At 40.5% G+C, this 57,671-nt stretch carries 50 protein-coding genes, 2 tRNA genes and 1 pseudogene (2 of these 53 cut by a window edge); 34 read left to right on the plus strand and 19 right to left on the minus strand.

The genetic code is table 11. The annotated features are described in order from the left end of the window. From sdhA to pgaD, 11 genes and pseudogenes are all read left to right on the plus strand, one after another. On the plus strand, positions 1–98 hold the final stretch of the coding sequence (sdhA, locus tag FTU62_RS10300) for a succinate dehydrogenase flavoprotein subunit (RefSeq protein ID WP_078192991.1). The gene continues 1,801 nt to the left of window position 1, outside the view; 98 of the gene's 1,899 nt are visible here — the last part of the coding sequence; its start codon lies beyond the left edge, outside the window; its stop codon occupies positions 96–98. Positions 99–112: 14 nt separating this feature from the next. After that, a complete protein-coding gene (locus FTU62_RS10305) occupies positions 113–820 on the plus strand; it encodes a succinate dehydrogenase iron-sulfur subunit (RefSeq protein WP_078189905.1) in 708 nt (235 codons plus the stop codon). Positions 821–1,615: 795 nt separating this feature from the next. After that, complete coding sequence (locus FTU62_RS10310) at positions 1,616–4,438, plus strand: 2-oxoglutarate dehydrogenase E1 component (protein WP_111884450.1); 2,823 nt, start codon at positions 1,616–1,618, stop codon at positions 4,436–4,438. Between the two features lie 16 nt (positions 4,439–4,454). Beyond that, positions 4,455–5,672, plus strand: a complete 1,218-nt coding sequence (gene odhB / locus FTU62_RS10315) for a 2-oxoglutarate dehydrogenase complex dihydrolipoyllysine-residue succinyltransferase (RefSeq protein ID WP_078192990.1) — start codon at positions 4,455–4,457, stop codon at positions 5,670–5,672. A gap of 60 nt (positions 5,673–5,732) precedes the next feature. Further along, positions 5,733–7,163, plus strand: coding sequence for a dihydrolipoyl dehydrogenase (gene lpdA / locus FTU62_RS10320; protein ID WP_180102603.1), 1,431 nt, complete (start codon positions 5,733–5,735; stop codon positions 7,161–7,163). 180 nt (positions 7,164–7,343) lie between these two features. Next, the gene (sucC, locus tag FTU62_RS10325; RefSeq protein ID WP_180102604.1) at positions 7,344–8,510 is read left to right on the plus strand and encodes an ADP-forming succinate--CoA ligase subunit beta; all 1,167 of its coding nucleotides are present in this window, start codon (positions 7,344–7,346) and stop codon (positions 8,508–8,510) included. 13 nt (positions 8,511–8,523) lie between these two features. Continuing rightward, entirely contained in the window at positions 8,524–9,414 is an 891-nt protein-coding gene (gene sucD / locus FTU62_RS10330; RefSeq protein WP_180102605.1) for a succinate--CoA ligase subunit alpha, read from the plus strand. 231 nt (positions 9,415–9,645) lie between these two features. Beyond that, positions 9,646–12,102, plus strand: coding sequence for a poly-beta-1,6 N-acetyl-D-glucosamine export porin PgaA (gene pgaA / locus FTU62_RS10335; RefSeq protein WP_180102606.1), 2,457 nt, complete (start codon positions 9,646–9,648; stop codon positions 12,100–12,102). 119 nt (positions 12,103–12,221) lie between these two features. Beyond that, positions 12,222–13,968: pseudogene (pgaB, locus tag FTU62_RS10340) on the plus strand (poly-beta-1,6-N-acetyl-D-glucosamine N-deacetylase PgaB). Then, on the plus strand, positions 13,968–15,239 hold the full coding sequence (gene pgaC, locus FTU62_RS10345) for a poly-beta-1,6-N-acetyl-D-glucosamine synthase (RefSeq protein ID WP_180079070.1): 1,272 nt from the start codon (positions 13,968–13,970) through the stop codon (positions 15,237–15,239). The pseudogene pgaB (FTU62_RS10340) and the gene pgaC overlap by 1 nt, the downstream one beginning before the upstream one ends. Continuing rightward, positions 15,226–15,738, plus strand: coding sequence for a poly-beta-1,6-N-acetyl-D-glucosamine biosynthesis protein PgaD (gene pgaD / locus FTU62_RS10350; protein WP_180102607.1), 513 nt, complete (start codon positions 15,226–15,228; stop codon positions 15,736–15,738). Before pgaC ends, pgaD begins: the two co-directional genes overlap by 14 nt. A 54-nt stretch (positions 15,739–15,792) precedes the next feature. Here the strand turns inward: pgaD and pgaB (FTU62_RS10355) are convergent, their stop codons facing one another. From pgaB (FTU62_RS10355) to FTU62_RS10370, 4 genes are all read right to left on the minus strand, one after another. Further along, the gene (pgaB, locus tag FTU62_RS10355) at positions 15,793–17,049 is read right to left on the minus strand and encodes a poly-beta-1,6-N-acetyl-D-glucosamine N-deacetylase PgaB (RefSeq protein ID WP_180102608.1); all 1,257 of its coding nucleotides are present in this window, start codon (positions 17,047–17,049) and stop codon (positions 15,793–15,795) included. A gap of 304 nt (positions 17,050–17,353) precedes the next feature. Then, complete coding sequence (locus tag FTU62_RS10360; RefSeq protein WP_111884397.1) at positions 17,354–19,066, minus strand: flotillin family protein; 1,713 nt, start codon at positions 19,064–19,066, stop codon at positions 17,354–17,356. A 176-nt stretch (positions 19,067–19,242) separates the two neighbouring features. Next, positions 19,243–19,881, minus strand: coding sequence for a YqiJ family protein (locus FTU62_RS10365; protein ID WP_111884396.1), 639 nt, complete (start codon positions 19,879–19,881; stop codon positions 19,243–19,245). Between the two features lie 465 nt (positions 19,882–20,346). Continuing rightward, positions 20,347–20,889: a hypothetical protein gene (locus tag FTU62_RS10370; protein ID WP_111884395.1), complete on the minus strand. Its 543-nt coding sequence runs from the start codon at positions 20,887–20,889 to the stop codon at positions 20,347–20,349. A gap of 321 nt (positions 20,890–21,210) precedes the next feature. Here FTU62_RS10370 and cysD point away from each other — a divergent pair, with 321 nt between their 5' ends. From cysD to FTU62_RS10405, 7 genes are all read left to right on the plus strand, one after another. Then, complete coding sequence (gene cysD, locus FTU62_RS10375; protein WP_078189893.1) at positions 21,211–22,125, plus strand: sulfate adenylyltransferase subunit CysD; 915 nt, start codon at positions 21,211–21,213, stop codon at positions 22,123–22,125. 129 nt (positions 22,126–22,254) lie between these two features. After that, positions 22,255–23,868, plus strand: coding sequence for a sulfate adenylyltransferase subunit CysN (gene cysN, locus FTU62_RS10380; protein ID WP_180079066.1), 1,614 nt, complete (start codon positions 22,255–22,257; stop codon positions 23,866–23,868). Between the two features lie 123 nt (positions 23,869–23,991). After that, entirely contained in the window at positions 23,992–24,639 is a 648-nt protein-coding gene (locus FTU62_RS10385; RefSeq protein WP_218948614.1) for a DUF4433 domain-containing protein, read from the plus strand. 9 nt (positions 24,640–24,648) lie between these two features. Continuing rightward, complete coding sequence (locus FTU62_RS10390; protein WP_180041682.1) at positions 24,649–25,686, plus strand: macro domain-containing protein; 1,038 nt, start codon at positions 24,649–24,651, stop codon at positions 25,684–25,686. Between the two features lie 85 nt (positions 25,687–25,771). Next, positions 25,772–26,293: a PadR family transcriptional regulator gene (locus FTU62_RS10395; protein ID WP_180102609.1), complete on the plus strand. Its 522-nt coding sequence runs from the start codon at positions 25,772–25,774 to the stop codon at positions 26,291–26,293. Then, complete coding sequence (locus FTU62_RS10400; RefSeq protein WP_180011006.1) at positions 26,290–26,607, plus strand: DUF3861 domain-containing protein; 318 nt, start codon at positions 26,290–26,292, stop codon at positions 26,605–26,607. Before FTU62_RS10395 ends, FTU62_RS10400 begins: the two co-directional genes overlap by 4 nt. A 13-nt stretch (positions 26,608–26,620) precedes the next feature. After that, a complete protein-coding gene (locus FTU62_RS10405; RefSeq protein WP_078192975.1) occupies positions 26,621–26,881 on the plus strand; it encodes a DUF2798 domain-containing protein in 261 nt (86 codons plus the stop codon). A 13-nt stretch (positions 26,882–26,894) separates the two neighbouring features. Here the strand turns inward: FTU62_RS10405 and FTU62_RS10410 are convergent, their stop codons facing one another. Beyond that, a complete protein-coding gene (locus tag FTU62_RS10410) occupies positions 26,895–27,245 on the minus strand; it encodes a co-chaperone YbbN (protein WP_180102610.1) in 351 nt (116 codons plus the stop codon). Positions 27,246–27,376: 131 nt separating this feature from the next. Between FTU62_RS10410 and FTU62_RS10415 the strand changes: the two genes are divergently transcribed. Beyond that, positions 27,377–28,369 (plus strand): NAD(P)H-quinone oxidoreductase, encoded by a 993-nt coding sequence (locus FTU62_RS10415; protein WP_180102611.1) that lies wholly within the window; start codon positions 27,377–27,379, stop codon positions 28,367–28,369. A 155-nt stretch (positions 28,370–28,524) separates the two neighbouring features. Here FTU62_RS10415 and FTU62_RS10420 read toward each other — a convergent pair. Further along, positions 28,525–28,610 (minus strand) — tRNA-Leu (locus tag FTU62_RS10420). A gap of 10 nt (positions 28,611–28,620) precedes the next feature. Beyond that, positions 28,621–28,694 (minus strand) — tRNA-Cys (locus FTU62_RS10425). A 152-nt stretch (positions 28,695–28,846) separates the two neighbouring features. Between FTU62_RS10425 and folD the strand changes: the two genes are divergently transcribed. Together folD and FTU62_RS10435 are read left to right on the plus strand one after the other, a co-directional pair. Beyond that, a complete protein-coding gene (gene folD, locus FTU62_RS10430) occupies positions 28,847–29,695 on the plus strand; it encodes a bifunctional methylenetetrahydrofolate dehydrogenase/methenyltetrahydrofolate cyclohydrolase FolD (protein WP_078189885.1) in 849 nt (282 codons plus the stop codon). A gap of 237 nt (positions 29,696–29,932) precedes the next feature. Then, positions 29,933–30,601 carry a methyltransferase gene (locus FTU62_RS10435; RefSeq protein ID WP_078189884.1) on the plus strand — a complete coding sequence of 223 codons (669 nt, stop codon included), beginning with the start codon at positions 29,933–29,935 and terminating at the stop codon, positions 30,599–30,601. 68 nt (positions 30,602–30,669) lie between these two features. Here the strand turns inward: FTU62_RS10435 and FTU62_RS10440 are convergent, their stop codons facing one another. From FTU62_RS10440 to FTU62_RS10450, 3 genes are all read right to left on the minus strand, one after another. Then, positions 30,670–31,098, minus strand: coding sequence for a hypothetical protein (locus FTU62_RS10440; protein ID WP_180102631.1), 429 nt, complete (start codon positions 31,096–31,098; stop codon positions 30,670–30,672). A 198-nt stretch (positions 31,099–31,296) separates the two neighbouring features. Beyond that, a complete protein-coding gene (locus tag FTU62_RS10445; protein ID WP_078190125.1) occupies positions 31,297–32,616 on the minus strand; it encodes an MFS transporter in 1,320 nt (439 codons plus the stop codon). Between the two features lie 287 nt (positions 32,617–32,903). After that, positions 32,904–34,223 carry an MFS transporter gene (locus FTU62_RS10450; protein ID WP_078192971.1) on the minus strand — a complete coding sequence of 440 codons (1,320 nt, stop codon included), beginning with the start codon at positions 34,221–34,223 and terminating at the stop codon, positions 32,904–32,906. A gap of 342 nt (positions 34,224–34,565) precedes the next feature. On the opposite strand from FTU62_RS10450, the gene glpD reads away from it, so the two are divergent. Next, the gene (glpD, locus tag FTU62_RS10455; protein WP_180102612.1) at positions 34,566–36,083 is read left to right on the plus strand and encodes a glycerol-3-phosphate dehydrogenase; all 1,518 of its coding nucleotides are present in this window, start codon (positions 34,566–34,568) and stop codon (positions 36,081–36,083) included. Between the two features lie 80 nt (positions 36,084–36,163). On the opposite strand, the gene FTU62_RS10460 is transcribed toward glpD, so the two are convergent. Continuing rightward, the gene (locus tag FTU62_RS10460; RefSeq protein WP_180102613.1) at positions 36,164–37,996 is read right to left on the minus strand and encodes a phosphoenolpyruvate carboxykinase (GTP); all 1,833 of its coding nucleotides are present in this window, start codon (positions 37,994–37,996) and stop codon (positions 36,164–36,166) included. A 412-nt stretch (positions 37,997–38,408) separates the two neighbouring features. Between FTU62_RS10460 and FTU62_RS10465 the strand changes: the two genes are divergently transcribed. From FTU62_RS10465 to groL, 4 genes are all read left to right on the plus strand, one after another. Then, positions 38,409–39,347, plus strand: a complete 939-nt coding sequence (locus tag FTU62_RS10465; RefSeq protein ID WP_180102614.1) for a diacylglycerol kinase family protein — start codon at positions 38,409–38,411, stop codon at positions 39,345–39,347. Next, complete coding sequence (locus FTU62_RS10470; protein WP_180102615.1) at positions 39,328–40,113, plus strand: metallophosphoesterase; 786 nt, start codon at positions 39,328–39,330, stop codon at positions 40,111–40,113. The genes FTU62_RS10465 and FTU62_RS10470 overlap by 20 nt, the downstream gene beginning before the upstream one ends. Positions 40,114–40,301: 188 nt before the next feature. Further along, positions 40,302–40,592 (plus strand): co-chaperone GroES, encoded by a 291-nt coding sequence (groES, locus tag FTU62_RS10475; RefSeq protein WP_078192966.1) that lies wholly within the window; start codon positions 40,302–40,304, stop codon positions 40,590–40,592. A gap of 73 nt (positions 40,593–40,665) precedes the next feature. After that, complete coding sequence (gene groL / locus FTU62_RS10480) at positions 40,666–42,300, plus strand: chaperonin GroEL (RefSeq protein ID WP_180102616.1); 1,635 nt, start codon at positions 40,666–40,668, stop codon at positions 42,298–42,300. 427 nt (positions 42,301–42,727) lie between these two features. Here the strand turns inward: groL and FTU62_RS10485 are convergent, their stop codons facing one another. Continuing rightward, a complete protein-coding gene (locus tag FTU62_RS10485; protein ID WP_111885656.1) occupies positions 42,728–43,102 on the minus strand; it encodes a hypothetical protein in 375 nt (124 codons plus the stop codon). Between the two features lie 512 nt (positions 43,103–43,614). Between FTU62_RS10485 and FTU62_RS17425 the strand changes: the two genes are divergently transcribed. After that, complete coding sequence (locus FTU62_RS17425) at positions 43,615–45,471, plus strand: YadA C-terminal domain-containing protein (protein ID WP_257223171.1); 1,857 nt, start codon at positions 43,615–43,617, stop codon at positions 45,469–45,471. Between the two features lie 93 nt (positions 45,472–45,564). On the opposite strand, the gene FTU62_RS10495 is transcribed toward FTU62_RS17425, so the two are convergent. Beyond that, positions 45,565–46,047, minus strand: coding sequence for a copper resistance protein NlpE (locus FTU62_RS10495; protein ID WP_180102617.1), 483 nt, complete (start codon positions 46,045–46,047; stop codon positions 45,565–45,567). Between the two features lie 281 nt (positions 46,048–46,328). Between FTU62_RS10495 and FTU62_RS10500 the strand changes: the two genes are divergently transcribed. Beyond that, entirely contained in the window at positions 46,329–46,907 is a 579-nt protein-coding gene (locus FTU62_RS10500) for a 1-acyl-sn-glycerol-3-phosphate acyltransferase (protein WP_171263760.1), read from the plus strand. 81 nt (positions 46,908–46,988) lie between these two features. Here the strand turns inward: FTU62_RS10500 and FTU62_RS10505 are convergent, their stop codons facing one another. Together FTU62_RS10505 and FTU62_RS10510 are read right to left on the minus strand one after the other, a co-directional pair. After that, on the minus strand, positions 46,989–47,318 hold the full coding sequence (locus tag FTU62_RS10505) for a hypothetical protein (protein WP_180102618.1): 330 nt from the start codon (positions 47,316–47,318) through the stop codon (positions 46,989–46,991). Between the two features lie 190 nt (positions 47,319–47,508). Then, a complete protein-coding gene (locus tag FTU62_RS10510; protein ID WP_180055799.1) occupies positions 47,509–48,246 on the minus strand; it encodes a sulfite exporter TauE/SafE family protein in 738 nt (245 codons plus the stop codon). Positions 48,247–48,434: 188 nt separating this feature from the next. Between FTU62_RS10510 and FTU62_RS10515 the strand changes: the two genes are divergently transcribed. Next, positions 48,435–48,917, plus strand: a complete 483-nt coding sequence (locus FTU62_RS10515) for a hypothetical protein (protein WP_180102619.1) — start codon at positions 48,435–48,437, stop codon at positions 48,915–48,917. A 56-nt stretch (positions 48,918–48,973) separates the two neighbouring features. On the opposite strand, the gene rsmD is transcribed toward FTU62_RS10515, so the two are convergent. Together rsmD and mrdA are read right to left on the minus strand one after the other, a co-directional pair. Further along, positions 48,974–49,525 carry a 16S rRNA (guanine(966)-N(2))-methyltransferase RsmD gene (rsmD, locus tag FTU62_RS10520; protein WP_078189870.1) on the minus strand — a complete coding sequence of 184 codons (552 nt, stop codon included), beginning with the start codon at positions 49,523–49,525 and terminating at the stop codon, positions 48,974–48,976. Positions 49,526–49,528: 3 nt separating this feature from the next. Then, positions 49,529–51,571, minus strand: coding sequence for a penicillin-binding protein 2 (gene mrdA, locus FTU62_RS10525; protein WP_180011847.1), 2,043 nt, complete (start codon positions 51,569–51,571; stop codon positions 49,529–49,531). Between the two features lie 234 nt (positions 51,572–51,805). Between mrdA and FTU62_RS10530 the strand changes: the two genes are divergently transcribed. From FTU62_RS10530 to FTU62_RS10545, 4 genes are all read left to right on the plus strand, one after another. Continuing rightward, positions 51,806–52,324 (plus strand): hypothetical protein, encoded by a 519-nt coding sequence (locus FTU62_RS10530; RefSeq protein WP_180085108.1) that lies wholly within the window; start codon positions 51,806–51,808, stop codon positions 52,322–52,324. Between the two features lie 64 nt (positions 52,325–52,388). After that, positions 52,389–53,705 carry a hypothetical protein gene (locus FTU62_RS10535; protein WP_168378316.1) on the plus strand — a complete coding sequence of 439 codons (1,317 nt, stop codon included), beginning with the start codon at positions 52,389–52,391 and terminating at the stop codon, positions 53,703–53,705. Positions 53,706–53,789: 84 nt separating this feature from the next. Then, positions 53,790–54,449 (plus strand): adenylate kinase, encoded by a 660-nt coding sequence (gene adk, locus FTU62_RS10540; RefSeq protein ID WP_078189866.1) that lies wholly within the window; start codon positions 53,790–53,792, stop codon positions 54,447–54,449. Between the two features lie 86 nt (positions 54,450–54,535). Further along, on the plus strand, positions 54,536–54,733 hold the full coding sequence (locus FTU62_RS10545; protein WP_111885664.1) for a hypothetical protein: 198 nt from the start codon (positions 54,536–54,538) through the stop codon (positions 54,731–54,733). A gap of 56 nt (positions 54,734–54,789) precedes the next feature. Here FTU62_RS10545 and nth read toward each other — a convergent pair whose 3' ends face one another. Continuing rightward, positions 54,790–55,479, minus strand: a complete 690-nt coding sequence (gene nth / locus FTU62_RS10550; RefSeq protein WP_111885665.1) for an endonuclease III — start codon at positions 55,477–55,479, stop codon at positions 54,790–54,792. Positions 55,480–55,481: 2 nt separating this feature from the next. Beyond that, positions 55,482–56,276: an RnfABCDGE type electron transport complex subunit B gene (locus FTU62_RS10555; RefSeq protein WP_180102620.1), complete on the minus strand. Its 795-nt coding sequence runs from the start codon at positions 56,274–56,276 to the stop codon at positions 55,482–55,484. Between the two features lie 330 nt (positions 56,277–56,606). On the opposite strand from FTU62_RS10555, the gene gdhA reads away from it, so the two are divergent. Beyond that, positions 56,607–57,671: the 5' portion of an NADP-specific glutamate dehydrogenase gene (gene gdhA, locus FTU62_RS10560; RefSeq protein ID WP_227591817.1), read on the plus strand. Its footprint extends 282 nt past the window's final position; only the first 1,065 of its 1,347 coding nucleotides appear in the window; its start codon is at positions 56,607–56,609; its stop codon lies off the right edge, out of view.

Below are 57,671 nucleotides of genomic sequence, written 5' to 3' on the forward strand. Positions count from 1 at the left end.
CTTTATGGTTCTCTGTAGATAACCGTCTTGAGTACAAACCAGTACGTTACAAGCCTTTATCTGTAGATGCTATTCCGCCTAAACCACGTACATTCTAATTGGGAGAAGTAAGATGAGTAGAGGTACTCGTACATTTAATATCTACCGCTACGATCCTGATAAGGATGCAGCTCCGTACATGCAAACTTTTAAACTAGAGTTGACTGATAAGCATCGTATGTTGCTTGATGCACTTCTAGCATTAAAAGTTCAAGACGAATCATTAACATTCCGTCGTTCATGTCGTGAAGGTATTTGTGGTTCTGATGGTGTAAACATTAATGGTAAAAATGGTTTGGCGTGTCTTTGGAACCTAAACGACTTACCAGAAGTGATCACAATTCGTCCACTTCCAGGTCTTCCAGTAATTAAAGATTTGGTTGTAGATATGAATCAGTTCTACGATCAGTACAATAAAATCCATCCGTTCCTAATCAACAATCAGCCTGCGCCTCCTAAAGAGCGTTTGCAGTCTCCTGAAGAGCGTGAACATTTAGATGGTTTATACGAATGTATTCTTTGTGCATGTTGTTCAACTTCATGTCCATCATTCTGGTGGAACCCAGACAAGTTCTTGGGTCCTTCAGCATTGTTGAACGCATATCGCTTCATCATTGACTCTCGTGATACAGCAACTCAAGAGCGTTTGGCTCGTCTTGACGACCCATTCTCATTGTTCCGTTGTAAAGGTATCATGAACTGTGTATCTGTATGTCCTAAGGGTCTTAACCCAACTAAAGCAATCGGTCACATCCGTAATATGCTTTTAGATCTAGGTTAATAGATTTGGCAGTAAAAAGAAGCGCACCATTGGGTGCGCTTTTTTTGTCATATATAAAAATGATGATAGTGAAAGTTATTCGCTGTCATTGCAGAGTGCTATAAATGGATTTCATAGAAACGTAGTGAATTAAAAGTATAAAGTGATAGATAAATGGTTATTTATTGATGAAACGCTCGTTCAAGTCTGTCAAAAGGATTAGAAGATGTTATTATGTAACGTAGTAAAAAGAGAGAGGATAGGAATGTCAGCTCTCTTTTGTTTTTGTATATGAGATGAGGTAATAATCGAACGTAGACTTTTGTCTTAATTGAAAGATCATTTTATATGTAGCACCATATCATAGATGAAAATACAAACAGTGTATTTCGCTAATTTATGAGAGGTATGTGTCAAAAAAATCAATTGAAAATGCTCGAACGTGTTAGCATTTAGAGTATCACTATATGTAAAAAATGACTTTGAATTGGGTACATTTTTTCTACAATTTAAGCGCTGTAGAAGGTATATAAATGTTAATAAAGTCGCTTTAGAAAAGATAATTGCGAAAAATTTATTTTTTCTAAGATGATTTGCAAAAATTGCCCGATTTATGTCGGGTATTTCTCAATGAGTAATGATGCCGCTGAGGGCGTTATTGTTCATTAATCACATTGGGTAATCCTAATGTAGTGATAACGCCTCAAGGCTTAAGCCTAATGGGGACTAATGTCATATTACCAATTTGACATTACTAATCATGGGTTCGCTTAAAAAGCATCCTGAAATGTTTTGCAATAGGAAATGGGTCCACAAATGCAAGAAGTTGCTGACGCACTGCGTCTTGACACTGAACTTAGCGCTGACAGTGCAGCGTATATTGAAGAACTTTATGAGCAGTATCTAACGGCTCCAGACTCAGTAGAGGCTGATTGGCGTGAATACTTCGATAAATTCCCGAAAGGTGATCAACCACACAGCAATGTACGTGAGCAATTCCTATTATTAGGCCGTAATTCAAGCCGTGTTCAGCCAGTAGTGCAAAGTGCAGTAAGTTCTGAGCATGAACGCCGTCAAATCGGTGTATTACAGTTGATCGCTGCATACCGTAACCGTGGTCATCAAAACGCAAAATTAGATCCACTTGGTCTTGCAAAACGTGAAATCGTGCCTGATCTAGATCTTGCTGCGCACGGTCTAACTCAGTCTGACTTAGATACTGTATTTAATACAGGTAACCTTGCAATCGGTAAGTCTGAAGCAACACTTGGTGAAATGGTTCAAGCAATGGAAGCAACTTATACTGCTTCGATTGGTGTTGAATACATGCACATTGTTGATACAAAAGAAAAACGTTGGATTCAACAACGCCTTGAAGGTACTCGTGGTCAATTTGGCTACACTGCAGACCAGAAAAAACATATCCTTGAACGTCTAACTGCAGCTGAAGGCCTAGAAAAATACCTTGGTAACAAATTCGTTGGTGCGAAACGTTTCGGTGTTGAAGGTGGTGAATCTTTCATTCCTATGGTGAATGAACTTATTCAACGCGCAGGTTCAGTAGGCTGTAAAGAAGTGGTTATCGGTATGCCTCACCGTGGCCGTTTAAACCTTCTTGTAAACATCATGGGTAAAAACCCAGCTGATCTATTTGGTGAGTTCGAAGGTAAATCTCTGCATAAAAAAGGCTCTGGTGACGTTAAATACCACCAAGGTTTCTCTTCAAACGTAATGACTCCGGGTGGCGAAGTTCACTTGGCATTAGCGTTTAACCCATCACACTTAGAAATCGTTGGACCTGTAGTAGAAGGTTCTGTACGCGCACGTCAAGTACGTCGTAAAGATATCGGTGGTGATGATGTATTACCAATCATCGTTCACGGTGATGCTGCATTTGCAGGTCAAGGTGTAAACCAAGAAACTTTCCAAATGTCACAAACTCGCGGTTATACCGTGGGTGGCACAGTTCATATCGTCGTGAACAACCAAGTTGGTTTCACAACGTCTGACCCACGTGATGCGCGTTCTACAGAATACTGTACTGACATCGCGAAAATGATCCAAGCACCGATCTTCCATGTGAACGGTGATGATCCTGAATCTGTATTATTTGTCTCTCAATTGGCACACGATTTCCGTCATACATTCCGTAAAGACGTTGTAATCGATATGTTCTGCTACCGTCGTCGTGGTCATAACGAAGCTGACGAGCCAGCTGCAACTCAGCCAATGATGTATCAAATCATCAATAAAAAAGCGACTACACGTACGCTTTATGCTGACAAGCTTGTACAAGAAGGTGTTCTTGATCGTGCTTCTGCTGATGCAATGGTTGAACAGTATCGTTCTGACCTTGAAGCAGGTAAACACGTTGCAAATGCGTTGGTACTTGAGCCAAATACAAAAATGTTTGTGGACTGGAAACCTTACTTAGGCCACGAATACACAGACAAATGGGATACCACTTTCCCAATCGAACGTCTAAAAGAGCTTGGTGCGAAAATGCGCGAGCTTCCAGAAGGCTTCGTGATGCAACGTCAGGTTGCTAAAGTGATTGATGACCGTCTGAAAATGCAGACTGGTGAAATGCCATTGAACTGGGGTGCTGCTGAAACATTAGCTTACGCGTCTCTTCTAGATGAAGGTTTCCTTGTTCGTTTAACAGGTGAAGACGTAGGTCGTGGTACATTCTCACACCGTCATGCAAAACTTCATAACCAAGTAGATGGTTCAACTTACATTCCATTATGTAACTTGAAAGAAAACCAACCACGTACAGCTATTTATGACTCATTATTGTCAGAAATGGCGGTTCTTGCATTCGAATACGGTTATGCAACGACTCTTCCGAAGAGCCTTGTCATTTGGGAAGCGCAATTTGGTGACTTCGCAAACTGTGCACAGGTTGTAATCGATCAGTTCATCGCGTCTGGCGAAACTAAGTGGGAACGCGTATGCGGTCTGACTATGCTTCTTCCACATGGCTTTGAAGGTCAAGGTCCTGAGCATTCATCAGCTCGTTTAGAGCGTTTCTTACAGCTATGTGCTGAAGAAAACATGCAAGTGATCACACCGACTACACCAGCGCAGATTTACCATGCGATGCGTCGTCAAGCACTTCGTCCAATCCGTAAACCAATGATCGTGACTTCACCGAAGTCTCTTCTTCGTCACAAACTTGCAACGTCTACTTTAGAAGAACTTGCAAATGGTTCATTCCAAACTGTGATCGATGAAATTGACAATATCAACAAGTCAGACGTAACTCGTCTAGTGCTTTGTGGTGGTAAGGTTTACTACGACTTACTTGAAAAACGTCGTGAAAAAGAATTGAACAACACAGCAATCGTTCGTATTGAACAATTGTATCCGTATCCAGAAGCACGTCTTGCTGAAGTTCTGGCACAATATCCAAACGTTAAAGAATTGGTTTGGGCTCAAGAAGAACCGAAGAACCAAGGTGCATGGTTATTCATCGCTCCGCGTCTCTATGACGACGTGATGAAAGCGGGCAAACAAGTTCGTATAAGTTATGCAGGTCGTGAAGCTTCTGCTGCACCGGCTTGTGGTTCACCATATTTGCACGCAAAACAACAAGCTCAGCTCGTAAATGATGCTTTAGCTATCGTAGCTGAATAACAGGAGATTCTTAATAATGGCAACCGAAATTAAAGCACCGGTATTCCCAGAGTCAGTTGCTGACGGTACAGTTGCAACTTGGCACAAACAACCAGGTGAAGCAGTATCACGTGACGAAGTGATTTGTGATATTGAAACAGATAAAGTTGTTTTAGAAGTTGTAGCTCCTGCTGACGGTACGATTTCTGCAATCGTTAAAAACGAAGGCGATACAGTTTTATCGAACGAAGTGATTGCGACTTTTGAAGAAGGTGCTGCTTCTGGCGCTGCTCAAACTCAAGCTGTTCAATCAGAAGAGAAAGTAGAACAAGCTGCTGCGCAAACTCAAGCGGGCGCTGCTCCTGTTGTTGAACGTGCTCAACCTGTTGCTGATCAAGCTCCTGCAGTGCGTAAAGCATTGACTGAGTCTGGCATTGCTGCTGCTGACGTTGCTGGCACTGGCCGTGGCGGTCGCATCACTAAAGAAGATGTTGCAAACCATCAAGCTAAACCAGCTGCTCCTGCTGCTGCGCCATTAAGCGTTGCTGTTGGTGAACGTATCGAAAAACGTGTTCCTATGACTCGTCTTCGTAAGCGTGTTGCTGAACGTTTACTTGCTGCAACTCAAGAAACTGCAATGTTGACTACGTTCAACGAAGTAAACATGAAGCCAATCATGGAAATGCGTGCGCAATACAAAGATGCTTTTGAAAAGCGTCATGGTGCACGTCTTGGCTTCATGTCATTCTTCGTTAAAGCGGCAACTGAAGCACTTAAACGCTACCCAGCTGTAAACGCTTCAATTGATGGCAATGACATCGTTTACCACGGTTTCTACGACATCGGTGTTGCTGTATCAAGCGACCGTGGTCTAGTAGTTCCAGTTCTTCGTGATACTGACCGCATGAACTATGCTGAAGTTGAAAATGGTATCCGTGCATACGCTGGTAAAGCGCGTGATGGTAAATTGGGTATCGAAGATATGACTGGCGGTACATTCACTATTACTAATGGTGGTACTTTCGGTTCTTTGCTTTCTACACCTATCTTAAATACGCCACAAACTGCGATTTTGGGTATGCATAAAATCCAAGAACGTCCTATGGCTGTAAATGGTCAAGTTGAAATCTTGCCAATGATGTACTTAGCGCTTTCTTATGACCACCGTCTAATCGATGGTAAAGAAGCAGTAGGTTTCCTTGTAACAATCAAAGAATTGTTAGAAGAACCAGCTAAGCTAATCCTTGATCTTTAATACTTCAGAATAATGCAATGGGCTTAGAGCGATCCTCTAAGCCCATTTTTGGAGATACACATGTCTCAATTTGATTTAGTTGTTATTGGTGGCGGTCCTGGTGGTTATGAAGCTGCTATCCGCGCTGCTCAATTAGGCTTTAAAGTAGCTTGTATTGAAAAACGTATTCATAAAGGTAAACCATCTTTAGGTGGTACTTGCTTAAACGTGGGTTGTATCCCATCTAAAGCATTACTTGATTCATCTCACCGCTATGAAGATACTGTTCATCACTTAGATGACCACGGTATTACAACTGGTGAAGTGAAATTTGATCTTGCAAAACTGCTTGATCGTAAAGACAAAATTGTTAACCAATTGACGATGGGTATTGATGGCCTACTTAAAGGCAACGGTATCGAATGGTTAAAAGGTACAGGTAAATTACTTGCAGGTAAGAAAGTTGAGTTTGTATCTCACGAAGGTGAAACTCAAATTTTAGAACCTAAATATGTAATCCTTGCATCGGGTTCTGTGCCAGTAAATATTCCAGTTGCTCCTGTAGATCAAGACATTATTGTTGACTCTACTGGTGCGCTTGAGTTCCCAGAAGTGCCTAAACGTCTTGGTGTTATTGGCGCGGGTGTTATTGGTCTAGAGCTGGGTTCTGTTTGGCGTCGTCTTGGTGCGGAAGTTGTTGTATTTGAAGCAATGGATGCATTCTTGCCAATGGCTGATAAAGCTTTGGCGAAAGATTACCTAAAAGTATTGACTAAACAAGGTCTTGATATCCGTGTTGGCGCGAAAGTTGCTGGTACAGAAGTGAATGGCCGTGAAGTTACTGTTAAGTACACTCAAGGCGGCGAAGACAAAACTCAAACTTTCGATAAATTGATCGTTTGTGTGGGCCGTAAAGCATATGCAGAAGGTTTATTGGCTGAAGATTCAGGCATTAAACTCACTGAGCGCGGTCTAGTTGAAGTAAACGATTGGTGTGCAACTTCAGTTGAAGGTGTATATGCAATTGGTGACTTGGTACGTGGTCCAATGCTTGCACATAAAGCAATGGAAGAAGGCGTAATGGCTGTTGAGCGTATCCACGGTCATGCAGCTCAAGTGAACTATGACACTATCATCTCTGTAATTTACACACACCCAGAAGCGGCGTGGGTTGGTTTAACAGAAGAGCAAGCGAAAGAAAAAGGCCACGAAGTTAAAACAGGTCAATTTGGTTTCGCTGCAAATGGTCGTGCAATGGCTGCTGGTGAAAACGCAGGCTTTGTTAAGTTTGTTGCTGATGCGAAGACAGATCGTCTACTCGGTATGCACGTGATTGGACCTGCTGCGTCTGACATCGTACACCAAGGCATGATCGCACTTGAGTTCGTATCAAGTGTTGAAGACCTACAGTTAATGACTTTCGGTCACCCGACATTCTCTGAAGTCGTTCACGAAGCTGCACTTGCAGTCGATGGACGTGCAATTCACGCGATTCAGCGTAAACGTAAATAAGATGTAAAAAGAGCGGCTTAGGCCGCTCTTTTTTGTTTCAGATGGTTGTTTTAATTTGAATAATCATCTAAAAATAAAGATAAGAAATATTTTAAGATTTAAAAAGGTTAAAGCTGCTTTGACGGATGTCTGGGCTTTAATGGGTCATAACAAAGCGAAGAAAGAGTAAAAGGTTGTTCAATGAATCTACACGAATATCAAGCTAAAGCGTTATTAAAAAAATATGGTATGCCAGTCCAAGAAGGCGTATTTGTAACTACCGCAGAAGAAGCAGTCAAAGCTTTTGAGCAACTGGGTGGTAAGTTTGCGGTACTCAAAGCCCAAGTGCATGCAGGTGGTCGTGGTAAAGCAGGCGGCGTTAAAGTCGTAAAATCTGCACAAGAAGCCACTGATTATGTGAACCAAATGGTCGGCTCACGCTTAGTCACTTATCAAACAGATGCATTAGGTCAACCCGTCAGCGGTATTTTGGTATCTGAAGATGTTTATCCAGTAGAGCGTGAATTGTACCTAGGTGCTGTAGTTGACCGTTCTAGCCGTCGTGTGACCTTTATGGCATCGACTGAAGGCGGTGTTGAAATTGAGAAAGTTGCAGAAGAAACGCCTGAAAAAATTATTAAAGTTGAAGTAGATCCTCTAGTGGGATTGTTACCATTCCAAGCACGTGAAGTGGCGTTTGCTTTAAACCTAAAAGATGGTCAAGTGAATCAATTTGTCAAAATCATGTCTGCGGCTTATCAAGCATTCATTGAAAATGATTTTGCTTTATTTGAAATTAACCCGTTATCCGTACGTGAAAATGGCGAGATTTTATGTGTGGATGCAAAAATTGGTATCGACTCAAATGCTTTATATCGCTTACCAGAAATCGCAGCACTACGCGATAAAACGCAAGAAAATGAGCGTGAGCTGAAAGCCTCTGAGTTTGATCTGAACTATGTTGCCTTAGAAGGTAATATTGGCTGTATGGTGAATGGTGCTGGTCTAGCGATGGCAACCATGGACATCATCAAGCTATATGGTGGTCAACCTGCAAACTTCCTAGATGTCGGAGGCGGCGCGACCAAAGAACGCGTAATTGAAGCCTTTAAAATCATTTTGGCAGATACATCTGTACAAGGTGTATTAATTAATATTTTTGGTGGGATTGTACGTTGTGACATGATTGCTGAAGCAATTATTGCAGCGGTTCAAGAAGTAAATGTGACTGTACCTGTGGTTGTTCGTTTAGAAGGGAACAATGCAGAGTTGGGTGCAAAATTACTTGATGAATCAGGTTTGAAATTGATTTCTGCAAATGGCTTGGCTGATGCTGCAGAAAAAATTGTTGCTGCGGTAAAAGGCTAAGGGAGTAGAGATCATGAGCGTATTAGTAAATAAAGACACAAAAGTTTTAGTTCAAGGTTTTACCGGTAAAAACGGCACATTCCATTCAGAACAATCGATTGCTTATGGCACTAAAGTTGTTGGCGGTGTAACACCGGGCAAGGGCGGCACACAACACTTAAACTTACCCGTTTTTAATACCATGAAAGAAGCGGTACGTGAAACAGGTGCAACGGCAACTTCTATTTATGTACCTGCACCTTTCGTACTAGATTCAATTATTGAGTCTATAGATGCAGGTGTTGAGCTGATCGTTGTGATTACGGAAGGTGTACCGACACTTGATATGCTAAAAGCCAAACGTTACCTAGAAACCTATGGTAACAATGCACGTCTAATTGGTCCGAACTGTCCAGGGATTATTACTCCGGGTGAATGTAAGATCGGTATTATGCCGGGGCATATTCATCAACCGGGTAAAATCGGCATTATCTCGCGTTCAGGGACTCTGACCTATGAAGCTGTAGCGCAAACCACGAAGCTGGGTCTAGGTCAGTCGACGTGTATCGGTATTGGGGGAGATCCAATTCCGGGCATGAACCAAATTGATTGCTTAAAGCTGTTCCAAGACGACCCGCAAACTGAAGCGATCATCATGATTGGTGAGATTGGTGGTACAGCAGAAGAAGAAGCGGCTGAATATATCCAGTCGAATGTAACTAAGCCTGTTGTCGGTTATATCGCGGGTGTGACTGCACCAAAAGGTAAACGTATGGGACATGCAGGCGCAATCATTTCGGGTGGTAAAGGCACAGCAGAAGAGAAATTCGCTGCTTTTGAAAAAGCCGGAATGGCCTATACCCGTAGTCCTGCTGAATTAGGCTCGACTATGTACGAAGTTTTAAAGTCTAAAGGTCTTGCTTAGTTACGGTAATTTTCTGTTAATAAAAACCCCTCAAATGAGGGGTTTTTTATTTTTATTTAATAATAGTGGCTGAATAGTAAAGAAAATTTATAAAATCAGCATATTCTCATTCATTATTAACACTTTGGTATGAATAATTAACCAAATTTAATCGGTCAAAATATGACATAATGTGAAACACATCACATTAATTTAATTTGATGAATAATTACTCTTCTAACGTGAATAATCATGATTTATAAATCTTATTTATCTCGTCTATGTTTCTTGTCGATTTTTTCGAGCCTTCCTACGGTTGTATTTGCAGTTGATAATATTGATCAGCAAAGAGAACAAAGTGTTGCGGATATCCGTGTCGGTAAATTGGATCAGGGATTTAACCAATTACAAGTTTTATTAGCGCAACATCCTGATAATCAGAAGCTCATTGCAGATTACACGCTCCTGCGTTATGCAAATGCAACCTTTAGCTCTACAGATATGGCCTACTTGGCGAAGATTAGTCCAACGACGTTTCCAGATTATGGCAAAGTCAGTGTCATCAAAGCTTTACGTGATCTTAAACAATATGATCAAGCCTTACAGTGGGCACAAAAATTTTATCAGCAGGATCAATCGGAACAGTGGTTGATTTGGCAGGGTGTGTTGCTGGCAGAATCAGGTCAAAAAGATCAAGCAAAACAAAAACTGGCAAATCTCAACTTACAGTCGCTTGGTGCAGATTATCTTTCGCAATTGGCCTATGCCTATCGATTATTGGATATGCCTGCTGAATCTCTCAATGCAGCGAAATATGCGCTAGAAAAACAGCCAAATACTGATACCCAAGAACAGTATATATTGGCTCTATTGCAAAATAGCGATTTTGCCACTGCGCAAAGCTATATTCAGGCCAATGGACTCAATAGTTCTAAGCCAGTGTTGCAACATTTGCTCAAGATGAATGAGTTCTCACAGCGTATCCAACAAGGCATTCAAGCCTCAAAAAATGCGTTTGATATGAAGCGTGGGGCAACGGCATTTGAACCACTAGATCGTGTTCTGGCTGAAATGAGTGCTTATGAAGGCTCACTTCCTGCAGATGAAGCCAGTAAACGTAAATTTTACTATGAATATATCTATGCCTTAAATGCACGTAATGCTTCAAAGCATGCATTGGCACAAGTAGAAAAAACAGGTCAAACAGCTAAAGAAATGCCTGCTTATGTACGACATGCTTTAGCAGACAGTTATTTAAAATTACGTCAACCTGAAAAAGCTGAGCCTTTATATCAGAGTTTATTTGCTGAAAAAAATTATGCGGACTATAACGTCTATGCTGGTTTGTACTATAGCTTGATCGAACAAGAAAAATTTAAACAAGCCAATCAGTTAATCGACACCATGGACAAACAGTTGCCGACCTTTGTTTATAGTAATGCGAAAGGAGTGGATAAGGCGCCACACGATGATCGTACTGAATTTATTGCGTTGAAGGGATTGAACTTTGCTTATCGCAATGAACATGAAAAAGCTGAACGTTACTTTAATGACTTAACCGCAAAGGCTCCCGGCAATATCGGGTATCAAAATAATTTGGCATTAATTCAACGTTGGCGTGAAAAACCAGAGCAGTCCCAGCATACTTTGGCGCAGCAGAATAGCTTAGAGCCCATTTCACAGGGAACGCAACTTAACCGCATGCAGAATTTCCAAGCCTTGAGTCAAATTCAAGCTTGGCGTGAACTCAATCAATATATGGTCAGTCATGTCGGTGATGATACGGGCGTAAAACAAAGTAAAAAAGAATTGGATGATCGGAATCGTGCGTCAATTCAACATCAAAGTACCTTTGCGAAAAGTGAGTCTGATGATCCTCGTGTACAAAATCGCCTGAAAGGTTCACGTGAACAGGAAAACTGGACGCGTATCAATAGCCCATGGTTTTACGATAATTATCGACTCTTTGCAGACCATAGCAATCGTTGGTCGAAGTATGAGTCTGGCAAATTAAAAGACCAGCGGATTGGCATGGGTTTGGAGTGGGCTTCGGATCGTAAAGCTGCATCTGCATTATTCTCTCAAAGCACCGATGGCGACCGTTTTGGTGTGCAATTGGATTGGTCACATTGGCTGAATGATCATTGGAACTATGCATTGGGTTATGACAGCCAAGCGGATATTCCATTGCAATCTTTGGCACAGGATCATGAAGGGCAGGCATATCGTTTTGCACTGAACTGGCAACAAAATGAATCACGTAAAGCAGGTGCAAGTTATCAATTGACCGATATTGATGATGGCAATCTACGCCAAGAACTGTCAGGGTATTTTAAACAGCAATTCCAACAATCTCCGCATCATATTTCTGCGGCAACACTGCGTGGTTATTACGGAAAAAATGATTCGGTTGATGTGCCTTATTTTAACCCCGAACATAGCTATAGCGCTGAAGTGACATTGGAACATGATTGGATGACATGGCGTGATTATGAACGTCATTTTAACCAGCACTTTGCAGCAACGATCGGTACATTCGGACAAAAAGGCTACTCAAGTCGTCCGATTTATAATTTGTATTATCAACATGATTGGCAGCTCTCACGCACGTGGAAACTGAACTACGGCATAGGTTGGGGTTCACATCCGTATGACGGAAAAGATGAAGATCGTAGTTATGCAGTTGTTGGTTTTGAGGGGCGCTTCTAATGAAAAATACATTATTACACCGCATGTTGAAGCAAAGCTTAGTTCTAGCTGTAACTTTGCCCATCGGTACGACATATCTGTTTGCTGACAATAATGTGCCAGAAACTGCAAATTTGGCGATGCCTGAACTTGATGAAAGTACAGCACATAACCAATTTGTAACGCTGACCTTTCATGATGTTCGAGATGATGTTGCCAAACGTGGTGACCGAGATGTCTATGCGATTAGTACGCAAAATCTTGGGCAATATTTTGCGTGGATTAAACGAGAAGGTTGGCAGCCCATTCGTTTAGAAGATGTCATGCAGGCGCGTTTACAAAAGAAAAAGTTACCTGAAAAGGCGCTGTTATTAACTTTTGATGATGGTGCGCTAAGTAGTTATAGCAAAGTCTTTCCATTGTTAAAGCAATATCAATTTCCTGCAGTTTTTGCTATTCCAACCAGTTGGATTAATGGCAATACCAAAGATGCTTATGAAGCTTATGGTGTGGGTAATTTGATGAATTGGGATCAAATGCGGGAAATGCAAAAGTCGGGATATGCCGAATTTGTATCGCATTCGGATGATCTGCATCATGGTATTTTGGCAAACCCACAAAAAAATATGGAACCTGCTGCGATTACACGTCAGTATTTTCCAGCTCAAAATCGTTATGAAACCGATGCTGAGTTTGAGCAGCGTATTGTGCAAGATTTGAAGAAATCTAAACAAGAACTTGATCGTCAACTGGGTATTCATAGTATGGCGATCTTCTGGCCATACGGTGCAGTTACACCAGAAATTGAGGGATATGCACGTAAAGCGGGACTGCCCATGTCGTTTAGCTTGGGTAACGTGGTCAGTCAGGCAGATTCGGTGCATACCTATCAGCGTGCCCTGATTATGGATAACCCAACACCAGAGTTTATCCATCAAAATATGGAAGACTTTATCGTTGAAGCTCGCGCGCCCTATAAACAGCGTAAAACATTCCTGAATTTTAATTTGGCTGAATTACAAGCGCCAACGGCTGAGCAATCAGATCAGAAATTGGGGACATTATTAGACCAAGTCAATGCGTTAAAAACCAATACATTGCTTTTAAATGCCGCAGTTGATCATGATGGTGACGGTAAAATTGATGCCTTATTTTTCCCAAATTCAAAACTGCCGATGCAGCAAGATTTACTGAATCGTACCGTATGGCAAGCTCGTACACGAATTGGTAATCGAGTCTATGCACAGCTCCCAATCAGTTTTGGAGTTACAGCAGGGGATTAATTTGGCAGACCTAACGGCAGATCTATTGAAAAACAATAGTTCGCTAGAAGGTTTAATTATTAACACCGGTAATAGCTTGGACTGTGCAATTCATTCAGCTCAGTGGTCAACCGCATGTACTGAGCAAGTACAAAAAATCATTGCGATTAAAGAGCGTAGTAAGGCGCAAGCACATTTTTATTCCAATATTAGTAATGACAACCAAACCGCGCTCAAGGTGAATTTAACTGGACATCAGTTTTCTGGATTAAAACCGTTGGTGACTCGTGTCTTAACAGCGTCGGACTTTCTGTATTTAAGTATTAACCCAGGTCAGCATCCGCAAAGTTTTAAAGCTTTTATGTCCGCATTGAAGACTTTGAATACAGAGCAAAAGCAACGCTTGATTGTCAGTTTAGATATCAATCCAAAAATGAGCGAGAAAGATTGGACACAGTATCAGCAAAACTATCAGGCTTTGCGCGCAGCGTCGGTACAAAAAATCGGACTGAATAATTATCAGCTTCAGGATGGCGAACGCGTTCAACATCACCTATATCAAAGCATCAGCTTGAATGGCAGTCCACTGACTTACCGTGATCCGTATATACAAGGAGGTCAGTAATGCAAGAATGGGAACTGAGTTTTAACGATCTGTTTTTTGCCTTTGCTTTCCTATATCCCTTATTTATGGCGTGGATTTGGATTGCTGGAGGCGTGTGGTTCTACTTAAAGCGTGAATGGAAACAACCTGAACTTCCCGTGCCAACCGTACACGGTTGTAGCATCATTGTGCCTTGCTTTAATGAAGAAGCACAGGTACGTGACACGATTCGATATGCGATGCAGAGCCAATATCCAAATTTTGAAGTGATAGCGGTGAATGATGGAAGTAAAGATCGAACCGCTGAAATTCTAGACCAATTGGTACTCGAATATCCTAAATTGCGTGTGGTGCATTTGGCTGAGAATCAGGGTAAAGCGTATGCATTACGTGCAGGCGCGATGGTCAGCCAATTTGAATACTTGATTTGTATTGATGGTGATGCATTATTGCACCCGCATTCGGCACTTTGGATGATGCATCATCTGACCAGTTTCCCACGCGTGGGCGCTGTAACGGGTAATCCACGTATTGTGAACCGTTCAAGCATCTTGGGTAAAATTCAGGTCGGTGAATTTTCTTCGATTATTGGCTTAATCAAGCGCTCTCAAAGAACCTATGGTCGTATTTTTACAGTGTCGGGTGCAATTGCAGGTTTCAGAAAAACTGCACTAGACCGCATTGGTTATTGGCGTGATGACATGATCACAGAAGATATTGATGTGTCATGGCGTTTGCAGTTCGATCATTGGGATTTGCACTATGTACCGCAAGCCCTTTGCTATATCTATATGCCAGAAACCTTTAATGGACTTTGGAAACAACGTTTACGTTGGGCTCAAGGCGGCATCGAAGTACTATTTGCCTATTTACCTAAAATATTTAAATGGCGTTTACGTCGGATGTGGCCGATTGCATTCGAATCTATCATTAGCGTGATCTGGGCCTATGTCATGTTCAGTATTTTTGTCTTGTATTTTTATGGTCTATTTTTCTCATTACCGGGTGAGTGGGCGATCCAATCACTATTACCTCAATGGTATGGGGTGATTTTAGGTGTAACCTGTTTATTCCAGTTCCTCGTGAGTTTATGGATCGATCGCGCTTACGACAAAAAACGCTTACTGCGAAATTATTTTTGGGTGATTTGGTATCCCTTATTTTTCTGGATTTTAGCCATGCTGACCACGGTCGTTGCTTTGCCAAAGACTATTTTCAAAACCCAAAAGCGTGCGCGTTGGGTCAGTCCAGACCGTGGATTTAGAGGGGAGGAAAACAATGAACCAAGTTAATTTACAAAATCAGAAGCCAGTTGCAAATTCAGATTTTAAAATTATTCAAGATGAATCATTGCTTGAATTACCTGAATATATTGATAAACCTGAATACGTCAAACGCAAGTCAGCAGGCTATGGTCTGATGGCAGTCGGGTGGATGCTTTGGATGTGGTTGTTTTTACCGCTATTAACCCTTGTGTTTTGGTGGTTTGAAGGCACGGTGGTGTATTCACAGGTTATGGATCAGTCCCAACCGATGACCAGTCTATCGATCATGAAATTGATTTTCTCAATCGGAATCTTTATTTGCTGTCTATTTGTTTGGGCAAGTTATAACTGGATGCGTTTTCATGGGGAAGATCGTAGAAAGGCGCCAGAGAATGCTCAAGATGAAGATTTGGCGAAAAGCTTTCACGTAAAAGCCAGTGATATAGCCACGATGCGAGAATCAAAAAATATCACCTTGCACTATACGGATGAAGGTCAATTAGAACACTATAAAATCAACAGCTAATCAGCGTTCTTCATCAGATCTAGAATCCTAGATCTGATGATGTAGGCATTTGTATCAGTCATTAGCTAGGGCAGGTGCAAATGCCTTTTTTATTTGCTGTGCATCTGGATGATTTTGCACGAAATCATCTGGATAATACCCGATATGTTGCACACCATGTTGTTCCAGTAAACGGATGGTGTCAGTCAGTTCCTGATTGGAAATAGGTTTTTGATGATTCCAATCGGTCACTTGAAGTTCAAAAATGGTACGGCTCAAATTGGGATCATATTTTTTGGCACGCTCGATCAAGTTTAAATAAAACTGACGATGGTCATCTGCTTTTTCCATATAGGGCATGGCCATGATGGCGTTGTAATCATAATGTTGATACGTGCTGGCATTGGACTGGCTAAACCATTTTTCACTGTTCGGGTTCAGCACAGCTTCAGCATACATATTGCGAGCAAAATGTAAGTCGGGTTGCTGCTGTTTTAAAATCTGACTGATGCCTTCAGCAAATTGGTCTAAATAGGCGGTTTTGTAGCGTGAAAATTCAAGCTGCTGCGCATGCTTTGGTTGTCCAATCAATTGTTGATCGAAGCCCCATGTTTTGTAGGTCTGAAGCGCTGCGGTACTATTATCCTCAAAATCATTGAGAGTGATATCATCGTGATAAAGAATGCCATCTACTTTATTCTGCTGAATAAAATCTAGAAAAATTTCTGCTGTGTATTGTTGGTTTCTCGGGTCAAAGGGTGATATCCGAATATAACCTTTTTTTTCACTTTGGCTTTTTACATATTGCAGAGGGTACTGTTTCGGGAACTCCCACGCAATTAAAGGCAGCCATGCATATACAGTTTTTACTTGAGTCTGCTGTCGTATTTCGTGCAAAACACGTTGAAATAAATCTGAGCGCATTGGGATATAGCGATTTTTAAAATACACCGCATCAGCCGAACCATTGGCATCAGGGTCTGCAAAAGCTTGTAGAAAAATCGTATTGGCTTCAATGCGACGGATACGTTCAATCAATGCGCGGATATTTTTTTCTTGTTGAGCCTGATTGGCATCATATACATAATCTAAGTCGATATGCATGATGCGCATACGCTCTGTAGTGCTTGGCTTTGGTGTTTTGCTGGTCAAGGTTTGATGTAAAGGATTGGCTGATGCATATTGCTTGACCAAATCTTGTATAGGGTGGTGGGTAATACGTACCGTTTCAGCACTGCTACAGCCTGAAAAGACCAAACCGAAGCAGGTCATTAGACCTAGTAATTTTTTAAAGGGGCGTAGGGAAGTAACGGCATTTAAGGAAGAAGTCATATTTATACTTGCACTGAGCGTATTATCATTCGTAAATGTTTTCATCGCATATTTTGCTGCACGTTTTAGCAAGTACAGCTAAGCAGAATATGATGAATTTGAAGATTGTAGCAAGATTGCAGGGGAAGGGTTATTCTTGAAAGTGTGATTTGGTTTGCACTTTGTTGTGATCCAGTATTTCGTCATTTTACAGTCATGATTTGATACTGAACTTATTTTTTTAGCTTTATGAGTATTCCTTGTCGATGATCTCAATAAAAAAACCGCAGGATTAAGCTGCGGTTTTTTTAGCGTGTAAAACGAATTAACCAGCTTTTTTGTTTAAGCTCTGAGTTAAACCATTAATATCGCCACCTTGGATACCAAGCTCACTCATCAAGCTATCAATCAGTGGGGCCTGGCTGCGGTAGCGTAGGGCACTATTTACCACTTGGTCTGACAAGGCAACATTACCGCTACCTTCGTGGTGAGCATCACCTTGGCAAGAACCTGCATGTCCACCATTTAGGCCATTCACTTGCAAAATCTTAATGTCATCAATGTTTTCCATTGGTTTAACACTTTCGCGAATGATTTCAGGTAAGTATTTCAACATCGCTAAACGAATTTGCATTTCAACCTGTTCAGATGACAATACGTTGTTTGCTTCGTTCACTGCACGTGTACCTTCAGCATCAACTTGGTATTGTTTTTCCATCGCTTGAGCCAAGAGAACTTTTGCGTCAGCTTCACCTTTGGCTTTTAAGCGAACTTTTTCAGCTTCGGCTTCAGCTGCAATACGAATTGCTTCTGCATCATCTGCGGCTGCTTGTTTACCCGCTTCAGCCGCGACAGTAATGGCAATCGCATCTTTCTCCGCTTTTTCTTTCGCAGAGACCAATTCAACAGCTTTTTGACGTTCAGCTTGTTGGATTTGACGAACGGTAATCACTTCTTCTTCGGCTTTTACCGCTTGAGCACGGGCTTGATCGGCATGTGCTTTAGCTTCAGATTCAGCACGAGATTTTTCAGCAATGGCAATTGCACGGTCTTGCTCAGCGAGTTCAATGGTTTTCTTTTGTTCCACTTGGGCTTGCTGAATAATTTGTGACTTTTGAATATTTTGATTTTCAACGTCACGTGCAGCAGTAATACGCTTTAAGTCAACTTCACGTTCAGCAGCAATACGCGCTTCTTCGGCTTCACGTTTTTTAGCAGCTTCTTGTGATGCAATTTCTGCAAGCTGTTCTGCACGACGGATTGAAATTTCACGTTCTTGTTGCAGTTTTGCATATTCTTCTTCACGCAAAATTTGTAGACGTGCTTGTTCTGCTTCTAAGTTCTTGGTCTTAATTGCAAGATCTGCATCTTGTTCAATCGCATTACGTTTACGACGACGGTCTTCAATGGTTTCTGTCAGTTTAGTTAAACCTTCAGCATCGAACGCATTTTGTGGGTTAAAGTATTTAAAGCCTGTTTGGTCTAAGCCAGTTAATGAAACGGTTTCAAGTTCCAAACCGTTTTTATGTAAATCTTCAGACACCACTTGCTGAACTTTTTGTACGAAGTCGACACGTTTTTCATGCAACTCTTCCATCGCCATTTCTGCGGCAACTGCACGTAGAGAGTCAACAAATTTTCCTTCGACCAAATTCTTTAACTCATTTGGCGACATGGTCTTTTGACCTAAAGTCTGTGCTGCGGTAGCAATCGAATCTGCGGTTGGTTTCACACGGACATAGAACTCCGCCATCACATCGACACGCATACGGTCACGTGTAATCAGCGCTTGGTCATCTGCACGGCGTACTTCAAGACGTAGGGTGTTCATATTGACTGGAATAATTTCATGCAGCACAGGAAGCACAATAGCACCGCCACCTAAAATCACTTTTTCACCGCCGAAGCCTGTACGCACAAATGAAATTTCTTTACTTGAGCGACGATAAAGTCGAGCAATAATAAAACCAATAAAAATAAGTGCGGCAAAAATTATCCCGACTGTTACAAGGATACCGCTTGGAATAATGTCTAACATGGACGTTTATCTCTTTTGTTGTAGTTCAAGTTAACCCTCTAAAGTGCTAACAAGTTTGGTTTAAAAATCAGTATTTTGTTGACTCATCATGACTTCGAGATTTACAGAAGGAATGATGCGTTAAATGTATTTATATGGTGTTAGAAGAACTGATCGAGCATCAATTCATTAAAAATTTAGAGCATGGTGGCTTGAAAGCCTACATTTGTTTTTTGGGTTAAAACCACTGATTGACCTTGGCTGAAAATTTCATCTTGTTCAGGTTCAACCAAAATATAATGGGTCAATCCGTGTTGATCTTTGACTTTGGCTTGAGCAGGAGACTGTGGTCGTGCATCACCCAAAATGATCGTGGCCGTTCTACCGATCAATTCATCACTATAAATGGCGGTTGTTTCATCTTGCGGTAAAATACGGGCAATGAGCATTGCGCTAAAACGTACGAAGGGCATGCACAGAAAAATACATGCAGGTGCAATAATCCATGCACTGAACATCATACTGGTCATTTGGTTAACGACGGCTTGAATAGTAAAGCCCAATAAACTATAGACACATAAGAAAATGATGAGCCATACAAACAGCGGAATACGACCTAAATACAACCAATCGAGCACACGTGTCACGATACCTGCATCGGCATCTACACCTAGCTCTGCATTATGACCAACATCCTCAGGTAGGAATTGATCTAAGAAGCCTTGAGAACCACCCCCTAAAATTGTTAACACAATCTCAAAAAGCCCAAACAAGAACATTAAGCAGAGACTGATGCTAAACACGATATTAGACGGGTGAGTAAACAATTCCCACATTATATTTATCTCTATATTTATGCTTATAAAAAATCAAAAAAAATAATTCTGGCTGAATTTTTTTCAGTAAATAAAATAACATTATCTGTCGAAATTGTGTAAAAAAATTACAGATCAGATTAACAAAAAGTCGGCTTTTATGTGAGCTATTACTAAGTTTTTCTTTAAAAATAGTTGATCAATTAAGTCGGGATTATCTAAATCTAAAGTTAATAGTATTTCTGCTTTACCCATTTAAGATTTAAGTCATTGTGATCAATCAAATTTTCAGTCTAATTGCAGATATATAAGTGGTCGTGCTTAACGGAGAGAAATGGCTTGTTAAAAGGCACAGAAAACAATGTTAGGAAATGTAAATTTATAACCGTCACGGCAGTGCTGAGAAGCTTTACCGTGACTTTCGATGTCATATGGAGATTTGAACTGGTGTTCAATAGAGCGCTTTTTAGTAAGCTTTAACCCTTTTTATAACAATGAAGTTTGAATGCGTACTTTCATATCTAATGCGGCTTGAACAATAAAGGTTTTCATCCACTTCACTTGTTCGCCCATCGGATTGGTTTTAATCGCAGTGTCTAAAAAGCCCATGCTTTCAAGTTGAAACAATTGCTTTTCGATCTCTTCTTCTAACTGGGTGCTATTGGCTGCGAGCGGGAAATGGATTAAGTGAAATGCTTTGGGAAAATTATAAAAAGCATAGAGCAGATTAAATGCGCGTTGATCGGCCTTTAAATTGCCAGCGCCAATTTCGTAGCCGCGATCTTGGTTACTGTGAGTCACCCCAATCAAAAATTCGAGTTTATTGTCCAAAAGTCGTAGGCCGAACTGAAGGCCAATTTGGTCAGCACTCAGCTCATGTTGGATAAAGTTATTCAGCGGGCTGCCGTCATCATTTAAGGCTTCTTGGAGCACAAGCATGTGTGAAGAATGCTGATAAATATAGCCAGCAAGACCTGCTGCTTCAATCAGCGACTTTAAGGTTTCAAGCGTATAGTGACTATATGGCATATCAATAACTATTGGAGAGTGATATAGCTACTTTAGGTAATTTGAGCGAGTTTGAATACCGATTGTTTAGAGGATTTAGCGATTAGTTAATTGATAAAAAATTGCGTAAACTTAGGGATCTCGGACTAGAATAATAATGAAATTGATAAGTCTATCGTATTAAATTAATTAAAATTGATAAGCAGTATCAGACAATTTGTATATGACGAATAAGAATATCAATATCACAAAACAAGCAATCGTTATGAAAGCTTAATCACTATAATGTATATATATCTTTAAAAGTGTAATAAGTACACATATTCTAAGCTGGTGTTGTCCATGTCATTAAATGAGGAAAGACTTACTCATCTTAAACAGCTTGAAGCTGAGAGTATTCATATCATCCGTGAAGTTGCTGCTGAGTTCGAAAACCCAGTCATGCTGTATTCAATCGGTAAAGATTCAGCGGTCATGCTGCATCTTGCTTTAAAAGCATTCTATCCTGCCAAACTTCCATTCCCACTACTGCATGTAGACACGGGTTGGAAATTTAAAGACATGATTACTTTCCGTGACAACATGGCAAAAGAGCATGGCTTTGATTTGATCGTGCATCAAAACAAAGAAGGTAAAGACGCAGGTGTAAATCCGTTCGATTACGGTAGCTCAAAATATACTGATATCATGAAAACTCAAGGCTTAAAACAAGCACTTGATAAATATCAGTTTGATGCGGCTTTCGGTGGTGCGCGCCGTGACGAAGAAAAATCTCGTGCCAAAGAACGTGTTTACTCATTCCGTGATACCAAACACCGTTGGGACCCTAAAAACCAACGTCCTGAACTTTGGAATCTTTACAACGGTAAAGTGAACAAAGGCGAAAGTATTCGTGTGTTCCCATTGTCTAACTGGACTGAGTTGGATATTTGGCAATACATCTACCTTGAAAATATTAAATTGGTTCCTTTGTATTTGGCTGCTGAACGTCCAGTGGTTGAGCGTAACGGTACTCTGATCATGGTTGATGATGAGCGTATGCGTTTGAACGAAGGTGAAGTGCCACAAATGAAATCGGTGCGTTTCCGTACTTTAGGTTGTTACCCACTGACAGGTGCAGTTGAATCAACTGCAACAACTTTACCGGAAATTATCCAAGAGATGCTTTTAGCCACCACATCTGAACGTCAAGGCCGTATGATCGACCATGACGAAGCAGGTTCGATGGAAAAGAAAAAGCAGGAAGGTTACTTCTAAAAATCTCTCCCCTTGCGCAGCAGTGCTGCTCATCTTTGAAAAAGAGATGAGAAAGTCCCCCTTTTATAAAGGGGGAAATAGGGGGATTAAAAGAAACCGATTTCAAAAGAATATGTGGAGCTTTGAGCAATGTCTCATCAATCAGATTTAATTAGCCAAGACATCTTGGCGTATTTAAAACAACACGAAAATAAAGACCTTCTTCGTTTCCTGACTTGCGGTAACGTGGATGATGGTAAATCGACTTTAATTGGCCGTTTGCTTTACGATTCAAAATTGATTTATGAAGATCAATTGCAAGCCGTGACTCGTGACTCTAAAAAAGTAGGTACTACGGGTGATGCACCTGACTTGGCTTTACTTGTCGATGGTCTGCAAGCGGAACGTGAGCAGGGTATTACCATTGACGTGGCTTACCGTTATTTCTCTACTGAAAAACGTAAGTTCATTATTGCTGACACCCCGGGGCATGAGCAGTACACACGTAACATGGCGACTGGTGCGTCGACTGCCGATTTAGCGATCATCTTGATTGATGCGCGTTATGGCGTTCAAACTCAGACTCGTCGTCACTCATTTATTGCAAGCCTTTTGGGTATTCGCAACATTGTGGTTGCAGTGAACAAAATGGATTTGGTTGAATTCTCTGAAGCGCGCTTCAATGAAATTCAAGCAGAGTACAACGAGTTCGTAAACCAATTGGGCGATCGTAAACCTGCGAATATTATCTTCACGCCAATTTCTGCGTTGAATGGTGATAACGTTGTAAACAAATCTCCATCTACACCTTGGTACCAAGGTCAGACTTTAATGGAGACTTTGGAAACTGTTGAAATTTCGCATGATACGAGCAAGCACGAATTCCGTTTCCCAGTTCAGTATGTTAACCGTCCGAACCTCGATTTCCGTGGCTTCTGCGGTACGATTGCACTTGGTGAAGTAAAAGTTGGCGATACCATTACTGCATTACCATCTGGTAAGTCTTCGACTGTTAAAGAAATCGTGACTTTTGACGGTAACTTAGACCATGCTGTTGCAGGTCAAGCGGTAACACTTACGCTAAATGATGAAATTGATATTTCACGTGGTAACGTTTTAGTTAAAGCAGGCGAACAGCCGTTAATTTCACGTTCTGCACGTGCCTCTGTGGTATGGATGACAGATGCGCCTTTAGTGGTTGGTAAACTGTATAATGTGAAGTTTGGTACACAAACTATTCCTGCGAAAGTAGCTAAAATTAACTACCGTACCAATGTAAACACATTGGAAAAAACGGAAGTTGCTGAACTTGCATTGAACTCGATTGCTGACGTTACAATTGAATTTGATGCACCAGTGGTATTTGACCGTTATCAAGACAGCCGTTACACAGGTTCATTTATATTTATTGACCGTTTAAGCAACGTGACTGTTGGTGCGGGCATGGTTGAATCTGCGGTTGAATGGACTGCACACAACGAGCCTGTAACTGCTGAAGCGCGTGCTGCACGTTTAGGTCAAAAACCTGCTGCGGTAACTGTGACTGCAAAAGCCCTTGAAAATGCGCAAGCGATTGAAAGCTTGTTGATTCAACAAGGTGTGGTTGCGATTGCGAAAGCGGGTCTTTCTGCTGATCAAGTTGCGCTGGTTCGTGAAACTGGTGTGGTTGTGATTACAGATGCGACCGAAGGCACTGATGTGACTTATGCCTTCGATGCTGCTGAAGAAGTTGCTGAGAAAATTGTTGAGTTGGTTCGTCTGTAATAGATTGAATTGATTTAAAAAAGACCCGCTGATAAGCGGGCTTTTTTATAAAAAGGATATAAATTGAATAATTTAAGTTGATTTTATTTTAAATATCCCAATAAAAAGAAATAGAAAAAATTCATGGATGATTTGATGACAGTACCACTTAACCCATATTTATATCATATTGCGCACATTGATAAACTTTCGTCGATAATATCACATGGATTATTGTCAGATAGTATTGTGTCTCAAAATCAGTTTGGTGGTACGGTAATTGGTCTAAGTCACATAAAGCAAAGGCGTTTAACAGAGCTAACTCTAAGTTGTTATCCTAATTTATATGTGGGGGAATGTGTTCCATTCTATTTTTGTCCCAGATCAGTAATGCTGTATATGATCAATCAGGGTAATTCAGATTTAACGTACAATGGAGGGCAGTCTGATATCATTCATTTGCGTTTTGATATGCATGAATGTGTTCAATGGGCAATAGCTAATAGAAGGCGTTGGGTCTTTACCTCTACTAATGCTGGTTCTAGATTCTTTGAAGATTACAATAATTTAAGTGATCTAAGTCTATTGGATTGGAATGCTATTTCTAGTCGATATTGGAGTAGCTGTAGAGATCAAAAACAAGCTGAATTTTTGATTGAGAATTCAATTTCATGGAATTTAGTTAAAGAAATAGGTGTTGATAATCAAGCTATGTTGAATCGTGTTAACGTTTTATTAGTTGGTCAAACTCATAGGCCACATGTTAGAATCCAACAAGATTGGTACTATTGAGATTTCGTTATGATTACATTTACTCATGGCGACATATTAAAAGCTGATGTGGAAGCTATTGTTAATACAGTTAATTGTGTTGGTGTAATGGGTAGAGGCATTGCTCTTCAATTTAAGAAAGCATGGCCAGATAACTTTAAACACTATGCTGTAGCATGCAAACGAAATGAAGTAGTACCAGGAAAAATGTTCATTTATGAAACATTAGGACTAACTAATCCTAAATATATTATTAATTTCCCGACAAAAAGACACTGGAAAGGTGCAAGTCGTATTGAAGATATTGAATCCGGCTTGCAGAGTTTAGTTTTAGAGATTAAAGATAAAAAAATAAGGTCTATAGCAATTCCTCCTTTAGGAGCAGGTTTAGGGGGATTGGATTGGAAAATTGTCAAAGAAAGAATTGTTCACTATTTAGATGGATTATCAGATATTGATATTTTGATATACGAGCCATTAAATTCAAATATAAAAATTGAAAAAGTAATCAATAAACAAGTGCCAAATATGACTCCAGGTCGTGCAATTTTAATTGAATTAATGCAAAGATATTTAAAAGGTCTACTGGATCCATTTGTTTCTTTGTTGGAAGTACAAAAACTTTTATATTTTATGCAGGAAGCAGGAGAACCCTTGCGCTTAAATTATAAAAAAGCTCTTTATGGACCTTATGCTGATAATTTAAGACATGTATTAAATGTAATGGAAGGGCATTATATTCAGGGATATGATGATGGTGGAGATGATCCTTCTAAAGCACTCAGTTTAGTTCCTGGTGCTGTTGAAGAAGCTCGAGAATATCTTAAGAATTATCCTGAAACATTGCAGCGTTTTGAAAAAGTTACAGATATAGTAGATGGTTTTGAAAGTAGATTTGGTCTGGAGTTACTTGCCTCTGTGCATTGGGTAGCTAAATATGAAGGCTCCAAAGATAGAGAGGAATTAGTAAATAAAATTCATAATTGGAATATAAATAAAAAGAAATTTACTCCACGCCAGATAGATATTGCATATAAGAATTTACAGGATAATTTTGTATTTTCTTAATTTTAAGAACCACTGAAAAGTGGTTTTTTATTTTATAAAATTACAATAAGATATATCTTAATTAACCTTAAGCTATATCTTTCCTATGTCGAAATCAGATCTGATTGCAGATATCGAAAGCACAGCCAAACCGCGAAAACGCCTGTTTGAAGCAGGTGAAATGAAGCTTTTGGTCCTGCATTTTATCGCCCAGCAACCCAAATTCAGCTACGACATCATTAAAGATGTCGGCGCAATCGTAGGCGGTGGTTACAGTCCAAGCACAGGGACAATTTACCCAACGCTGAATTACCTCGAAGAACAGCAATACATCCATGCAGAACTAAATGCGGAAGACCGTAAACAATACAGCGTTACGCAGTCAGGCTTAGCGCATCTGGATGCCGAAAAAGCCACAGTAGAGAAAATTCTGTGTCGTTTTGATACCCGTAAGCAGATTCATAACAACGAACAATACGTCGACATCAAACGTGCGATGGAAAACTTAAAAGCATCACTGCGCATCAAAATTCAGCACTGTGAACTAACACCCGAACAGGTGTATGCCATTTCAGAAAAAATTGATCAGGCGGCAGTCGAAATCAGCCGTATGGAGGTGACACAATGAAACAGCATCAATATGAAATCACGCTCAAACACATTGCTGATGCGCAGGGCAATCCTTCGACTTATACCGAAGCGTTGCAGTTTAATGCCTACAACCATGATGACATGTTTAAGGTGCTGGAGCATTTGACCAAAGCGCAATTGTTAGATGATGAAAAGACCAAAGCCTTTGCTGTGGGTCTGAAACTGTTTGGTGAAACCTTGTTGGAAAATAAAGACCATCCTTTATTTAAAGATTTCATGCCGCATTTCGGCCAATTTATGAAAACACTAAAACAAACCGTAAAAGCCCAGAACGCAGCCCAAGACGAATAATAGGTATTTATAGATGAATCAACTCCCAAAATTTCATCCCAAACACATGACTTGGCTGATGCCCCTAATTTTGTCCGGCATTATGAGCGGCTCAATTTCCTGCTTTAATATGCTGATGAATAAAGGCTTAGTTGAAGGCTTTCTTGGCATTTGGCTGCGCGCATGGAGCATGTCGTGGATGATGGCCTTTCCGCTCATTTTGATCGTGTTGCCATTGGTGCGTAATACGTTAATGAAGTTTGTACGCCTGCCGAATGAGTCTGCATCCAAATAAAAGGAAAATATACTTAGTCATGAGTTGAATGTGACTGCATAGCATCTTGAATGATGGCTGTTAATTCAGTCAGCGATTTAACTCCTGCAATACGTTGAATGACTTGCCCGCGATAAAATACTAAGGTTGAAGGTAGTCCATAAACGTTATAGCGCAAGGTTAGTATCGGTGAGGAATCAATATTTACCTTGCCAAATTTGAGCTGTGCATGCTGTGCGGACATTTGACTTGCGCACTGCTCAAATACAGGGAAGTTCTGCACACAGGGCGCGCACCAGTCTGCATAGAAACGAATCACGGCAAAACCATTGAACCATTCATAGTCGCTGGCGTTATCTTCGTTATATTCAACAACCTGAACCATGTGCTGCCTATTATTAATTTGCTAAATAGTCAGCCAATTATACATAAGTCCATTGTTATTCAATCTGTATGCTTTCTATGTTCAAATAGTGCAGAGATAGATGAATAGTCAATAATTGAAAAGGAAAAACAATGTCACAGCAAAGCATGCAGCAGGTCATTATTACTGAACCGGGCGGTGTTGAAAAACTGGCGTATGAAAGCGTTGCCATCCCAGAAGCGAAAGCGGATGAAGTACTGGTAAAAGTGCATGCCTTTGGCATCAACCGTCCAGACATTTTACAGCGCCAAGGCTTATACCCAATGCCGAAAGGGGTAACACCAGTACCGGGTTTAGAAGTGGCGGGTGAAGTGGTTGCTGTGGGTGCAGAAGTCACTTTGTTTAAAGTGGGTGATAAAGTCTGTGGTCTAACCAATGGTGGCGGTTATGCTGAGTATTGTGTTGTACCTGAAAGCCAAACTTTGAGTATTCCTGAAGGCGTCAGCTTTACCCAAGCAGCGGCCATTCCTGAAACTTTCTTTACGGTCTGGGCGAATGTATTCCAAATGGGCAAAGCCAAAGCAGGTGAAACAGTGCTGATTCATGGTGGAACCAGTGGTATTGGTACAACAGCTATTATGCTGTGTAATGCCTTAGGTATGAAAACCTTTGCAACAGTCGGTTCAGATGAAAAAGTGGCAGCCATCTCAGATATCACGCATGCGATTAATTACAAGACGCAAGACTTTGAGCAAGTGATTAATGAAGCGACCAATGAGCAAGGTGTAGATGTTATTTTAGATATCGTTGGCGCGCCGTATTTGGCGCAGAACCTCAATCTATTACGTCGTGATGGTCGTTTGGTTTATATCGCATTCTTAGGGGGTGCAAAAGCCAAAGAGGTGAAACTGGGTCAAATCATGATGAAGCGTTTGACGATTACAGGCTCAACCATGCGTGCGCGTAATACTGAAGAAAAGGCAGAGATTGCCAAAGGCATTCGGGAAAATGTTGTTCCGTTATGGTCTAAAGGTGAATGCCTGCCAATGATTTACAAAACATTTAAGTTTGATCAAATTCAAGAAGCACATGCAGCCATGGATACAGGCGAGCATGTGGGCAAGATTGTGGTTGAAGTGATCTAAAGGATTATTTTTAAAACGCGATGTATTTGCAGGGTGTTTTAAAATAATTAAAGAGGGCAATGTCCCTCTTTTTTTATTGGTGTGTTAAATTTTAGGCATAAAAAAACCAGCTTATCGCTGGGTTCTTTATTACACCATCTTCAGTAGTAGAAGAATGGTGCCCGAGGCCAGACTCGAACTGGCACGCTTTGTGGGCGGGGGATTTTAAATCCCCTGTGTCTACCGATTTCACCACTCGGGCTTAACAAGATTGGAGGCGGAGGTCGGAATCGAACCGGCGTACACGGAGTTGCAGTCCGCTGCATGACCACTCTGCCACCCCGCCATGTCTTGTTGATGCGTATATTAGCAAGCTCTGAAAAAAAAACAATAGCAGATTCATCTGTATGAGCATAAAAGCAGCACACAAGGTAAAAAATTTAAAATAATCATGTATTATGTGCAAAATTGATTCATATCATCACTTGGAGAAGTGCCGTGGCATTAGTTTTAGATGGTCGTGCATTGGCGAAGAAAATTGAAGCTGACTTGTTGACTCGCGTAGAAGCGCTAAAAGAGAAAACTGGTCGTACCCCAATTCTTGCGACTATTTTGGTAGGTGACGATGGTGCATCTGCAACTTATGTACGTATGAAAGGGAATGCTTGCCGCCGTGTTGGTATGGATTCATTAAAAGTTGAGCTTCCTAAAGAAACCACAACTGAACAATTACTTGCTGAAATTGAAAAATTAAATGCAAACCCAGATGTTCACGGTATTTTGTTACAACACCCAGTACCTGCTCAAATTGATGAGCGTGCATGTTTCGATGCGATCTCTCTTGAAAAAGACGTAGATGGCGTAACTTGCTTAGGTTTTGGTCGTATGGCAATGGGTGAAGCAGCATATGGTTCTGCGACTCCTGCAGGTATCATGACCATTCTAAAAGAAAACAATATTGAAATCGCAGGGAAACACGCGGTTGTTGTGGGTCGTTCTGCAATTTTGGGTAAACCAATGTCTGCGATGCTACTTGAAGCGAATGCAACAGTGACCACTTGCCACTCACGTACTCAAAACTTAGCTGACTTTGTTAAACAAGCTGACATTATTGTAGGTGCGGTAGGTAAAGCTGAATTGATTCAAAAAGATTGGATCAAACCAGGTGCAGTGGTTGTTGATGCTGGCTTTCATCCACGTGATGGCGGCGGTGTAGGTGATATCCAATTGGTGGGTATCGAAGAAATTGCTTCTGCTTATACACCTGTTCCGGGTGGTGTAGGTCCTATGACCATTACAACGTTAATTCGTCAAACTGTTGAAGCTGCTGAAAAAGCGTTGGGTTAATCTTTAGACCTCTCTCTTGCGAAGCAGTGCTTCTCATCTCCTAAAAGTATAGGGAACTGATCGTCTCAAATTGATTCTATGTTGCTCCCTCTCCCTGTGGGAGAGGGTTGGGGTGAGGGTGCTTTTTTATAAATAATCCTCTCCCTAACCCTCTCCTTTAAAAGGAGAGGGAACTTCCGATCTTAATTTAGGCTTATATGACACTAAAACTCTGCATATTCGAAAAATAAAATTCCAATGAGCTGTACTTTCCAATTCCCCAAAGCCCCTGAACATTTACTGAAAGCACTGCATGAAGTCATTCCGCATTGTGAATTACATGCACAACAGTTGCCTGAAACCCCCATTTCTTTATGGTTGATACCGCCTGTATTTCCAACCGATAAATTGGATGATGAAGTCATTCGCCGTATATGGAATGATACGCCGTATTGGATCTTTTGTTGGGCTTCAGGGCTTGCAATGGCGCAGTGGTTGTTGGCAGAGCCGCATCATGTCAAAGATAAAGTGGTGTTGGACTTTGGTGCAGGTTCAGGCGTGGTGGCGATTGCCGCGAAAATGGCAGGGGCGAAACGCGTGATCTGCTGTGACATCGACCAAGTAAGCCTAGATGCTTGCCGTGCGAATGCAGAGTTAAATAATGTCGAACTTGAATATTTGGACGATCTGTATAAAGCCGAACAAGTCGATATTTTATTGGCTGCCGATGTGCTATATGACCAATGCAATCGTTTCTTTTTGGATGAGTTTTTAAAGTTTGCTCCAGAAGTGTGGGTGGCAGACAGTCGTGTGAAAAACTTTAGTCATCCTAAATATGAAAAACTCGATGAACGAAGCGCGACGACATGGCCTGATTTGGATGAATCACCTGAGTTTCGTAATGTGAGTTTTTATAAAACCCTATAAATATTGAACCGATAAAAAATAAGACGCTTTAAGCGTCTTATTTTTTGTCTTTTAAACTGCAAATTTGATTAAGAACAGTTATAGCGAACCACACGTAAGGTTGCAGGGCGAGCATCGAGTGCATCACGTGAGCCTAAGTTTTCAGAGTTACGAAGGTCTGGAGTATTTGACAGTCCAAAGTTCGCACGTGTATTACCAATTTGACGGCCGTACTGGGTATTTTCTAGAGCAGGATTTGCAATTTCGTTCACGCTTAAGATTTGTAATTTATAAGTCTTTTGCGTATTTAATACTTTTTGGCAAGCACGTTGTAATTTATTGGCATCCAGTTGTTGGTTTTGGCGACCCGCTAAAGTATATGCAAGTGTTGCGCTATCTGCAGATTTGGACTCTATTTGAAAGCCCGTTTGACCATTAAAAGCACGTGGAGTGCTTTGGCAAGCAGCCATCGACATTGCAACAATACTCAAACTTAAAACTTTGTAAATATTTTTCATCATTCATTCGCCGTCTTTATTTGTATGCTCAGTATGCCATAGTCCGTCTGTCGACTCGATGGCGAAAACAAAGAAAGCCAAAGAAGTTTGATTAAATCTTTGATGCAGCTGAAACGATGAGTAGATGGAAATGGAGATAAAAAAAGCTCATCAAAATAGGCTTTGATGAGCTTAAGTGGAATAGCAGGGCTGAGCGACTTAATCGTCAGTGATCATGCTATGTTTTTTCGTATCTTTCATGAAGACATAAGTAATTAAAGATAAACCAATCATGAATGTAATGTAGTAGAAGAAGTAGTTTTCATGGCCTGCATTTTTGAAGCTCAAAGCCACAAGTTCTGCGGTACCACCAAAGAGTGTATTTGCAATGGCATAAGGTAGTGCAACACCTAGGGCACGAATGTGCGCAGGGAACAACTCAGCTTTTACTACGGCATTAATCGCAGTATAACCAGTGACAATCACCATACCGCTCATGCAGAGCATAAATGCAGTGGTTGGGCTAGTCGTAGAACCAATACCATTGAAAATTGGAATGGTAAACAGCACACCAAGCACACCAAAGGCGATCATAATTGGCTTACGACCAATTTTGTCTGAAAGCGCACCGACAGCAGGTTGTAATAGCATGAAAATGAAAATTGCAGCAGTGGTAATTTCAGTTGCTGTGGTTTTTTCAAAGCCAGACGTGTTGACCAAATACTTTTGTAAATAAGTGGTAAAGGTGTTGAACGCTAAAGTACCACCGGCAGTCAACATGATCACAGTGAAGGCTTGTTTAGGGTATTTAGTAAATAACGCTAAAGCACCTGATTTTGGACCACCATTTTTAGCTTGTTCTTGAGCTTCTTTAGAGGATTGAGTTTCAACTAAACCGCGACGAATCCAGAACACCACAATAGCGAGTAACGCACCGATGAAGAACGGAACACGCCAGCCCCATTCAGTTAAAGCTTGTTCTGAGAAATTGCGCTGTAAAATAATTAAAACGCAAAGTGCCAGTAGCTGACCTGAAATCAGTGTGACATATTGGAAACTTGAGAAGAAACCACGGTGGTTTTTCCCTGCCATTTCAGTCAAATAGGTCGCACTTGAGCCATATTCACCGCCGACACTTAAGCCTTGGAGTAAACGCGCTAAAAGTAGAATAGCGGGTGCGAGCATGCCTACAGAATCATAGGTTGGTGCACATGCGATCATCAGTGAGCCGACACACATCAACGATACAGACAGCGTTAAACCTGCTTTACGACCTTTACGGTCCGCATAAATACCCATGACCCATGCGCCGATTGGACGCATTAAGAAACCGAGTGCAAAGACTGCAGCTGCTTGTAAGAGTTTTACAGTATTGTCACCGTCAGGGAAAAATTGCGGTGCAAAGTAAAGGGTAAAAGCAGCGTAGACATACCAGTCGTACCATTCAACGAGGTTGCCGGCAGATCCGCCGAGGATAGATTTGACACGAGTTTTTCTATCCAATTGTTCAGGAACAACTGGCTCAGATGAGTTTGACACATCATTCTCCAAGGAATGAATGCAAAACATATCCATTTAAACTCTTTGGGAAAAGTTTAAATCAATATATTTTGTCGAAATGGGAGATGGAACTATATTTAGTTAATTTATACTCCTGTTGTCGCAGAAAATTATGCGACTTTAGTCTATAAAATGCGATATTTTTGACCAGATACATTTTTCACGACTAAATGAAAACAACAAAGCCTCATAGATTGAGGCTTTGATGGGGAAAACATGCTGTTTTTGATCAGCTTGATCAATAAGTCATCATCAAATAACCCTGATCAATGCTCCTGAATTTTGGAGTGGTGTTTGGTGTCTTTCATAAAGACGTAGACCAATAACGAAATAAAAATCATGATGGTTACATAGATGAAAAACCATGACTCGTGACCAGCTTCTTTAAAACTCAGCGCGAAGAATTCTGCCGTACCACCAAAGATGGTATTTGCAAGAGCATAAGGCAGTGCAACACCCAATGCGCGAATATGCGCAGGGAACATTTCTGCTTTTACAACCGCATTGATCGAGGTGTATCCCGTGACAATCACTAGACCTGCGAGACAGAGCCAAAATGCAGTCCAATAATCTTGAGTTTGTCCTAATGCACTAAATAGAACATAGGTGAACAGCACCCCTAAGATCCCGAAGGCGATCATTAGAGGCTTACGACCAATTTTATCGGATAGACCGCCTGCAAGTGGCTGTAAGCACATAAAAATAAACAGCGCTAAGGTGGTGATTTGTGTGGCCTCAGGTTTACTAAAGCCAGAGGTATTGACCAGATATTTTTGCAAATAAGTGGTGTAAGTATAAAAAGCCAATGTCCCCCCAGCTGTTAAAAATAACACCGTGAAGGCTTCTTTCGGATAATGCTTAAATAGAGAAAATAAGCCTGATTCAGGCTGGTCCTTTTGCTCTTGTGCATTTTTGAAGGACTGGGTTTCTAGTAGGCCACGTCGAATACGGAAAACCACTACCGCTAAACACGCACCGATAAAGAACGGAATACGCCAGCCCCAATCATGCAATTGTTCTTCTGTCAGCAACCATTGCAAAATAAGTAGTACGCACAGTGCAGTCAACTGACCTGCAATCAGTGTCACATATTGAAAGCTTGAAAAAAAACCACGACGGTCGCGGTCAGCCATTTCACTGAGGTAGGTCGCACTAGCGCCATATTCACCGCCGACACTTAAACCTTGAATTAGTCGTGCAACCACAAGAATAATCGGCGCCAAAATACCAATTTGGTCATGCGTTGGAGAAATGGCAATCATCAATGAGCCGATACACATGAGTGTGACGGAGAGGGTTAAACCTGACTTTCGACCTTTTTTGTCTGAATAGATCCCCATAATCCATGCACCAATGGGTCGCATGAGGAAACCGACTGCAAAGATGGCCGCAGCTTGGAGAAGCTGTGCAGTCTGGCTACCTTGAGGGAAAAAAGCATGGGCGAAATAGAGGGTGAATGCTGCATAGACATACCAATCGTACCATTCAACAAGATTACCTGCTGAACCTCCGAGAATGGATTTTACTCGGGTCTTTGTATCTAAATTTGATTGAGTAACAATTTCTTCCGTCATTTTAAAATCCATCTTTTTTTATTGTGTGAAAATATCTTATGCGTATCGAAAAGCATGAAATGTAAACTAAAAAAGAGGTTTTGTTGAAAAAGTGTACAAATCAACGGCTTGTTATGAATTTTGCTTTGAATAAGGATTTGTACTATAAAATGATTGATTTCATGCTTGAGCCAGCAATTGTTTAAACGTACATTTAAAATATAACTTCTCATTTAATAAAGGATACAAAAACTCAGCGTACGGATATCTTGATCAAAATAGGTATCTTGATCAAAAAATCATGATCAATGAGAAAAATAATAAAGCAAAGAAAACGAATCATTGTTGAATAAAAAGATATAGTGGGAGGGAGCGATGAATACACAACAGCAATTAATATATGACATGGTGGTCATTGGTGGTGGAATCAATGGTGTTGGTATTGCTTGTGATGCAGCGGGGCGTGGTTTAAGTGTTTTGCTTTGCGAAAAAGACGATCTCGCGAGCCATACTTCATCTGCAAGTAGTAAATTAATTCATGGTGGTCTTCGCTATTTAGAACATAAAGAATTTCGTTTAGTGCGTGAAGCACTGGCAGAACGCGAAGTTCTGCTTAAAAAAGCCCCCCATATTATTCGGCCGATGCGTTTTATCATGCCACATGAACCGCACTTACGTCCGGCTTGGCTAATTCGGACTGGATTATTCTTTTATGATTATTTGGGTAAGCGAGAACAGCTTGCTGGCTCCAATGGTATTGAATTTGATGTGAAAGTTAGTCCTTTAGCACCCAGATTTACTCGAGGGTTTGAATATTCCGATTGTGCAGTGGATGACGCACGCTTGGTTGTACTCAATGCGATACAAGCACGCGAATTTGGTGCACAGATCCTGACTCGAACAGAATGTTTAAATGCATACAGTAAAGCTGGCATTTGGCAAGTGTGTTTAAAAAATGCCAAGGGTTTGCAAAATGTGCAGGCTAAAGTATTGGTGAATGCGGCAGGTCCTTGGGTCGCTGACTTTATAAAACAGGGTTTAAAGCAAGAGTCACCTTATGGTATACGCTTAATACAAGGTAGCCATATCATCGTTGCAAAGCTCTTTGATGGTGATAAAGCTTTTATTATGCAAAATGATGATCATCGCATTGTCTTTGCGATCCCATATTTAGAACAATTTACCTTGATCGGCACGACAGATCGTGAATATCACGCAGACTCAAATCGAGTAAAGATAAGCCAAGAAGAAATCGATTACTTGCTTGATGTGTCAAATGATCACTTTAAAACTCAATTGACGCAAACGGACATCATTTCAACTTATTCAGGTGTGCGTCCGCTGTGTGATGATGAATCAGATAATCCAGCAGCAGTCACGCGAGATTACACATTAGCACTGACCGATGTAGAAGGTGCTGCATTACTTTCAATCTTTGGTGGCAAGCTCACCACCTATCGAAAACTCGCAGAAGCGGCGCTAGATCAACTTAAAACTGTTTTTCATCATCGATCCAAGCCTTGGACTGCTGATGCAACATTACCTGGTGCGGAAAATTTAGAATCAATCGAGCAGTTGATAGCTGAAATCCAACAAAATGTTAAAGGTGTTTCAAGCAGTCTAGCAAGTCGTTGGGCGCATGCTTATGGAACACGTGTCTGGATATTGCTGAATCATTTAACTTCGATTGATGAGCTTGGGCAAAACTTCGGGCATGGCTTGTATGCTCAAGAAGTAGATTATTTGGTTGAACAGGAGTGGGTGAGAAGTTCTGAAGATATTTTGCAAAGACGCACAAAGTTATATTTGCAATTCAGTGCATCTGAAGTTGATGTTTTGGATGAGTACTTAATGGAAATACGAATAAAACAAAAAGCTCAAGATGTGGCTTAGTTGATATAAAAAAGACCGCGCAAGGCGGTCTTTTAAATCTTTCTTAATCCCTCTTTTAAAGGAGGGAAATTAAAGGCCGATTAAGCAGATTTTTTTACAGCTTCTAAAAGTTCGTCTTGACGTACTTTAAGTGCTTTTGGTAAGCGATCACCAAGTTTGTTGAACAATTCAGTGTGGCTTTCAAGTTCTTTGATCCATTGATCTTTATCTTGAGAAGTTACAAGCTCGAATTGCCCTTTAGTGAAGTCTGAACCAGTCCAGTTCAATTGTTCGTATGTTGGAACAAGGCCGATAGGTGTTTCAACAGCGTCTGCACGACCTTCACAACGGTCAATGATCCATTCAAGAACACGCATGTTTTGACCGAAACCAGGCCATACAAAGTTACCTTCAGCATCACGACGGAACCAGTTCACGTTGTAGATACCAGGAAGTTTGTTGCCAGCAGCTTCTGCTTTAGCAGCAACTTGTTCACCAAGTTCTAACCAGTGAGAGAAGTAGTCAGCCATGTTGTAACCCGCAAATGGAAGCATTGCAAATGGGTCACGACGAACGATACCTTGTTGACCAACAGCAGCAGCAGTTGTTTCAGAGCCCATAGTTGCAGCTTTGTAAACACCGTCAACCCAGTCAAATGCTTCTGAAATTAGAGGCACTGTGTCTGCACGACGACCACCGAAGATGAACGCAGAAATTGGAACACCTGCTGGATTTTCCCAGTCAGCATCAATAGAAGGACATTGACCAGCTGAAACAGTGAAACGAGCATTTGGATGAGCTGCTTTTTCTTCGCCGGTGTGTGGTTGACCTTTCCAGTTAGTCAGGTTAGCAGGCGCTTCTTTAGTAAGACCTTCCCACCATACTTCACCTTCGTCAGTTACAGCAACGTTAGTATAGATTACGTCTTTATGAAGAGTCGCCATACAGTTCGGGTTAGTCTTGGTATTTGTACCAGGTGCTACACCGAAGAAACCAGCTTCAGGGTTGATTGCATATAAACGACCATCTTCACCTGGTTTGATCCAAGCAATATCGTCACCTACAGTTTCAATTTTCCAACCTTCGTAACCCGCTGGTGGAATCAACATCGCGAAGTTTGTTTTACCACAAGCAGAAGGGAATGCAGCTGCGATGTAGTGTTTTTCGCCTTGTGGGTTAGTCACGCCAAGGATGAGCATGTGTTCAGCTAACCAACCTTGTTGACGACCCATAGAAGATGCAATACGTAAAGCTAGGCATTTTTTACCCAACAATGCGTTACCGCCGTAACCAGAACCGTAAGACCAGATTTCACGAGTTTCTGGGTAATGAACGATGTATTTTTCAGGGTTGCAAGGCCAAGCAACGTCTTTTTGACCTTCTTCAAGCGGAGCACCAACAGTGTGTACGCAAGGAATGAAGTCACCGTCAGTACCAAGTACGTCATAAACAGCTTTACCCATACGAGCCATTTTAGACATGCTTACAGCAACGTAAGGAGAATCAGTAAGTTCGATACCGATGTGAGCAATATGAGAACCTAAAGGACCCATAGAGAAAGGAACTACGTACAAAGTACGGCCTTTCATTGAACCGTCAAATAAACCATTCAGACGAGCACGCATTTCAGCTGGAGCTTCCCAGTTGTTTGTTGCGCCTGCATCTTCTTGTTTTTCAGAACAGATGTAAGTACGACCTTCAACACGAGCAACGTCAGAAGGATCAGAATTAGCAAGGTAAGAACCAGGATGTTTTTCTTGGTTAAGTTCTTGCATAGTGCCGTTAGCGATCATCAAGTCGATATAACGTTGATATTCTTCTGCGCTACCGTCACACCATTCGATTTTTGCTGGTTTGGTTAATTTGGCAATTTCTTCCACCCAAGCAATGAGCTTAGGGTGACGAACGAATTCTGGTGCGTTCACTTGGGTCATGGTGAGGCCTATCTCAAAAATGTACTAACCGTACAAAGTATAATCTGCATCATGGGATACATCATGCAGATAAAAGATGAAAAAAAGTGGCTGTATTAAAGCATAAAATCATAAAAAAAATAAGACTAAAGAAGTGGTAGATTTTTTTTGGTAGTTAATGCTATTTATATTAAATATAGATAAAATACAATAACTTAACATATTATATTGTGAATTTTAACTTTATTTATTAGCGTGATGGACAATATTTTATATAGTTATTTTTAATAAAAACAAAAAGTTGCATGTAATTGATATTTGAGAATTATTATTGATTAAATAAATGGTGGTAATTCGATTTTTACATAAAGGCGCTATTATTTGCTGTTAAATTCGACAAAATACAATACTAAGCGGCCAAGATGTATAAAAAGTGATTAAACAAGCCAAGCCTTTATCTATTATCTATAATAAAAAATCAGGATTTCATGCTGCAAACAAAGATGAAGTCTACGAGGAGCTTGTGCGGATATTATCCGATCATAATTTCGAAATACAGTCATTTGAGCTTGGGCAGGAAGCGAGTTTTGATACTTTAATGAGCAAGGTATTTGCACGCCATCAAGACCCTGATAATTTGGGTGTTGTGGTTGCTGCAGGTGGTGATGGAACTTTAAATGCAGTTGCTCATCAGTTGATGCATACCGATATTCCTATGGGGATATTACCTTTGGGCACATTTAATTATGTGGCGCGGGTACTCAATATTCCTCTCGATTTAATTCAAGCGGCACAGGTGATTGCGACAGGCAATAATCGACAGGTGCACGTGGCGCAAATCAATGAACATATCTATTTAAACAATGCCAGTTTGGGCTTGTATCCTTTATTTATACAAAAAAGAGAATTTTATAATCAAAAGTTTGGGCGTTTCCCATTACATGCTTATACCTCAGGTTTGGATGTACTCATTCGAGATCGTAAAGAGCTGAAATTGGAAATCGAAGTGGATCATCATATTTATCCAGTCAAAACGCCCTTGATCTTTTTTGGCAATAATCAATTGCAATTGGCCGATTTAAACTTGCAAATTGCTAAGGATGCAGAGGCAGGTAAAGTTGCAGGTGTGGTGGTCGCAAAAAGTGATAAGAAAACGTTATTTAAAATTTTATGGCAATTGATCCGTGGCAATATCGACAATGCACCAGATGTGTATAGTTTTGCCGCTGATGAAGTCACCATACATACCCAACGAAAAAAAATGACCGTTGCTGTGGATGGTGAGATTGTAGAAATGAAACCGCCGCTTAAAATTCGAGTGCAAAAACAAGCCTTAAAGATACGGGTGCCACATGATACTGCATCTTTCTGATCTGCATTTCGGCACTGAAAAGCCAGAGTGTATGCGCGCTATTCAGCAATTTTGTCGTGAACAGCGTATCGAGGCCGTGGTTGCCAGTGGAGACTTGACCCAACGTGCGCGTTATCGTCAGTTTTATGCATGTAAGCAATTTTTAGAAAGCTTAAAGCTGCCTTATATCGTTGTGCCGGGGAATCATGATATTCCGCTATATCATTTATGGAACCGTGTTTTTAGCCCTTTTGCACGTTATCAACTTTTTTTTGGTGCCATGGAAAATGTACTGGAAACCGAGCATTTTTATTTAATTGGGATCAATAGTATTCGCCGTCGTTACCATACGCGAGGGCATGTATCGCTCGAGCAAATACATCATGTCGAGGAATTACTTAGACATGCGCCGCCCAATAAAGTGAAATTAATCATAGCGCATCAACCTTTTTATACGCCGCCCAATGACCCGCATGGTGTGAAAGATTGTCCTGTTCAAGGGCGTTTGGCACTCGAACAGTGGAGTCAACACGGTTTAAATGGTTTATTGCATGGGCATTTACATGTTCCAGCCAGCTATGACCTCAATCAGATTTATGCTTTAGGTGCTGCGCATCCAGTTTGGGATATTCATGCTGGAACTGCAACGTCATATCGCCTACACGATAACCTTGCCAACAGTTTTAATGTCATTGATGAGCAGATGAATGTGCAGCATTATTTTTATAATTCAAAGTTAAAAATATTCGAAGAAAATCTTAGTACTCATATTTTGGATGAGCTTTAATCCTTTAAATTTAAATTTTGAAGAAAAAAAATACAAAAAAATGAAAAAAATTAAATTTTGCCCTTGAAGGGTTTTTTTCCATCCCCACAAAAGTGTCATCTAAATTATTTTTTGTCGATGGCTTACGGAAATCAAAATGTCATCGTCTTTTATCTAGTAAATAGACTTAGTCTGGAGTGGAGTTAACTATGAGCAATATTCGTCCTTTGCATGACAACGTTGTGATTCGCCGTGTTGAAAAGGAAACTAAAACTGCTGGTGGTCTTATTTTAAGTACTTCAGCAGCTGAACAACCTGCTCAAGGCGAAGTAATCGCTGTAGGTAATGGCAAAGTAACTGACAATGGCGTACGTGCATTAGATGTTAAAGTTGGTGACAACGTATTGTTTGGCACTTATGCCGGTACAAAAGTAAAAGTAGCAGGCGAAGAGCTTCTTATTATGAAAGAGTCTGACATCTTAGCGGTACTTGAAGCTTAAGTTTCGTACACGCATTTAGACCCTTTTATTCATCATAAATTGTTAAAAATTTTAAAAAGATTCGGAGTTAGACATGTCAGCTAAAGACGTAAAATTTGGTGATTCAGCGCGTTCAAAAATGATCGCGGGTGTAAATGTACTTGCAGATGCTGTAAAAGTGACTTTAGGTCCTAAAGGCCGTAACGTTGTTATCGACCGTTCTTTCGGTGCACCGCACATCACTAAAGATGGTGTTTCTGTTGCTAAAGAAATCACGTTAAAAGACAAGTTTGAAAACATGGGCGCTCAGCTAGTTCGTGAAGTGTCTTCAAAAACCAACGACATCGCGGGTGACGGTACAACAACTGCAACTGTTCTTGCACAAGCAATCCTTAATGAAGGGATTAAATCAGTAACTGCGGGTATGAACCCAATGGATCTTAAACGCGGTATCGACATCGCGGTTAAAGCTGTAGTTGCTGAAATTAAAGCGACTGCAAAACCTGCATCTGACTCTAAAGCGATTGAACAAGTAGGTTCTATTTCTGCGAACTCTGACACCACTGTTGGTAAACTTATTGCTCAAGCAATGGAAAAAGTTGGTAAAGAGGGTGTAATTACAGTTGAAGAGGGTTCAGGCTTTGAAGATTCTCTAGATGTTGTAGAGGGTATGCAGTTTGACCGTGGTTACATCAGCCCGTACTTTGCAAACAAGCAAGATACACTAACAGCTGAACTTGAAAACCCATACATTCTTCTTGTTGATAAAAAAATCAGCAACATCCGCGAATTAATTGCTGTACTTGAAGCTGTTGCTAAAACAGGTAAACCGCTTCTTATCATTGCTGAAGATGTTGAAGGTGAAGCACTTGCAACTCTTGTTGTAAACAACATGCGTGGCATTATCAAAGTTTGTGCTGTTAAAGCACCTGGTTTTGGTGATCGTCGTAAAGCGATGCTTCAAGACATCGCGATTTTAACTGGCGCGACTGTAGTTTCTGAAGAGATTGGTATGTCTTTAGACCAAACTACACTTGAGCACTTAGGTACAGCGCATAAAGTTACTGTTTCTAAAGAAAATACAGTAATTGTTGATGGTGCAGGTGTTGCAGAGCAAATTGCTGAACGTGTAACTCAAATTCGTGCTCAAATTGAAGAATCAACTTCAGAATACGACAAAGAAAAACTTCAAGAACGCGTTGCTAAATTGGCAGGCGGTGTTGCTGTAATCAAAATCGGCGCTGCAACTGAAGTTGAAATGAAAGAGAAGAAAGATCGCGTTGACGATGCACTTCATGCAACTCGTGCTGCAGTTGAAGAAGGTGTTGTAGCAGGTGGTGGTGTTGCACTTGTACGTGCTGCAAAAGCACTTGAAGGTGTGTCTGGTGCTAACGATGACCAAAATGTTGGTATCAACATTTTACGTCGTGCAATTGAAGCACCGCTTCGTCAAATCGTTGCAAACTCTGGTGATGAGCCATCAGTTGTAATCAATGCTGTGAAAAACGGTGAAGGTAACTTCGGTTATAACGCTGCGACTTCAGAGTATGGCGATATGTTAGAAATGGGTATTCTTGACCCAGCTAAAGTAACACGTTCTGCGCTTGAGCATGCTGCATCTGTTGCGGGCTTAATGCTTACAACTGAATGTATGATTACTGAAATCCCAGAAGATAAACCTGCTATGCCTGATATGGGCGCTATGGGTGGCATGGGCGGTATGATGTAAGCTAATTACTGCTAAATAAAAAACCCTGCATTTTGCAGGGTTTTTTTTGTGATGTATGTTGTAATTTTGTGTTAATCTGAATAACATGAAGCAAATTAATGTAAAACATATGATCATTTTTATTTTTTATATTGAGAATAAGAAATTGTTATTGATTTGTATGATTTATATATTGGAATATTTAAAATTTTAATTTATGATTTTATCAATATGTTCTTTATAAGAATAGCAATGATAAATCAAGACGGTAAGCGAATAAAATGTATGAATAAACATTCAAAAGTATTCGATCCCAATTGTGAAAAAATTCTCGTGAGTAAAAAAGAGTTACAGATGCTTTATAAGACAATACGTGACTATGAAGAGAGAATTAATTATTACGAAGTTGAAAATAAAAAATATTTAAAATTATTGAATAAAGATACTTCTATCTCTGAATGAATTGGTCAATTAGATCTTTAATGATTTGTTTTTGACTTGCATTCAATGTCCGAAATTTTAAAAAATAATCAAGTTCTGATTGATCATTTGACTCAAGATTGGATGATCCTAATGTATTGTCGCCAAAGCGTAACCATTGGCTAGTGACATTGAGCCAAATAGAAAGAATAGCCAGTTTATCTTGATTTGGAATCGCTTTACCTAATAACCAATTATTTGCCGATTGCACTGAAACAGGAGTGCCATCATATCTATGATTAAACTCTTTTGATAAATAAGTTGGGCTAATAGGGTGATTTGAATCTATTAGTGCCTGTTTCAAGCGTTCACTAAAAGCTAACTTTTCTTGTAGATTACTCATATTTCATTGATTCTGCTTACAATAATTAAGGACTCTTAAGTGTAACAGAATGTTGATAAGAGTTCGGTAAATTTTAATTGTTGATTGTAGGAAATAGCCAAATGAATAACAATCATTTTTCGTCTAATTATTGATAAATAAGAGTAATTTTTTGTAAGGAGGATAAACGATACGTGTTTACGAGCAATCAAATATTGATTGATTAAAGAGTAAAAGTTAAAGGAAATATAATTCTTTAATATTAATTGTGTTATATAAAAAATATCAAAAAAAACAATAAATTATAGTATTTTTTGTATAAAAAAAAGAATTGAAGTATTTTTTATTTAAAAATAAATCAAATTTTGATTGATATTAATGTTTCATTTTGTATATTATTGCCACAGAACCGCAGGGGCGGTTGGCTATGAATTGCGGATTCTCCAGACGATAAGTGCGCATTCGTAACAGTTTCGCTGGTAAACATCATCCTAGGGTCTACCAGTCTTTTTATAAAAATTGAAGGAATTTGTATGAAATTTCAGAAATCACTTCTAGCAGCAAGCTTGGCAGTAGTAGCAGGAGCAGCAAATGCTCAACAGGCAAATCCTGTACAAGTAACAGAAGGCTTAATTAATACCAATCCAATTTATGCAAATGGTTATGTGAATGCACCTGTACATGGTTATCATGCGACTCAATCAGCTGTAATTGATCAAGATATTGATTGGTTGCCGACAATTGATTTCGATGCAAATAATAAACGTATTGACTTAGGTTCGGGTACTGTTACTGGTACTTCTAAGCCTGGCGATGCTGTAAAATATGACGTATTCAAATATAAAACTGAAGATGGTACTACAGTTTATCGCTTTGAAAACACGAAGGACGGTTCAAAAATTCCAGGTAACTACGTGGCAGATGCTACAGGTAAATTGACTGAGTATACTGGTACATCTGAAATTGATCCAAATACCTTACAAAAAGGTGGACAAATTGCGGGTCAAACTGGTTCTACAAATGTAACTGGTTTTGAAAATCGTCAAGTGAATGGTGAACATGTATTGTATGGTTACCAAGGCGGTACTAGTGTAAACGCTGGTTCTATTGAAGGTGACGTTGTTGCTCCAGATGGCACAGGTACAAATGAATATTTATATGGTGATTTAGGCGCGAAACAAACCGCTTCTAGTGAAGTTCGTTATGTTCAGCAAGGTATTTTGGCGAATACTGGTGCAGGTCCAGCTATTGATCCATCTAAAAATATCTACGGTGTAAGTGCGCGTGATAACAATAATGTTGTAATGATGACTGGTAATGGTATAGCGCTTGCTGACCTTTCAAACAAAGGCACTTTACAAACTGATGGTAGCGTAGCTAGCTCAGTATTGAAAAAAGCAGATACACAAGGTGTTCAAAAAACACGTGAATACTCAGTTGAGGGTAAACGTATTCTTGAAGTGTATAATAACGATGCTGGTCGTGAATTAGCTTCAAAATACTATGAAATTATTGGTAATGGTCAAGATTTAGTTGAATGGAAAGGTACTACACCAGATTTGGGTACACATCTTAAAACAGGTACAGCTGAATTTAACTCTGGTATTTATGATGTTTCTAAAGTACATAATACTGTAACAAACAAAAATGTAACTTATAGTGAATCAGTTTCAGTTGTACAACAAGACCAAGTAAAAGCGGGTATTACAACTCCAGGTGCAGCAACTACTGATATTAATAAAACTTTCACTGGTACAACAACTAGCGAAACTAAACAACAAGTTTCAACTGGTGTAATTGGTACGAATGAAGACCAATCTAACAAGTATGGTACAGAAGTTAGCAAAACTGTAACTGCTGATGGAAAAACAACAGTTGAGAAAACTACAATTACTGCTGGTGGCATTACAACTACTGGCGTGATCAATGCTGCTGACTATCAAATTGGCGGTGTTAGTATTGTAGATGGTATTAAAACTTCAGTTGATACTGCTGTAGCAGGAGCAACAGAAGCTATCGATGCTAAAGTTGCTGAAGTAGACACTAAAATTGTTGAAGTTGACGCTCGTCTAACTCAGTTCAATACTACTGCTGCTAACTTAAATTCTCGTGTTGATCAATTAAATTCACGTGTTGATGACGTAGAAAAAACTGCTTACCGTGGTGTGGCAATTGCATTAGCTGCTCAACAACAAATTCCTAACATCGGTGCTGGTCAATTCGCAGTATTTGGTGGTGTAGGTCACTATGAAGGTGAGTCTGCTGGTGCTTTAGGTGTTGCAAGCGTATTTGCTGATGGCCGTACTTCTCTAAGTGCTGCTCTTGGTTTCGCTGGCGGTAGCGAAGTTGGTGGTCGTGTAGGTCTTTCTTATGTATTTGGCGGAAAATAATTAACCCGTTGATACATTTGGATTAAACAAAAAATCCCCGCTTTTGCGGGGATTTTTTATGACTAACTATGACTACCAATGTTAGATAAAACGCTAATCAAGCTTTTTGGTGAGCTGGAAATTAAATTCAGGCATTTCCAATTTTTCACCTTTATCACCACGAAGCTCAATAAAGTTTTCACCTACAAAGTAAATCCGATTGTCGCCCTCGGCATCAAGTTGAATCATCCCAGGTTGATCTGGCAAAAACTTAAAACTGCCTTTCACTTTATTTTCAGTGTTTGCAGCTTTACCTAAAAACTCTTGGCTGAGTTCATAGCTCTTATCAAGTTTAAGTTCAAGTTCGGTTTCAATTCCTTTGCAATCATGGCAAGGTAGAATCCCTTTATACTCACCTGCCCAATCAAGTGCATTTTCGGTGTTATCACCTGTAGCAATCGGACTTTCTGAGGCAGCGTCCGTATTGGCAATGACATTATTATCTGGTGGTGTCGCAGTTTCAGATTCATTGCTGGTCTTTGAACATGCCGTTAGGGTTGCACTGACCATACAGAGAGCGAGGATTAGTTTTTTCATGAGATTTATACGCCGTACGTACCCAATATAATGCTAAGCGTGGCTTTTATTGCTCAAGAAAAATAGCCTATTGTTGTTAACAATTGTGTGTTTGGTTAATACATCAAAACAGACATTTGATTTTTAAAAATTCGTAAATAGTGAAATATTGGTGATTTACCTAAAAGTGAACGCTGAAGGACATTTATATATTAATTGGTGAATAACTGAACAATATAGGCTTTTATAATTATTTTGCGTTGTTAAACTCTGCGGCATAGAAAAAACTGTCGGTGCAAATTGTGTTTGAAAAAACAGCGGAAAAAAGTCTGAACTTAATGGGGTGGCAAATTGATAACCATTGGGATTTAAATATTGACCAATGTGTCATGATTGCAGCGCCACATACCAGTAATTGGGATGCACTTTATGCACGCCTTGCCCTGAAAGCTTTAGGGGTAAATGTTCGTATCACGATTAAAGACAGTTATATGAAATTTCCGTTTGGGCCTTTTGTACGTGCTATGGGTGGAATTGGTATTAATCGTCGTCCAAAACAAGATGGTGAAGCACGTCAAAGTATGGTTGAGCTCATGGCTGACTTATTTAAGCATCATCCGAAATTAGTCATGTTAGTGACGCCTGAAGGAACACGCGCCAAACAAGAGAAGTGGAAAACCGGTTTTTATCATGTTGCTATGCAAGCAGGTGTGCCGATTGCTTTAGCCTATATGGACTATGCGCAGAAAAAAACGGGTGTGGGTAAAATTGTTTATCCTACAGGCGATTATGAAAAAGATATGGCGGAAATCATGGATTTTTACGCGCAAATACATGCCAAATTTCCTGAAAAATTCAGTGTCGATACACGCTATTACTAATCTAACAATCCAATAAAAAAGGACAGCATCGGCTGTCCTTTTTTACGTTTAGATGATTTTGTTTAGACTTTTATATTGAATTTAATTATGAAAATCGGGATGGATACCGCCCAGATTTTGACATGCCGCCTTATAAATAATGTATTGCTGGTCAACCACATCGATGAGCGGGATACGAAATAACTTTTCGCCTTGCTTATAGCTATCGATATAAGACACGACTTTTTGTTTGCTTGATGCTAGTTTTTCTTCATGGAAAGTTGTAATCGAGCTATGAGTCATATGTGAACTTTCAATATTATTGCATTGAAAATGGGAGAGTAGTTTTTCAGCTTTTTTAATTTCGCTGGACGTGCCAAACATACAGCCGCTAAGCAGAGTCACACCTGCAAGCAGGATGAACTTTTTCATGGTTTTATTTTAAGCAAAATTATGAGGTGCAATATTCTATTAATTTTCGACAAAAAAATTAATCACTTTTTTACCATTTGGCTAATTTTTATTTAAATGTGAACTGTGTCATTGTTACAAGATGTGAATGTCTAACTGAAAAGGCTTTTTGTTAGAACAATTTGGACAAATATCTTTAGGTTTGGAGTCATCAGGTTAAGATACTCATCGTCACCAAGAAGCAGCCTGAAGAGAATAGAAGACCTAATACAATATGTTTAAATTGGCGTTCTGAAATGCGATAAAAAAGTTTGGCACCAAAAATCACTGGAAAAGCCATAATCACCAAAAGCACGGCTAAATAGGGCAGATGTTCACGATGGATGATCCCTTGTAACAGATAGCTAATGAGTGTGACGAGCTGAATGGCTAAATTGAAATGTCGCAAAATATAGCGTTGTTCTGCTTTGGGTGTATTTTTCAGCATGAGCCATGCAGAGGGTAATGCACCACAAAAGCCTCCAAGACCACCCAAGATTCCAGCAATATATCCAATACTAGAATCCGCCCATTTCCCTGATTTTTGGATGAATGAAAATTTCGGATTAAAAAATAAAATTGGGCACCAAAACATTAAAAAAGCGCCCAAAACCAATTTAAATGTATCTGGATTAATGCTGTCTAATAAATAGGTACCGAGCGGTACACCTAAAATTCCTGCAATTAAATAGGGATAAATGATTTTTTTATTGATCGGAATGCTTTTACGTTCTGATGATAATGAAATGAAGTGGCTATAAACTGAAGCGCAGACCACCAAGGGTGCGGCTATTTGAGGGGGGAGTATCCAAACCCAAAATGACATTGCGATAAGGGCGAATGCAAACCCTGTTAATCCTTGTACGAATCCCGCAAAGATGGCACCAAGAATAAAAATCAGCCAAGTCATTAAATTACAGCTTTGAAATACGTGGCGCTATTGTAGTTAATTTTTCGTTATAAATGTGGCTGTCTGAGCAAATGTGGAAAAATTGGACCTCAAACCATGAATGTTTAAATACAGCAGATGTACACAGACTTCCGATTAAATTCATTTCGATAATTGAAAATGCTCTTCATCAAAGACGAGTGCTACACATGCTTAAACAAGTTGCTTTGCTATCTGTGGTTGCAATTACATGTACAGGGTGTGTCGTGGCGCCATTTGATGATGGCCGATACCAATCGAATCGATACGGTTATGCAAATCAATATGGTTATTCAGGTCAATATGGTGGTTCATACGGACAGAGCTATGACTCAAGTCAGCGTTATGACCGTTCATATGGTCGAATGAATAGCCCGCAACATCGACCAAACTCACCACGACCGAATTCGAATAGCCGTCCAGACGATATATATAAACCAAATGCGCATAAACCGAATGTACAGAATCCTTCATCTCAGCATCCGTCAAATGTGCAGCGTCCAAGCTCAAAGCCTCAGACTTCGGCTAAACCCAATACAAGTAAACCTCAGAAGCAAAAACCACAGCAACAACGTCCAAAAGTGACGCCCGTGGATAAAGCTAAAACCCCGGGTGGATTTAACAGCCAGCGTCCACTTCGACCACAGGTTTAACGATTTTCAAGTAATAAAAAAGGATGCATTGACGTCCTTTTTTGTGTGCATTTACATTAAGCCTTTTTATATAAGCCTGCACGCACCGTCCCAGCTTTGGTTTGTTTGATTTGCTGCCAAGTGCTCGGGAGTTTTAATTGAGCAAGATCACGGTCAGCTTCGATATAAATTAAACCATTGTCTGCAATGCAGGGATCGACCAATTCAGCAAGTTCTTGCCATAAATCAAGACTATACGGTGGATCTAAGAAAATCAGATCAAATTGATCTTTCAAATTAGGAATGGCTTGTTGTGCCGTCATGTTTTTGAGTTGCACACGTTGTTTACTCACCCTTAAGAGTTCTAAATTGTCCATGAGAAACTTCGCTTGGGTGCGATCAGGTTCAATTAAAACGGCTTCTGCTGCACCACGTGAGAGTGCTTCAAACGACAAAGCACCTGAACCTGTACACAGGTCGAGAACTTTGGCATTTTGAACATCCCACATGAGCCAGTTAAATAATGTCTCGCGCACACGGTCAGGTGTAGGGCGTAAACCATCAATACTGGCAAAAGGCAGTTGACGGCGTTTCCATTCACCCCCAATGATTCTTAATTGATTTTTCATGAATTATTCCTCATCGGTTGCATGTGCTGCACTGGCAGCACGAGGTGTTGTATTTGCACTATTCGGTTGTTGAGTTGCACTGTTGTTCTGCTGAGCTGTTGGGCTCGCATTTGGATCGGCTGATAAAATATTAGAGCCGCTTGGTAACTCACTCGGTTTTAGACCCGCAGTCATGAGACCACCGCTAATTTGATGGCCTGCAGGACGAATTGGATTCTTTTTACGTGTTAATAACCAGTAGTCAAACATTGGTTTAGCAATTTGAGCAGCAGAACCACCGTGACGACCATTTTCCCAAACGACGGCAATCGCAATTTCAGGTTTTTCCGCAGGGGCAAAACCAACAAATAAACCATGGTCAAGCTGACGTTCTGTCAATAAAGATTCGTTATAGCGTTTACCTTGGGCAATACTTTTAACCTGTGCGGTGCCTGTTTTACCTGCGATTTGATACATTGGGGTACGAATACCACGACCGGTCCCTGTTTGAACCACATCAATCATGGCATCACGCATTTTGATCCAATCATCTGGCTTACCATTAAATTGAATGCGACCATTCGGGGCGTTATGTACTTTGTGGACTTTAGCGCCTTTACTTTCACGCAAAACGTGAGGTGTAACATGAGAGCCTTGATTGGCGGTAATAGCAGTCGCCATCGCCAGTTGTAATGGTGTTGCTGTAAATGCACCTTGACCAATACTGACAGAAATGGTTTCACCTTTAAGCCAGTTGGACTTCCGTGTGCGGAGCTTCCATTCAGGATTTGGATATAGCCCCGTACTTTCACTTGGTAAATCTACACCGGTTTTTTCACCAAAGCCAAACTGACGCATCCAAGTATTCATTTTTTCAATGCCCATACGATAGGACAAGACATAGAAATAGGTATCGCAGGAAATGACTTGAGCTTTGTGTAAATTAACTGAGCCATGACCAGTTTTTTTGTGGTCACGGAAACGATGGCTGTCACCCGGAAGCGTGAAATAGCCCGGATCGGAAATGGCTGTACTCCAATCCACTAGACCATAATGAATACCACCTAGACCAAACATTGGCTTAATCGTTGAACCCGGTGGATAAGCCCCTTGCACAGCACGGTTATATAATGGCTGATCGAGGCTATCACGTAGTTCAGAATAATCTTTGCTGCTAATCCCGGTAACAAATAAATTGGGGTTAAAACTAGGACTGGACACAAGAGCAAGAATTTCCCCAGTACGTGGGTCAATCGCCACAATTGCACCACGTCGATCTGCAAGCTGCTCTGAAGCGACCATTTGCAGTCCATAATCTAGGGATAAATATAAGTCATTACCACGAATCGGATCTTTGCGACCTAGATGTCGTAACACATTACCAAAGGCATCGGCTTCAACCGACTCATTTCCCGGCATACCATGTAAAAGTTCTTCGTATGATTTTTCAACGCCAATTTTACCGATCAGGTTTGAGCCAGCGTATAAATCTTTATCAATCGTTTTTAGTTCTTTGTCATTAATACGACCTACGTAGCCAATCACATGGGCAAACAGTTCACCATGTGGATAGTAGCGAGTCATTTGGGTCTCTATATTGACACCCGGGAATTGATATTTCACCTCACTAAAACGGGCGATATCATTTTCATTTAAATTCAGTTTAATCGAAACGCGTTCAGTCTTTTTAGAGGTTTTAATCCGACTTTTGAAACGTTCGATGTCTTCATCAGTCAGTTCTAACAGAGGCGTTAGGCGCTCTACCGTATCATCAATGTCTTCAACATCCGCACGACTCATGGTCGCTGAGAAAACCGGATAATTATCCGCTAATAACACACCATTACGGTCATAGATATAACCACGAGAAGGTGCAAGCGGTTGCAATCGAATTCGGTTTTGATCGGCAGCAGTCGAAAAGGTCTCATAACTTTTGATTTGCAAATATGCATATCGTGCCACAAGCAACAGCATAAAGAAGGAGACAATCCCTATCGAAATCACCACGCGATTACGATAAATCCGCTTTTCTTGCTGGACATTTTTTAAAGGATAATGCTGCTTCATACGCGATCGACTTAAAGACTGAGAGCTAAAATAACGGAAGAGGCATATTCTAGCGCAACTGACATTTTTTTGATAAATAAAAAAGACTCTGCTGTGATTGCAGTCTATATTTTGACTTTGCAGACATGAAAAATATGGTGCTTTGTGTATAACAGTTCATATTATTCTGCTAAAGTCGAAACGTATAAAAAAGGAATATTCCAAAAAATAATACTAAGGAAGTTTGTGAAAACAATGAATAAATTATATACATTGCTTGCATTTATGATGCTCGGAAGCATCGCACATGCCAATGACAATTCATTTTTACCTGAGGCAAAGTTAACAGGTAAGGGTTATCAACCATGGAATGTTGGAGCAGGTTTTACTCAAAAAATTATTCACGTGAATGGTGAGTGGGTAAACCCATATGGCATTGCCTATGCAAAAGCTGGTGTTTTCTTGAACGATGATAAAACACCTGGTGGGCAAGTCGGCTTTCGTTACCCCGTTCATTTCACTGGCAAAGATAAAAATGGTTATTATATCGGAGCTTATGCGGGCCACATCGACTCCAAGAAAGTAGATGGTGAAGATGAAGCGCGTTTAGGTGGTGGTATCGATCTTGCTTATGTGATGTTGAGTGCCGAGCGTATTAGTACGTTTAGTGTAGGCTTGGGTGCGGGTGAAAAATTAGAAGACAAATCAGGTAATGTGATTGTGGAAACCGAACCGAGACTACAAATCTCATATACTTTAAGTTTTGGTTTGTAGTGAAAATAATCAACTTTATTTTATAACCGCACTCACTGAATAAAATTAAATATGGAAGTTATGCATGCTTGAGTACGTTAACGAATTGTGGCAAACCTTTTTGCAACGTCCCGATTTTTGGGCTGTGCTGAGTATTATCCCCGTTACCGCATTCGTTACCTGGGCACACGTTTGGATGGCACTGAAAATGGTGTTTTACCCGATTACTTTCTGGGGATTCCATTTAGGTCCATTACCCGTGGGATGGCAGGGGATTGTGCCAAGAAAAGCTGGACGTATTTCTGGCATTATTACGGATAATACATTGTCTAAATTGGGTTCCTTGCGTGAGTTTTTGGATGCAATGGATCCTGAGGACATGGCGCGCATCATTGGTGAACAAGTTGGCTTTGAGCTTGAACATTTGATTGATGAAGTCATGCTAGACCGAAATGCGGTGCTTTGGGAAAACCTACCGTATTCGATTAAACGTCGTATTTATGCCCAAGCACACAAACAGCTGCCAAATACCTTAAAAGAACTCGTGACCGAACTGACCATGAACGTAGAGTCACTTGTTGATATGCGTGAAATGGTGGTGAGTCAAATGGAAGCAGATCGTCTCTTGATGGTGCGTATGTTCCTTAAAGTTGGCCAAAAAGAAATCAACTTTATTTGGCATATCAGTGCCTTGATTGGGATGTTCTTTGGTATCTTCCAGATGATCGTTTGGTTTGTGGTGCCTTGGCATTGGACGGTTCCATTTTGGGCAGCAATCTGGGGCTTTTTGACCAACTGGATTGCCATCTGGATGGTATTTAATCCCATTGAGCCGCACCCCGTTAAGTATTTACAATTGTTTGAATTAACTAAAGATCGTAAATTCCCTTGGATTAAACCTGTGATTCCACGTATTGGAACGTACAATGTTCAAGGCGCGTTTATGAAACGCCAAGAAGAAGTTTCAGATGTATTCGCAAGTGTAGTCACAGAAGACCTAATTACGTTAAAATCTATCATGACCGAAATGATGTATGGCGGGAAGAAAGATAAGACCCGTCGCATTGTGAAACGTCATATTAATGAAATTATGGAATCTCCACTGGTTCGTACCTCATTACAGTTGTCTTTAGGTCCAAAAGAGTACGCAAAACTCAAGACAGACTTGATCGATCGCTCAATTGAAATTACGATGGTGCCTGTATGCGACCCTGCGTTTAATGCGAGCCGTGCACAGAAAATCTTTCAAATGTTTAGAGACCGTATTCGTGAGCTAACACCGAAAGAATTTCAAAATCTATTACGTCCTGCATTTCAGGAAGACGAATGGATTTTAATTGTCTTGGGTGGTGTAACCGGTTTTATCGCGGGTACAATACATTTGTTTGTGGCTTTCTTATAATTAGATGCTGGAAGATGATCTGAATCTTGGGTTTAGATCACTACATAGCGTCATATACAATGTTTAAAATGAGGATGTTTTTTTATGCGCATTATATTACTCGGACCACCTGGAGCAGGTAAAGGGACACAAGCTCAGTTGATCTGTAAGCGCTACGATATCCCACAAATTTCAACCGGTGATATGCTCCGTGCTGCGATTCGTGAAGGTACTGAATTAGGTCTACAAGCTAAAAGCGTCATGGACAATGGCGGCCTTGTATCTGATGAGCTTATTATTGGTCTTGTAAAAGAACGCATTGCTCAACCTGACTGTGTCAACGGCTGCATTTTCGACGGTTTCCCACGTACGATTCCACAAGCTGAAGCGCTTGAAAACGAAGGTATCAGCATCGATCACGTAATTGAAATCGATGTACCTGACGAAGAAATCGTTCAACGTTTATCTGGTCGTCGTCAACACCCTGCATCTGGTCGTGTATATCACACCGTTTACAACCCACCAAAAGTGGAAGGTAAAGATGACGAAACTGGTGAAGATCTTGTTCAACGTCCGGATGACCAAGAAGCAACAATTCGTAAGCGTTTAGGTTCTTACCACGCTGAAACTGAGCAATTGGTTGGTTTCTACCAAGGTCGTGCAGCTTCTGGCGAAAACGCACCGACTTATGACAAATTAAATGGTCTTCGTCCAATCGATCAAGTTCAAACTGATTTGTTCGCGATTTTAGATCAGTCTAAATAATTCAACTTTTTTGAATTTTTGACAATCAAAGAGTCCTACTGCATAGTGGGGCTCTTTTTTTATGTGGCTTTTAGGGCGAATCTGTTATGAAATTTGCTTTGGTTATAATGGTCATCATCGCTGTGGCGGTGTTATTGGGCTTATTATTTGTCAGCTTTAAAATGTTGCGTAAGGTTCAAGTGGAAGAAGTAGAGCAAGCTAAACTGAACCCGAAGCAATATCGCTTACATCCAAAGCTGCAGCAAGAGCTTAATAAAAAACACAAAAAACAAGATAAAAATTAAGCATCGACTCGATAAATTAATTCTTACAAATTTCATCAACTCCCAAATTGAAGAGATTAATCCTCAATTTGGGTGGTTTTAATCGGTCTTAATGCGCCAAAGTCAAAACGGTCAGGCCAATTACATACATCAGACACGATACATTCATCACATTTGGGTTTGCGGGCAATGCAGCAATAGCGTCCATGTAAAATCAGCCAATGATGTGAATCAACAATAAACTCTTTGGGGATGACTTTGACGAGTCGGTGTTCGACTTCCAAAACATTTTTGCCGACAGCCAATCCTGTACGATTACCTAAACGAAAAATATGCGTATCAACGGCCATGGTCGGTTGTCCAAAAGCAGTATTCAGCACCACATTTGCAGTTTTACGACCGACGCCAGGTAAGGCTTCCAAATCTGCACGATTATTCGGAACGATGCTGTTGTGCTTCTCAATGAGCATCTTGCAGGCTTTAATGACATTTTCCGCTTTTGAGTTATACAGGCCAATGGTCTTGATATATTCCTTCAGTCCGTCAACACCTAACGCATAAATAGTTTCAGGAGTATTTGCTACTGGAAAAAGTTTATCTGTGGCTTTGTTGACACTGACATCTGTGGCCTGAGCAGATAGGGTAACAGCCACTAAAAGTTCAAATGGACTACTATAATTGAGTTCAGTTTTCGGGTTGGGGCGTTGCTCACGTAAGCGTTCAAAAAAAGTTTGAATTTGCTTCTTAGTCATGTTTTTAACCGCCATGATTAAGCCCCTTGCAGTTGTGTTAATTGTTGCGTGAGCGTATGGAGTAACTCACGTTTTTTTGCATCGTCTCGAACACTCAGTTGTTTTTCTAACTTTTTGATTTGTGTTCGAATTTTAGCAAGTTCAATGGTGTTTTTTGCATCGAGTTGAACGACTGGCGTAGCAGGTTTTTCCACGACTTCAATGACCGGTACTGAGTCTGTCTGGGGCGAAAATTGGGCAAAAAGTTCCGTATCAATTTCTGCGCGTACAACAGGGCCTTTACGATGAATTCGGCGCTTTTCCTCACGTTGAATATGTGCATAGTAGCGGCGACGTAAATCATTCTGTTCTGCGATTCGAACGGCTTCAGATGGCACTTGATCAAGCTCTTCAACAAGGTCGATACAATCCACGGGACAAGGTGGAATGCAGAGTTCGCAGCCCGTACATAAATCCGTCAAGACGGTATGCATCAATTTGCCTGAGCCAATAATGGCATCAACAGGGCAGGCACTAATACATTTGGTACAACCAATACATTCATCCTCACGAATTACAGCTTTAACCCGTTGCGGGCGTCCATCACTTTGGATTGGCCAAACGCTGGCTTCTGCTGTTAAGTGTGGACGATTTAATAACGCTGCTAGTGAATCTGCCACAGGTTGACCACCGGGTATACATTTATTGGCTTCTTCTCCTTCACTGATGGCTTTGGCATAGGGTAAGCAGCCGTCTCGGTGTCCACAAAGTCCACATTGAGTTTGTGGCAATAGGGCATCAATTTGTTGGATGAGGGAAATTTCAGAAGTCATGGGTAGTCGCGAGTACAAATGAAGGCAGTGAAAAACCAAAGAGGACGTTGAATTCTAGCATGTTTCAGTATGAATTGCTGTGCGCAAAAATGGGTCTATAGATGCATCATAAATGAGCAAAATAATTCATTAAAATATTCCTAAAAGTAATAATATTTATAACTAAAATATCTGAGTAATCAATTTAAATCGCTGTTCTTTAAAGAATTTAAAGATTTTTTAAAAAAACTATTGCTGATTAGTTACAAAAGATATTTAATATTTTGCGCCAAAATATATCTTTGATCAAAATTGTGATCAATTTTGATCCATACATCTGCTGAGGATTAAGTGTTGAAATATAACAGCCTTAACGACTTCCTAGACTACGTTAAAACACGTGATGAACATCAACCTGAATTTCTTCAAGCTGTTGAAGAAGTGATGACGAGCCTTTGGCCATTCATCGAAAAGAACCCACAATATGCTGACTACGGTTTGCTAGAACGTCTTGTTGAGCCTGAGCGTGCAATTCAGTTCCGTGTTTCATGGGTAGATGACAAAGGTCAAACTCAAGTTAACCGTGCTTTCCGTGTTCAATACAACTCAGCAATTGGTCCATTCAAAGGTGGTATGCGTTTCCACCCATCAGTGAACCTTTCAATTCTTAAATTCTTAGGTTTTGAACAAACTTTCAAAAATGCCTTAACTACACTTCCTATGGGTGGTGGTAAAGGTGGTTCAGATTTTGACCCTAAAGGTAAATCTGAAGGCGAAATCATGCGTTTCTGCCAAGCATTAATGATCGAATTATACCGTCATCTTGGTTCTAACACTGACATCCCTGCGGGTGACATCGGGGTAGGTGGCCGTGAAGTTGGCTACATGGCTGGTATGATGAAAAAATTAAGCAACGACACAGCATGTGTGTTCACTGGTAAAGGTTTAACTTTCGGTGGTTCACTTGCACGTCCTGAAGCAACTGGTTACGGTACTGTGTATTTCGCTGAGGAAATGCTAAAAACTCGTGGCGACAGCTTTAAAGATAAAGTTGTAACGATTTCGGGTTCTGGTAACGTTGCACAATACGCTGCTGAAAAAGCAATGTACTTGGGTGCGAAAGTGGTTTCACTTTCAGACTCAGCAGGTACTGTATACGTAAAAGACGGTTTCACAACTGAACTTCTTGCTGAAGTAATGGAATTGAAAAACGTTAAGCGTGGCCGTATTTCTGAATTTGCATCTAAGCACGGTTTTGAATATTTAGAAGGTCAACGCCCTTGGTCAATCAAATGTGATATCGCGCTGCCATGTGCAACTCAAAATGAATTAGATGAAGCTGATGCTGAAGCTCTTCTTGCTAATGGCGTAATCTGTGTTGCTGAAGGCGCAAACATGCCATCTACTTTGGCTGCA

It is taken from the genome of Acinetobacter sp. YH12126, assembly GCF_013418745.1.
GTDB lineage: Bacteria > Pseudomonadota > Gammaproteobacteria > Pseudomonadales > Moraxellaceae > Acinetobacter > Acinetobacter amyesii.

Excerpts from the sequence above, each read along its gene's own strand:
- FTU62_RS10515 (WP_180102619.1), top strand. The coding sequence starts at position 48,435 with ATGCTTAAACAAGTTGCTTTGCTATCTGTGGTTGCAATTACATGTACA.
- pgaA (WP_180102606.1), top strand. The coding sequence starts at position 9,646 with ATGATTTATAAATCTTATTTATCTCGTCTATGTTTCTTGTCGATTTTT.
- odhB (WP_078192990.1), top strand. The coding sequence starts at position 4,455 with ATGGCAACCGAAATTAAAGCACCGGTATTCCCAGAGTCAGTTGCTGAC.
- lpdA (WP_180102603.1), top strand. The coding sequence starts at position 5,733 with ATGTCTCAATTTGATTTAGTTGTTATTGGTGGCGGTCCTGGTGGTTAT.
- FTU62_RS10395 (WP_180102609.1), top strand. The coding sequence starts at position 25,772 with ATGTCGAAATCAGATCTGATTGCAGATATCGAAAGCACAGCCAAACCG.
- rsmD (WP_078189870.1), bottom strand. The coding sequence starts at position 49,525 with ATGAAAAATCAATTAAGAATCATTGGGGGTGAATGGAAACGCCGTCAA.
- FTU62_RS10415 (WP_180102611.1), top strand. The coding sequence starts at position 27,377 with ATGTCACAGCAAAGCATGCAGCAGGTCATTATTACTGAACCGGGCGGT.
- mrdA (WP_180011847.1), bottom strand. The coding sequence starts at position 51,571 with ATGAAGCAGCATTATCCTTTAAAAAATGTCCAGCAAGAAAAGCGGATT.
- pgaD (WP_180102607.1), top strand. The coding sequence starts at position 15,226 with ATGAACCAAGTTAATTTACAAAATCAGAAGCCAGTTGCAAATTCAGAT.
- FTU62_RS10495 (WP_180102617.1), bottom strand. The coding sequence starts at position 46,047 with ATGAAAAAACTAATCCTCGCTCTCTGTATGGTCAGTGCAACCCTAACG.
- FTU62_RS10470 (WP_180102615.1), top strand. The coding sequence starts at position 39,328 with ATGATACTGCATCTTTCTGATCTGCATTTCGGCACTGAAAAGCCAGAG.
- FTU62_RS10410 (WP_180102610.1), bottom strand. The coding sequence starts at position 27,245 with ATGGTTCAGGTTGTTGAATATAACGAAGATAACGCCAGCGACTATGAA.
- FTU62_RS10535 (WP_168378316.1), top strand. The coding sequence starts at position 52,389 with ATGCTTGAGTACGTTAACGAATTGTGGCAAACCTTTTTGCAACGTCCC.
- FTU62_RS10545 (WP_111885664.1), top strand. The coding sequence starts at position 54,536 with ATGAAATTTGCTTTGGTTATAATGGTCATCATCGCTGTGGCGGTGTTA.
- adk (WP_078189866.1), top strand. The coding sequence starts at position 53,790 with ATGCGCATTATATTACTCGGACCACCTGGAGCAGGTAAAGGGACACAA.
- FTU62_RS10305 (WP_078189905.1), top strand. The coding sequence starts at position 113 with ATGAGTAGAGGTACTCGTACATTTAATATCTACCGCTACGATCCTGAT.
- FTU62_RS10310 (WP_111884450.1), top strand. The coding sequence starts at position 1,616 with ATGCAAGAAGTTGCTGACGCACTGCGTCTTGACACTGAACTTAGCGCT.
- nth (WP_111885665.1), bottom strand. The coding sequence starts at position 55,479 with ATGGCGGTTAAAAACATGACTAAGAAGCAAATTCAAACTTTTTTTGAA.
- pgaC (WP_180079070.1), top strand. The coding sequence starts at position 13,968 with ATGCAAGAATGGGAACTGAGTTTTAACGATCTGTTTTTTGCCTTTGCT.
- FTU62_RS10385 (WP_218948614.1), top strand. The coding sequence starts at position 23,992 with ATGGATGATTTGATGACAGTACCACTTAACCCATATTTATATCATATT.
- FTU62_RS10360 (WP_111884397.1), bottom strand. The coding sequence starts at position 19,066 with ATGTTAGACATTATTCCAAGCGGTATCCTTGTAACAGTCGGGATAATT.
- FTU62_RS10405 (WP_078192975.1), top strand. The coding sequence starts at position 26,621 with ATGAATCAACTCCCAAAATTTCATCCCAAACACATGACTTGGCTGATG.
- groL (WP_180102616.1), top strand. The coding sequence starts at position 40,666 with ATGTCAGCTAAAGACGTAAAATTTGGTGATTCAGCGCGTTCAAAAATG.
- FTU62_RS10435 (WP_078189884.1), top strand. The coding sequence starts at position 29,933 with ATGAGCTGTACTTTCCAATTCCCCAAAGCCCCTGAACATTTACTGAAA.
- groES (WP_078192966.1), top strand. The coding sequence starts at position 40,302 with ATGAGCAATATTCGTCCTTTGCATGACAACGTTGTGATTCGCCGTGTT.
- FTU62_RS10460 (WP_180102613.1), bottom strand. The coding sequence starts at position 37,996 with ATGACCCAAGTGAACGCACCAGAATTCGTTCGTCACCCTAAGCTCATT.
- glpD (WP_180102612.1), top strand. The coding sequence starts at position 34,566 with ATGAATACACAACAGCAATTAATATATGACATGGTGGTCATTGGTGGT.
- FTU62_RS17425 (WP_257223171.1), top strand. The coding sequence starts at position 43,615 with ATGAAATTTCAGAAATCACTTCTAGCAGCAAGCTTGGCAGTAGTAGCA.
- FTU62_RS10510 (WP_180055799.1), bottom strand. The coding sequence starts at position 48,246 with ATGACTTGGCTGATTTTTATTCTTGGTGCCATCTTTGCGGGATTCGTA.
- sucC (WP_180102604.1), top strand. The coding sequence starts at position 7,344 with ATGAATCTACACGAATATCAAGCTAAAGCGTTATTAAAAAAATATGGT.
- FTU62_RS10555 (WP_180102620.1), bottom strand. The coding sequence starts at position 56,276 with ATGACTTCTGAAATTTCCCTCATCCAACAAATTGATGCCCTATTGCCA.
- FTU62_RS10485 (WP_111885656.1), bottom strand. The coding sequence starts at position 43,102 with ATGAGTAATCTACAAGAAAAGTTAGCTTTTAGTGAACGCTTGAAACAG.
- cysN (WP_180079066.1), top strand. The coding sequence starts at position 22,255 with ATGTCTCATCAATCAGATTTAATTAGCCAAGACATCTTGGCGTATTTA.
- FTU62_RS10530 (WP_180085108.1), top strand. The coding sequence starts at position 51,806 with ATGAATAAATTATATACATTGCTTGCATTTATGATGCTCGGAAGCATC.
- FTU62_RS10365 (WP_111884396.1), bottom strand. The coding sequence starts at position 19,881 with ATGTGGGAATTGTTTACTCACCCGTCTAATATCGTGTTTAGCATCAGT.
- FTU62_RS10390 (WP_180041682.1), top strand. The coding sequence starts at position 24,649 with ATGATTACATTTACTCATGGCGACATATTAAAAGCTGATGTGGAAGCT.
- FTU62_RS10370 (WP_111884395.1), bottom strand. The coding sequence starts at position 20,889 with ATGCCATATAGTCACTATACGCTTGAAACCTTAAAGTCGCTGATTGAA.
- sucD (WP_180102605.1), top strand. The coding sequence starts at position 8,524 with ATGAGCGTATTAGTAAATAAAGACACAAAAGTTTTAGTTCAAGGTTTT.
- pgaB (WP_180102608.1), bottom strand. The coding sequence starts at position 17,049 with ATGACTTCTTCCTTAAATGCCGTTACTTCCCTACGCCCCTTTAAAAAA.
- FTU62_RS10400 (WP_180011006.1), top strand. The coding sequence starts at position 26,290 with ATGAAACAGCATCAATATGAAATCACGCTCAAACACATTGCTGATGCG.
- FTU62_RS10450 (WP_078192971.1), bottom strand. The coding sequence starts at position 34,223 with ATGGATTTTAAAATGACGGAAGAAATTGTTACTCAATCAAATTTAGAT.
- cysD (WP_078189893.1), top strand. The coding sequence starts at position 21,211 with ATGTCATTAAATGAGGAAAGACTTACTCATCTTAAACAGCTTGAAGCT.
- FTU62_RS10505 (WP_180102618.1), bottom strand. The coding sequence starts at position 47,318 with ATGAAAAAGTTCATCCTGCTTGCAGGTGTGACTCTGCTTAGCGGCTGT.
- FTU62_RS10440 (WP_180102631.1), bottom strand. The coding sequence starts at position 31,098 with ATGAAAAATATTTACAAAGTTTTAAGTTTGAGTATTGTTGCAATGTCG.